General features: G+C 32.2%; 54 protein-coding genes and 1 other annotated feature. Of the genes, 16 read left to right on the top strand and 38 right to left on the bottom strand.

Annotated features, from left to right (window positions below; genetic code table 11):
- Positions 1-310: 310 nt before the first annotated feature.
- A complete protein-coding gene (locus F553_RS12560) occupies positions 311-742 on the top strand; it encodes an ion channel (RefSeq protein WP_167319310.1) in 432 nt (143 codons plus the stop codon).
- Positions 743-792: 50 nt separating this feature from the next.
- On the opposite strand, the gene F553_RS0101885 is transcribed toward F553_RS12560, so the two are convergent.
- The 12 genes from F553_RS0101885 to F553_RS0101830 form a co-directional block, all read right to left on the bottom strand.
- Complete coding sequence (locus F553_RS0101885) at positions 793-1,668, bottom strand: DMT family transporter (protein ID WP_018998765.1); 876 nt, start codon at positions 1,666-1,668, stop codon at positions 793-795.
- Between the two features lie 73 nt (positions 1,669-1,741).
- Positions 1,742-2,788 carry a glycosyl hydrolase family 18 protein gene (locus F553_RS0101880; RefSeq protein WP_018998764.1) on the bottom strand — a complete coding sequence of 349 codons (1,047 nt, stop codon included), beginning with the start codon at positions 2,786-2,788 and terminating at the stop codon, positions 1,742-1,744.
- A 29-nt stretch (positions 2,789-2,817) separates the two neighbouring features.
- Positions 2,818-3,687, bottom strand: a complete 870-nt coding sequence (gene sdaAA / locus F553_RS0101875; RefSeq protein ID WP_008539715.1) for an L-serine ammonia-lyase, iron-sulfur-dependent, subunit alpha — start codon at positions 3,685-3,687, stop codon at positions 2,818-2,820.
- 12 nt (positions 3,688-3,699) lie between these two features.
- A complete protein-coding gene (gene sdaAB / locus F553_RS0101870) occupies positions 3,700-4,362 on the bottom strand; it encodes an L-serine ammonia-lyase, iron-sulfur-dependent subunit beta (RefSeq protein ID WP_008539714.1) in 663 nt (220 codons plus the stop codon).
- Positions 4,363-4,380: 18 nt separating this feature from the next.
- Positions 4,381-4,875, bottom strand: coding sequence for a hypothetical protein (locus F553_RS0101865; RefSeq protein ID WP_018998763.1), 495 nt, complete (start codon positions 4,873-4,875; stop codon positions 4,381-4,383).
- A gap of 171 nt (positions 4,876-5,046) precedes the next feature.
- Positions 5,047-5,712 carry a PAQR family membrane homeostasis protein TrhA gene (trhA, locus tag F553_RS0101860; protein WP_018998762.1) on the bottom strand — a complete coding sequence of 222 codons (666 nt, stop codon included), beginning with the start codon at positions 5,710-5,712 and terminating at the stop codon, positions 5,047-5,049.
- Between the two features lie 245 nt (positions 5,713-5,957).
- A complete protein-coding gene (locus F553_RS0101855; RefSeq protein WP_018998761.1) occupies positions 5,958-6,983 on the bottom strand; it encodes a phosphatase domain-containing putative toxin in 1,026 nt (341 codons plus the stop codon).
- A 105-nt stretch (positions 6,984-7,088) separates the two neighbouring features.
- A complete protein-coding gene (gene phoU / locus F553_RS0101850; protein ID WP_018998760.1) occupies positions 7,089-7,736 on the bottom strand; it encodes a phosphate signaling complex protein PhoU in 648 nt (215 codons plus the stop codon).
- A 33-nt stretch (positions 7,737-7,769) separates the two neighbouring features.
- Positions 7,770-8,534 (bottom strand): phosphate ABC transporter ATP-binding protein PstB, encoded by a 765-nt coding sequence (gene pstB / locus F553_RS0101845; RefSeq protein ID WP_008539709.1) that lies wholly within the window; start codon positions 8,532-8,534, stop codon positions 7,770-7,772.
- A gap of 2 nt (positions 8,535-8,536) precedes the next feature.
- A complete protein-coding gene (gene pstA, locus F553_RS0101840; protein ID WP_018998759.1) occupies positions 8,537-9,412 on the bottom strand; it encodes a phosphate ABC transporter permease PstA in 876 nt (291 codons plus the stop codon).
- Complete coding sequence (gene pstC, locus F553_RS0101835; RefSeq protein ID WP_015561655.1) at positions 9,409-10,314, bottom strand: phosphate ABC transporter permease subunit PstC; 906 nt, start codon at positions 10,312-10,314, stop codon at positions 9,409-9,411. The genes pstA and pstC overlap by 4 nt, the downstream gene beginning before the upstream one ends.
- 83 nt (positions 10,315-10,397) lie before the next feature.
- Positions 10,398-11,282: a phosphate ABC transporter substrate-binding protein gene (locus F553_RS0101830; RefSeq protein WP_008539703.1), complete on the bottom strand. Its 885-nt coding sequence runs from the start codon at positions 11,280-11,282 to the stop codon at positions 10,398-10,400.
- 294 nt (positions 11,283-11,576) lie between these two features.
- On the opposite strand from F553_RS0101830, the gene F553_RS0101825 reads away from it, so the two are divergent.
- Positions 11,577-11,984 (top strand): hypothetical protein, encoded by a 408-nt coding sequence (locus tag F553_RS0101825; RefSeq protein ID WP_008539702.1) that lies wholly within the window; start codon positions 11,577-11,579, stop codon positions 11,982-11,984.
- A gap of 49 nt (positions 11,985-12,033) precedes the next feature.
- On the opposite strand, the gene F553_RS0101820 is transcribed toward F553_RS0101825, so the two are convergent.
- From F553_RS0101820 to F553_RS0101780, 9 genes are all read right to left on the bottom strand, one after another.
- Entirely contained in the window at positions 12,034-12,492 is a 459-nt protein-coding gene (locus tag F553_RS0101820) for a GNAT family N-acetyltransferase (RefSeq protein ID WP_018998758.1), read from the bottom strand.
- A gap of 13 nt (positions 12,493-12,505) precedes the next feature.
- Positions 12,506-14,227, bottom strand: coding sequence for a phosphoethanolamine transferase (locus tag F553_RS0101815; RefSeq protein ID WP_018998757.1), 1,722 nt, complete (start codon positions 14,225-14,227; stop codon positions 12,506-12,508).
- A 92-nt stretch (positions 14,228-14,319) separates the two neighbouring features.
- A complete protein-coding gene (gene hemL, locus F553_RS0101810) occupies positions 14,320-15,648 on the bottom strand; it encodes a glutamate-1-semialdehyde 2,1-aminomutase (protein ID WP_018998756.1) in 1,329 nt (442 codons plus the stop codon).
- Between the two features lie 126 nt (positions 15,649-15,774).
- A complete protein-coding gene (locus F553_RS0101805; protein WP_018998755.1) occupies positions 15,775-17,094 on the bottom strand; it encodes a type II secretion system protein GspD in 1,320 nt (439 codons plus the stop codon).
- Between the two features lie 37 nt (positions 17,095-17,131).
- The gene (locus tag F553_RS0101800; protein ID WP_018998754.1) at positions 17,132-17,764 is read right to left on the bottom strand and encodes a hypothetical protein; all 633 of its coding nucleotides are present in this window, start codon (positions 17,762-17,764) and stop codon (positions 17,132-17,134) included.
- Positions 17,765-17,840: 76 nt separating this feature from the next.
- Positions 17,841-19,295: a phosphoglucose isomerase-related protein gene (locus F553_RS0101795; RefSeq protein WP_008539696.1), complete on the bottom strand. Its 1,455-nt coding sequence runs from the start codon at positions 19,293-19,295 to the stop codon at positions 17,841-17,843.
- A gap of 159 nt (positions 19,296-19,454) precedes the next feature.
- Entirely contained in the window at positions 19,455-20,807 is a 1,353-nt protein-coding gene (locus F553_RS0101790) for a phosphohexomutase domain-containing protein (protein WP_018998753.1), read from the bottom strand.
- A gap of 131 nt (positions 20,808-20,938) precedes the next feature.
- On the bottom strand, positions 20,939-22,294 hold the full coding sequence (locus F553_RS0101785; protein WP_018998752.1) for an MATE family efflux transporter: 1,356 nt from the start codon (positions 22,292-22,294) through the stop codon (positions 20,939-20,941).
- A gap of 58 nt (positions 22,295-22,352) precedes the next feature.
- Positions 22,353-23,111, bottom strand: coding sequence for a YdcF family protein (locus F553_RS0101780; RefSeq protein WP_008539691.1), 759 nt, complete (start codon positions 23,109-23,111; stop codon positions 22,353-22,355).
- A gap of 93 nt (positions 23,112-23,204) precedes the next feature.
- Between F553_RS0101780 and F553_RS0101775 the strand changes: the two genes are divergently transcribed.
- A complete protein-coding gene (locus F553_RS0101775) occupies positions 23,205-23,555 on the top strand; it encodes a cupin domain-containing protein (protein ID WP_008539690.1) in 351 nt (116 codons plus the stop codon).
- 58 nt (positions 23,556-23,613) lie between these two features.
- Here F553_RS0101775 and F553_RS0101770 read toward each other — a convergent pair whose 3' ends face one another.
- Positions 23,614-24,939 (bottom strand): UDP-glucose dehydrogenase family protein, encoded by a 1,326-nt coding sequence (locus F553_RS0101770; protein WP_018998751.1) that lies wholly within the window; start codon positions 24,937-24,939, stop codon positions 23,614-23,616.
- A gap of 177 nt (positions 24,940-25,116) precedes the next feature.
- Here F553_RS0101770 and F553_RS0101765 point away from each other — a divergent pair, with 177 nt between their 5' ends.
- From F553_RS0101765 to F553_RS0101745, 5 genes are all read left to right on the top strand, one after another.
- Entirely contained in the window at positions 25,117-25,371 is a 255-nt protein-coding gene (locus tag F553_RS0101765) for a TIGR03905 family TSCPD domain-containing protein (protein ID WP_008539685.1), read from the top strand.
- Between the two features lie 22 nt (positions 25,372-25,393).
- Complete coding sequence (locus F553_RS0101760; RefSeq protein WP_018998750.1) at positions 25,394-26,164, top strand: histidinol-phosphatase HisJ family protein; 771 nt, start codon at positions 25,394-25,396, stop codon at positions 26,162-26,164.
- Positions 26,165-26,190: 26 nt separating this feature from the next.
- Positions 26,191-27,387, top strand: a complete 1,197-nt coding sequence (locus F553_RS0101755; protein WP_018998749.1) for a hypothetical protein — start codon at positions 26,191-26,193, stop codon at positions 27,385-27,387.
- A 54-nt stretch (positions 27,388-27,441) separates the two neighbouring features.
- On the top strand, positions 27,442-28,407 hold the full coding sequence (locus F553_RS0101750) for an AEC family transporter (RefSeq protein ID WP_008539680.1): 966 nt from the start codon (positions 27,442-27,444) through the stop codon (positions 28,405-28,407).
- A 143-nt stretch (positions 28,408-28,550) separates the two neighbouring features.
- Positions 28,551-29,975, top strand: coding sequence for an aspartate ammonia-lyase (locus F553_RS0101745; RefSeq protein ID WP_018998748.1), 1,425 nt, complete (start codon positions 28,551-28,553; stop codon positions 29,973-29,975).
- Positions 29,976-30,018: 43 nt separating this feature from the next.
- On the opposite strand, the gene F553_RS0101740 is transcribed toward F553_RS0101745, so the two are convergent.
- Positions 30,019-30,654 (bottom strand): HAD family hydrolase, encoded by a 636-nt coding sequence (locus tag F553_RS0101740; protein WP_018998747.1) that lies wholly within the window; start codon positions 30,652-30,654, stop codon positions 30,019-30,021.
- 215 nt (positions 30,655-30,869) lie between these two features.
- Positions 30,870-31,107: a binding site (T-box leader), on the top strand.
- 79 nt (positions 31,108-31,186) lie between these two features.
- Between F553_RS0101740 and aroF the strand changes: the two genes are divergently transcribed.
- From aroF to F553_RS0101725, 3 genes are read left to right on the top strand one after another with little or no spacing between them, the layout of a single operon-like run.
- Positions 31,187-32,200: a 3-deoxy-7-phosphoheptulonate synthase gene (gene aroF / locus F553_RS0101735; RefSeq protein WP_008539677.1), complete on the top strand. Its 1,014-nt coding sequence runs from the start codon at positions 31,187-31,189 to the stop codon at positions 32,198-32,200.
- The gene (locus F553_RS0101730; protein ID WP_008539676.1) at positions 32,197-33,102 is read left to right on the top strand and encodes a prephenate dehydrogenase; all 906 of its coding nucleotides are present in this window, start codon (positions 32,197-32,199) and stop codon (positions 33,100-33,102) included. The genes aroF and F553_RS0101730 overlap by 4 nt, the downstream gene beginning before the upstream one ends.
- 7 nt (positions 33,103-33,109) lie before the next feature.
- Positions 33,110-34,006, top strand: coding sequence for a DMT family transporter (locus F553_RS0101725; RefSeq protein WP_018998746.1), 897 nt, complete (start codon positions 33,110-33,112; stop codon positions 34,004-34,006).
- A gap of 63 nt (positions 34,007-34,069) precedes the next feature.
- On the opposite strand, the gene lacZ is transcribed toward F553_RS0101725, so the two are convergent.
- The gene (gene lacZ, locus F553_RS0101720) at positions 34,070-37,132 is read right to left on the bottom strand and encodes a beta-galactosidase, LacZ type (protein ID WP_018998745.1); all 3,063 of its coding nucleotides are present in this window, start codon (positions 37,130-37,132) and stop codon (positions 34,070-34,072) included.
- A 282-nt stretch (positions 37,133-37,414) separates the two neighbouring features.
- Between lacZ and F553_RS0101715 the strand changes: the two genes are divergently transcribed.
- Positions 37,415-38,221 carry an AraC family transcriptional regulator gene (locus F553_RS0101715; protein ID WP_018998744.1) on the top strand — a complete coding sequence of 269 codons (807 nt, stop codon included), beginning with the start codon at positions 37,415-37,417 and terminating at the stop codon, positions 38,219-38,221.
- Between the two features lie 52 nt (positions 38,222-38,273).
- On the opposite strand, the gene secF is transcribed toward F553_RS0101715, so the two are convergent.
- The 14 genes from secF to F553_RS0101645 form a co-directional block, all read right to left on the bottom strand.
- Positions 38,274-39,194, bottom strand: coding sequence for a protein translocase subunit SecF (gene secF, locus F553_RS0101710; protein ID WP_018998743.1), 921 nt, complete (start codon positions 39,192-39,194; stop codon positions 38,274-38,276).
- Positions 39,194-40,435, bottom strand: a complete 1,242-nt coding sequence (gene secD / locus F553_RS0101705) for a protein translocase subunit SecD (RefSeq protein WP_008539663.1) — start codon at positions 40,433-40,435, stop codon at positions 39,194-39,196. Before secD ends, secF begins: the two co-directional genes overlap by 1 nt.
- A gap of 26 nt (positions 40,436-40,461) precedes the next feature.
- Positions 40,462-41,049 carry a 5-formyltetrahydrofolate cyclo-ligase gene (locus F553_RS0101700; RefSeq protein WP_018998742.1) on the bottom strand — a complete coding sequence of 196 codons (588 nt, stop codon included), beginning with the start codon at positions 41,047-41,049 and terminating at the stop codon, positions 40,462-40,464.
- Positions 41,027-41,341, bottom strand: coding sequence for a preprotein translocase subunit YajC (yajC, locus tag F553_RS0101695; protein WP_008539659.1), 315 nt, complete (start codon positions 41,339-41,341; stop codon positions 41,027-41,029). The genes F553_RS0101700 and yajC overlap by 23 nt, the downstream gene beginning before the upstream one ends.
- A 99-nt stretch (positions 41,342-41,440) precedes the next feature.
- On the bottom strand, positions 41,441-42,571 hold the full coding sequence (tgt, locus tag F553_RS0101690; protein WP_008539658.1) for a tRNA guanosine(34) transglycosylase Tgt: 1,131 nt from the start codon (positions 42,569-42,571) through the stop codon (positions 41,441-41,443).
- Positions 42,572-42,659: 88 nt separating this feature from the next.
- Entirely contained in the window at positions 42,660-43,685 is a 1,026-nt protein-coding gene (queA, locus tag F553_RS0101685) for a tRNA preQ1(34) S-adenosylmethionine ribosyltransferase-isomerase QueA (protein WP_018998741.1), read from the bottom strand.
- Between the two features lie 21 nt (positions 43,686-43,706).
- On the bottom strand, positions 43,707-44,903 hold the full coding sequence (locus F553_RS0101680) for a SpoIID/LytB domain-containing protein (protein ID WP_018998740.1): 1,197 nt from the start codon (positions 44,901-44,903) through the stop codon (positions 43,707-43,709).
- A 2-nt stretch (positions 44,904-44,905) separates the two neighbouring features.
- Positions 44,906-45,736, bottom strand: a complete 831-nt coding sequence (lgt, locus tag F553_RS0101675; RefSeq protein ID WP_018998739.1) for a prolipoprotein diacylglyceryl transferase — start codon at positions 45,734-45,736, stop codon at positions 44,906-44,908.
- 17 nt (positions 45,737-45,753) lie between these two features.
- Positions 45,754-46,206 (bottom strand): ribosomal protein S18-alanine N-acetyltransferase, encoded by a 453-nt coding sequence (gene rimI / locus F553_RS0101670; RefSeq protein ID WP_008539654.1) that lies wholly within the window; start codon positions 46,204-46,206, stop codon positions 45,754-45,756.
- Between the two features lie 9 nt (positions 46,207-46,215).
- Positions 46,216-46,929 (bottom strand): tRNA (adenosine(37)-N6)-threonylcarbamoyltransferase complex dimerization subunit type 1 TsaB, encoded by a 714-nt coding sequence (gene tsaB / locus F553_RS0101665; protein WP_018998738.1) that lies wholly within the window; start codon positions 46,927-46,929, stop codon positions 46,216-46,218.
- A complete protein-coding gene (tsaE, locus tag F553_RS0101660) occupies positions 46,910-47,389 on the bottom strand; it encodes a tRNA (adenosine(37)-N6)-threonylcarbamoyltransferase complex ATPase subunit type 1 TsaE (protein WP_018998737.1) in 480 nt (159 codons plus the stop codon). The genes tsaB and tsaE overlap by 20 nt, the downstream gene beginning before the upstream one ends.
- Before the next feature lie 30 nt (positions 47,390-47,419).
- The gene (locus tag F553_RS0101655; protein ID WP_018998736.1) at positions 47,420-47,983 is read right to left on the bottom strand and encodes an HAD family hydrolase; all 564 of its coding nucleotides are present in this window, start codon (positions 47,981-47,983) and stop codon (positions 47,420-47,422) included.
- Positions 47,984-48,175: 192 nt separating this feature from the next.
- Positions 48,176-49,132, bottom strand: coding sequence for an L-lactate dehydrogenase (locus F553_RS0101650; RefSeq protein ID WP_018998735.1), 957 nt, complete (start codon positions 49,130-49,132; stop codon positions 48,176-48,178).
- Between the two features lie 106 nt (positions 49,133-49,238).
- Positions 49,239-49,697 (bottom strand): MarR family winged helix-turn-helix transcriptional regulator, encoded by a 459-nt coding sequence (locus F553_RS0101645; RefSeq protein WP_018998734.1) that lies wholly within the window; start codon positions 49,695-49,697, stop codon positions 49,239-49,241.
- A 245-nt stretch (positions 49,698-49,942) separates the two neighbouring features.
- Here F553_RS0101645 and F553_RS0101640 point away from each other — a divergent pair, with 245 nt between their 5' ends.
- The 4 genes from F553_RS0101640 (at position 49,943) to htpG (ending at position 57,169) form a co-directional block, all read left to right on the top strand.
- Complete coding sequence (locus F553_RS0101640) at positions 49,943-51,139, top strand: efflux RND transporter periplasmic adaptor subunit (RefSeq protein WP_018998733.1); 1,197 nt, start codon at positions 49,943-49,945, stop codon at positions 51,137-51,139.
- Between the two features lie 16 nt (positions 51,140-51,155).
- Positions 51,156-54,317 carry an efflux RND transporter permease subunit gene (locus F553_RS0101635; protein ID WP_018998732.1) on the top strand — a complete coding sequence of 1,054 codons (3,162 nt, stop codon included), beginning with the start codon at positions 51,156-51,158 and terminating at the stop codon, positions 54,315-54,317.
- 143 nt (positions 54,318-54,460) lie between these two features.
- The gene (locus tag F553_RS0101630) at positions 54,461-55,057 is read left to right on the top strand and encodes a hypothetical protein (RefSeq protein ID WP_018998731.1); all 597 of its coding nucleotides are present in this window, start codon (positions 54,461-54,463) and stop codon (positions 55,055-55,057) included.
- Between the two features lie 156 nt (positions 55,058-55,213).
- On the top strand, positions 55,214-57,169 hold the full coding sequence (htpG, locus tag F553_RS0101625) for a molecular chaperone HtpG (RefSeq protein WP_018998730.1): 1,956 nt from the start codon (positions 55,214-55,216) through the stop codon (positions 57,167-57,169).
- Positions 57,170-57,671: the final 502 nt, after the last annotated feature.

The following is a 57,671-nucleotide window of genomic DNA, read 5'->3' as shown; positions in this document are numbered from 1 at the left end:
AGCTAAACAACCTCTTAAATTTTTATATACGACAATTTGCAAAAGCTCTATCTTATTTCGTTTATTATCGCTCATTTTAATATGTGGTCTTTGTCTATGTCTATTTTTCTATCTCACTAAAAATTTTTCTCTTATTTTCTCTACAATATTAGTAATACCTCTATCTTTGTTTATTATTTACATCTTTTATTATTTGATTTCTTTACTTTCTATTATATTGATAAAAATCATCAATGTTGGTTCTTTTAGTCTAAATTTCATTTTTGCCTTAATCTACATAAATCTATGTTTAATCTATTTTGCTTATCCCTTGAGTTCTAATCTTTTAATTCACAATATTGCTTTTTACTTATCTTTTATCAATCTAATTCTCTGCTACTTACTTTTAGCTAATACATTAAAATTTATTTTGCAAAATATCTTAGCTTATACAAATATCTTCAATCATAGCAATTTATGGAAAGTAGCCCTACTTATTATTTTTTATTTTCTCAGTACCTTAACATTATTTTGCTATATTGGCAGTATTTATTATGTTGATGCCTACTCTATAAATAATCCAAATATCTTTGATTTATTTTATTATGTAGTCATTGCTTTTGGCACAATAGGTTATGGTGATATTTATCCTACTTGCTATTATACTAAAGCAATCGCTATTCTTATTGTATTTACAAGTATAAGCTGTATAAGTATTATGCTCAGTAGTTTTCTTTCTGTTTCTCATGAAAAAAATAAATAAACCTACAAAAAAAGAAGTTATACCTAAACATAGATATAACTTCTTTTTTATTATTCATTTCTAACTGTAACTAAAAATACACCTATAAAAATCAATATACTTCCTATCCAGAAATTCAAAGTGATTTGTTCATCTAAAATTAACCAGCCTAAAAAAGTCCCTACTATAGGTTGAAAAAAGAAAAATAATCCACTAGCACCTGCTTCCATCAATAAAAGACCTTTATTCCAAAGCAAAAATGCTCCTGCTGTAGATACTGCCCCTAAATATACTACCGAGCCAATCGCTACAGGATTTAAGATTTCATCCCATGGCAATAAATCTAATGTCGGTATATTAAGTGGTGCTAAACATACAATTCCTGTTATTACAGCATAAAAATTTATTAATAATGGCGGATATTTACTAGGTATCAATTTTAACATTACAGACATCAATGCCCATGTCAATGCTGCTATGGTAGAAAAAAGTACACCTAATTGTTTATCAAAATCCATATTATCAACGCCAGCAATCATGATTACACCGACAGTGGCTAAAATAACGGATAATATTTTACGCAAAGTGATTTTTTCTTTTAAAAGCCATACAGCAAAAATCAACATAAATGCTGGTGTCGCTGAAGTAACAACTGAACCCATCTGTGCTGAAGAATACATTGTTCCATATTCTTGAGTAACAATAGAAATAGTATGTCCTATTATCCCTATACTGATTAATAATAATATATCTTTTTTATCTATTTTTAAATTAATGCCTTCATAGATTACAACCATTGATAATACCACAAAGGCTACTAAATAACGAAACCATACTAACGGTATTGGCGGTATTATATCCACTACTAATTTTACAGCTACAAACATACCGCCCCAAATACTAGCTGCTATGGTTAAAAAAATTCCGCCTAATACTCTATTTGGCATTTTTAACTCCCTCTACTTCTATTTTTCTATGTAGCTATTTGCTTATGAAATTCATCATAAACAAATAGTTTTTTTATTTTTGTAAACGCTTGTTTATCATTGGCCAAATATCTTTAGTCTCAAAACCTTTTCTCCATGAGGCTACTCCTGCAAGTTTATATTTTTTAACTAAATCTACTTTTAAGCGCAAAGAATTTACATCTTCTTTCCATACACGATATATTTTTCCATCTTCATGATAAGCAAAATATATCTGACCTTCATTTTTTAGCCAAATAGGATATTTGTCTTTTTCTTTCATTAATTTATTGGCATCTTCCATATTTAAGGTTTTAGCCGATACATTACCTTCATAATCTTCTTCCCATAAGCGCATATACAAAGGAATTCCTAAGATGATTTTTTCTGAAGGGACTTGCTCTGTTAAATCTTTTACTCCATTTTCCACCCAATTTAATGATGCTACTGACCCTGCTGTTTTAGATAATCTACCATGTTCATCATATGCCATCAAAACAAGATAATCTACATATTCACCCAATGCTTTTCTATCATAACATTTAGACCAATTTTCCATATCTGAAGCCACCGTTATATCCATAGAGATTATAACTTCATCTTGATGTAGTGCCTCAGTTACTTCTTTCATAAATTCAGTCAATTTATCTCTATCTTCATCATAGATATTTTCTAAATCAAAATTATAGCCTTCAATATTATAACGATGTGCATAAAATATTAATTGACGAATGATATAATCCTTTGCCTTTTTATCATTTAACCATTTATGTGTCATTTCGGCATTAAAATCATTATGAATTAATGGCCATATTTTATAACCTTTTTCTCTTGCATTTTTTAAATAATTTATATCTATCTTATTTTGAATATGCCCTTGTTCACTATCAATTACAAACCATGATGGTGATATGACATTTACTCCTGATATCTTATCAATTTTTGATAAATCATTTTCTTCATCAATAACTGGTTGCCATACTAAATTTATTTTTTCTGATGTTTCTTTAGATAAATTATCATTTTGACCTGCTAAACATATTGATATCATCATCATATATATTCCCAAAGTCATATAGATAATTTTTTTACATAAATGCAACTGCTCTTCCCTTCTCCTTATATCAATCATTATTTGCTATAAATTTTTTCCTTTAAAGCTATACCTGTAGGTGTAGTAGCTAAACCGCCAGTAGCTGTTTCACGTATACTTTTTGGCATAGATTTACCAATGCGATACATAGCATCAATTACTTCATCTACTGGTATCACTGATTTTATACCAGCAAGAGACATATCTGCTGCTAAAATCGCTACTGTCGTTGCAAATCCATTGCGTTTTACACAAGGAACTTCCACAAGCCCTGCCACAGGGTCGCAAGCTAAACCTAATAAATTTTTAATCGCTAAGGCTACTGCATTGCCAATCTGTTCTGGAGAGCCACCTGCAAGATGAACTAACGCTCCCGCTGCCATGCCAGCTGCTGAACCGCATTCAGCCTGACAACCACCTTGAGCACCTGCAATCATGGCATTATTTTCAATCACCATGCCAATACCTGTCGCTGTAAATAATGCATTACAAATCTGCTCATCATCATAATTATAATGATTTTGAGCAGCAATCAAAGCCCCTGGAACAATACCACAAGAACCAGCTGTTGGGCAAGCAGCTATTTTCCCCATAGCAGCATTTGTTTCTGCTACAGCTACTGCATAAGAAGCTGCTTCTTTGACAAAATCTCCAGCAAAACTATCTTTAAATGTGAATAATTTTTGAGCATCTCCGCCCACCATGCCACTGACAGATTTTTGCGTATTATTTATACTTTTTTCTGCTGACTCTTTCATTACTTGCCAAATAGTTTGCATATTTTCTTTAATATAAATCACAGATTTAAAACTATGTGTTGCTTCATATTCTACAACGATATCATCAATAGTTCGCTCTTGTGCATTTGCTATATCTATCAAATCTTGTATGCAAGAAAAATTTATCACAAAATCACCTCATTAAATAGCATCAATTCGCAATACTTTTTTTACCCCAATTACTCTACTGCAAGCTTTTACTGCCTCATCAGAAATTGTATCATCAACTTCAATGTTCATCAAAGCTTCTGCTCCTCTTTCGCTTCGAGAAACTTTCATATAGGCAATATTTATATTATAGCGTGCTAAAGCTGCAGTAACACCATTTACTACACCTGGCATATCTTGATGTACGATAATTATTGATGGATATTTCCCACTTAATTGTACTTCATAATTATTAACAGCAGAAATAATTATATTGCCTCCGCCAATGGACGCACCTGTAACTTCTATTTTTCTATCTGTTACACCTATCAATTCTATAATAGCTGTATTAGGATGTGCATCTTCTAAATCTACTTTAGAGAAATTAAATTCAATATTTTTCTCTTTGGCTATTTCTAAAGAATTACGTATTCTTTCATCATCTGGTTTAAAACCCATTATACCTGCAATCAAAGCTCTATCTGTACCATGACCTTTATATGTTTGCGCAAATGAACCATATAATTTTATATTTATAATTTTTACTTCTTCACCTAAGATAGCTCTAGCCATCAATCCCAATCTCACAGCACCTGCTGTATGTGAACTTGATGGCCCTATCATTATTGGTCCGATAATATCAAATGCACTTCGCATTATTTCTCCTCCTTAATATTAAAATTTAAATTTTTTATCTTCATCTCCCAATGGTTTATCTTTATCAGGATTATTTTTTAAACTAGGTATGATATTTTTTACATCTTCTTTTGCCTTATTAAAAATATCTTTATATTTATCAGCATATTCGCTAATATCCGGCATATCATCTTTTATCCATGCATTGGCAGCCTTACCTACAGCATAAGTTACAGCCATACCGATTGGAATTTGTAATGGTGGAAATGGTATCAAAGTCGCTAAACTTTGACCTACAAATGTACCACCTAAAGCTCCTACAAAAGCACAGCTAGCCGTTTCGTCGAATTTTTTATCATATACATTTGCTATACGTTTTATCAGATAGATTTCATTAGCAGCTAGAGCAATTTGACCAAGTATAGGTGCTACGACAATTACGCCAGCTCTAGCAGCAGCCCAGCGACATAAAGATTCTACTTCTTGCTCTATTTCCTCTTCCGATTTTATTACCTTCATCAAATCTTCATTCATCAAAAACACTCTCCTTTTATAAAATTTATATCCTAGACTATATATTTTCTCTTTATATAATTAGCTCTTTTTCTCGTCAATCCTCTTATTTCTAATTAAAACAGAAAATAAGAAAAAGCTCAACTATCTATCATTATTTTAGATAATTGAGCCTTTATTTTATCAAAATAATTAACCTATACTAAGTGGCAATACATAACAATAAATTGTAATAAAATGAGCTGCACTGCCTAAAATCACAAAAACATGCCAAATAACATGATTATATGGTATCTTGCGGATTAAATAAAAAATCGCACCAATACTATATAAAACACCACCAGCTACAAGCCACCAAATAGCTTCTACAGACAAAGTATCAAGTAGCGGATTTACGATGGTAACAGCAAGCCAACCCATGACTAAATAACAAATAGTACCAATGACACGGAAACGATTATAAAAGAAAATTTGAAATACTATTCCCGCTAAAGCCAATCCCCAAACTACGCCAAATACAGCCCAGCCCAAAGTACCATATAGAGCTATCAAAGCAAATGGCGTATAATTGCCTGCAATTAGTAAATATATTGCTGAATGGTCTATACATTTAAACACAGATTGCACTTTTTGACTGCAAAAACTAAAACTATGATACAGTGTCGAAGCTAAATATAATAATATCATGGAAACACCATATACTATGATACTTGTTAAATGCAAAATTCCTTTATCATAGCCATAATACAACATTACAACCAAACCAATAACAGCTAGTAGCGTTCCCACTCCATGGGTAATCGCATTTAAAATTTCTTCTATTTTTTTTGTGGACTTATATACATATTCTGTACTCATTTTATCGCCTTCTTTCCTACAAGCTTTAAATCTTTTTAACATCAACATTATATCACAATAAAAAATTATTAATAGATAGTATTTACATATTAATTTAATAGGTTTTAATTCTAAAATATAAAATACTACACTTATCAACGCTCATGATGTTTTTCTTATTTTAAAGCATATTATAGGAATTTATTATCTATTTTTATCAATTAAAAGTTTTTATAAATATATATCCAAATTAAATATTAACCTATTTATAAACTATGATTTTTAAGCCAATCTGACCATAAAACTTGGAAATTATTCTGATGATTTTCCTGCACATATTGATAGAAAACTTCTATCATTTTTGCTTTTTGATTATAATAAGGCGCCTTCCAATTACTGCTAGCGGAAATATCTTCTGTATATGCCACATAATTTCCACCTAATAATAATTGACGATATAATATATCTTTTAATGGCACCTGTGGATTTTTCATCATATCATACATTGCTAAAAATGTTGTTGTTCTTCCTTTACCAGCCTCACAATGAAAATGTAGCCATGCATCTTTAGGCAAAGATTTATACAGTTTGATAAATTCATCTATATTTTCAGGACTTGGCCAAACGTGGTCAGTTGCTGTTATTCTCACATAATGTAAATTATTTTTCTTCACTAGATTTTTTTCTGTTGTTACTGTTTTTATCAAAGAAGTATCTACTTCATCAGCATTTTTATCGTCATCTAAAGTAGCTCTTTTTGTGTTTTTATTTAGATTAGCTTTCAATAAATTCATTTCCTGATGAATAATTTCTTTTCTTGATTTCCCTATATTTGCCCAATCTCGTTTACCATACCAGCTAACAGCATCATTATTAAAAAATCCATGATTTTCCTGTCTTAAATCCACTATATAAATATCTTTAGCACCATTTTCCTGCAAAGCTTTAGTTAAAGCAGAAAATTGATTTACAGAAAATTGCGCACTACCTGAAGCTTGTAATTCATCTAAACCTTCTCTTGTAGGCACATAATTAACATCAATTCCATATTTATCACTTGCCTTTTTGAACTTATCCTTTGCTGTGCGAAAATTTCTAGGCAAATTTTCATCATCTTTAGCATCTATGCGCCAAAGATAACCTTTATACTCTGCTGTATCTTTTATATCTTCCAGATCAATTGCTAAATTAGATTTTATTTCCATAGCTTGTGCATTTGCCAAAGAAGGTACTGTCATAAATTGCATAATACAAATTGAACTCAATAATAAACTTAAATATTTCAGTTTCATTTTTATCACCTCATATTTAAGTTTAATCATATATATTTTAAAAAACAATAAAAAACTCATAATAAATAGTTTTTATATGAAAATATTTATTATGAGTTTTACTTTTTATTTTAATTCATTTTTAACAATATAGATAATCCATTCAGCTACATTTGTAGAATGGTCAGCTATACGTTCTACATATTTACCAATCATCAAATAATTGAGATATGCCTCTACATTTTGTGGATTTTCTTTAATCAATCCAGCTATATCTTCACGAAATCTTTTAAAGTAATTATCTACTACATTATCTGTTTCAATAATTTTTTTAGCTAAATCAACATCAGAATCTCTGAAACATTTTACGCTATCAAAAACCATTTCACGCATAACATTTACCATATCACCAAAATAATCTGGCAATGTTACAGTTTCTTCTTTTGCTAAGCTCATAGTGTATTTAGAGATATCTGCACAATGGTCAGCCATACGTTCAATATCACCAATCATTTTCATGATGGAAGCAATTTCACGCCAGTCTGTAGCAACAGGTGCTTGAGTCAATACTAAACGCAAACATTTTTCATTGATATCATGTTCAGCTTTATTAAACCATACATCATTTTTTATGATTTTTTTTGCTAAAATCTCATTTTTTTCTACTAAATTGTTTATAACTTCATCTAAAGTTTCTTGAAGTTGTGCTCCTACTAATTCTACATCTCTAATTAAACAATCTAATTCATTTATATATTTTATTCTATTAGCCATTTTTATCTCCTTTAAATAAACGCACTATACAAATCAACCAAATCTACCAGTAATATATTCTTCTGTTTTTGGATTTTTAGGATTTGCAAATAACTCTGTAGTTTCTCCGTATTCGATTAACTCACCTAATAAGAAGAATGCTGTTTTATCGGATATACGGCTTGCTTGTTGCATATTATGTGTAACGATTACAATTGTATAATCCTTTTTCAATTCAAGTGCTAAGTCTTCAATTTTCATTGTGGAAATCGGATCAAGAGCAGAAGTAGGTTCGTCCATCAAGATAACATCTGGCTGAACTGCTAAAGTTCTTGCAATACATAAACGCTGTTGTTGACCACCAGATAAACCAAGTGCAGATTTATTTAAGCGGTCTTTTAATTCGTCCCAAATAGCAGCTTGACGAAGACTTCTTTCTACGATTTCATCTAATTGGCTTTTTTTGCGAATGCCATGAATTCTTGGTCCATAAGCTACATTATCATAAATGCTTTTTGGAAATGGATTTGGCTGTTGGAATACCATACCTACACGATGACGAAGTGTAATAGAATCCATTTCTTTATAGATATCTACACCATCTAAATGAATTCTGCCTGTTACTTTTACACCATCTTCTAAATCATTCATACGATTTAAAGTTTTTAAGAATGTAGATTTACCACAACCAGATGGCCCAATAAGAGCAGTAATTTCATTTTTCTTGATTTCCATATCAATGCCTTTTAAGGCTTTAAAATTACCATAGAATAATTCTAAATTATCAACATTAAATTTTATATCAGCGTTATTAGCCACGTTTATTTTCCTCCATTTTTCTTATCAAGATAACTACTTAAAAAACGAGCACCTATACTAAATGAAAATACCATTATCATCAAAATTGCTGAGGATAAATTTGCAATATCTGCAGCATTAGGAGCTAAAGCTTCTGTTCTTGATGCCCAGATATTAAGCGCTAAAGTTTCCCCTGGTCTAAATGGATTGAGCGGACATGTTGGGGAAAAAATATTCCAATTTGACCAAACGATATCTGTACTCATACCTGCAGTATATAAAAGTGCAGCAGCTTCACCAAAGCCACGACCAGCAGCTAAGATTACACCTGTCATAATGCGAGGCATACAAGCAGGAAGCATTACATAACGGATAGTCTGCCAAAGTGTAGCACCCATACCCATACTACCTTTTTTATATCCAGGAGGTAATGAGCGGAAAGCATCTTCTGTTACTGTTGTAATCAAAGGTAAACTCAAAATAGATACAGCTAAAGCACCTGCAAATAAATTCCATTGAGAACCTGTCATTACAATAAATACTAAATAACCAAATAAACCTACAACGATAGATGGCAATGAGGATAATGTTTCAATACAAATTCTTAAAAATTTTGTAGTCTTTCCTGGTTTTGCATATTCAGCCATATAAATACCAGCTGCAATCCCAAGAGGAACACTTACAAGCAAAGATAAAAATACTAAATAAATAGTGTTAAAAAATAGATTACCTATACCATTTCTAGTAAAGGAAAACATATTCGGAGTAAAATTTGCAAAACCTTTAATAATTACATATAAAGTAAAAGCCAACAATAATAATAAGAAAAAACCAGCGACAACATAAAAGAAGCCAGTCATCAATTTATCCATAAATTTGGCTCTTTGAATTACAGTCATGCCTTATGGCCTCCTTTAGCTGAAATATAATGAATAATGAAGATAAATACTAAGGAAATGATGAATAACAATAAAGCCATAGACCATAAAGCTATATTGTATTCACTGCCTTCCATCGCCCCACCCATATCGGAAGCAATAGCTGCTGTTAAGTTTGTAGTTGGGGATAAAAGACTTTCTGGAAAAGCTTTCATCTTACCGATAACCATTGCTACTGCCAAAGCTTCACCGAATGCACGAGCAAGACCTAAAACAATAGCAGTCATCAAACCGGATTTAGATGCTGGTATTACAACTTGACTGATTGTCTGCCAACGAGTAGCACCCAAACCATAAGATGCTTGACGGAAAGATTTTGGAATACTTCTAATCGCATCAGCAGATAAGCTAGTAATTGTTGGATAAATCATTACTGCTAAAACAATACCTGCTGCTAGTACAGAAAAACCAAATTTTAAATCAAATAAATCTTTGATAAATGGAACTAAAATTGTAAGACCAATCCAACCATATACAACAGAAGGAATACCTACAAAAATTTCTACAGCTGGTTGAAGAATTTTTCTACCAATCCCTGGAGAAATTTCTGTCATAAAAATCGCACTTGCAATACTAAATGGTGTTGAAATCAAAAGTGCTAAAGCACAAGTGATAATTGAACCAAAAATGAATATTGCTGCACCGACTTTACCGCCACCTTGAGCATTATCGGCTGGTGCCCATTGTGAAGAAAATAAAAATTCACCCACGCTATGACCATATGTAGTGAATGTACCTACACCTTTGTAGCATAAAAATGCCCCAATGGCTAAGGTTATAATTATCATTAATAAACCGCAAGCTGTGATAATCCCTCGCCAAATATTATTTTGACGATATACAGCTGTATGTGATGATTCCATTTTGACACTCCTTTGATAAAAATTAGCATTTATTTTGGCAAAAAAAATGGGCGAAAATTCATTCGCCCAATTTTCTATTCTAATTATCTCTGAACTTGCATTTTGCTAGTTACACCGTAACCTTGAGCTTCCATGGATTTACCATATTCATCAGACATAATGAAATCTAAATATGCTTTTACAGTAGCATTAGGTTCGCCTTTAGTATACATATGTTCATAACCCCATACAGGATAAGTACCATTGTATGTGTTTTCTAAAGTAGGAGCTACACCATCAACAGAAACAGTTGCAACATCTTGATTGTTTACAAGATAAGATAATGCTACATAACCAATTGCACCTTTGTTATCTTTAATGCTCTGAAGTAAAGTACCAGAGTCATCTGTTTCTAAGGATTTATTAGAAGCTTCTTCAGCTCCACCTAAAGCAAATTCTTTAAATAATGCACGAGTACCAGATGTAGAAGGACGAGTGATTAATACGATTTCTTCATCAGGACCGCCAACTTCTTTCCAGTTTGTGATTTTAGCAGTGAAAATATCTGTTAATTGTTGTTTTGTTAAAGATTTTACAGTTGCTGCAATATCTTTATTTACTACTGGAGCCATTGTTACAACGCAAACTTTATGGTCAACTAAACCATCAGCTACAGCTTTATCAAGTTTTGTATCAGCAGCTACATCAGAGTTACCGATATCTACAGAACCATCAGCAACTTGTTTAAGACCTGTACCAGATCCGCCACCATTTAATGTGATAGAAACTTCTGGATGTAATTCTTTAAATTTATCAGCAGCGTCTTTAGCTAAAGGTAATAACGCAGAAGAACCTGATCCTGTAATACTACCAGAAAGACTGCTAGAAGATGCAGCTTTATCATTAGAAGCAGTATCACTACCACAACCTAAAATACTAAGAGACATCATTGCGACAACGCCAAGAGATGCTAATTTTTTCCAATTCATAATACCTTAATCCTCCTAAAAATACCTTGCAATTAATTTGTTGTACTTAGTATACTCACTCAATGTAAAGTTACAATGACTTTTCTGTAAAATTTAAAATAAATATGACAGAATTAATTTATAATTCTCTTACAATGTGAAGAAAATGTAAAATTTTTTACAAATAGATTTTAAATTTAACAAAGATAAATAAAATATTTTCCAGTTTTTGACAAATCCTTGACAATTGACTTTTTGACTAATATACTTAAAATATGAATGTATTTTAGTTTTAACAATATAAGGAGAAAAATTATGCGTTGCACAAAATGTAATCACGAATTAGATGAACATGGTATCTGTCCAAATTGCTATCATATCCACGATGTGCAAACTATGAGTAATCGAGAAATCAATAATTTTGATGGTATTACAATCGAAGACGAAAATAATTATCGCAAAGAAACAACTCAAGAAAATCAGCAACAATATCAACAATCTTATAATAATAGATATTATCGTTCACCACGTTCTAGTGGCATAAAAGTCCGTTATATTAATCTTGGAGGAAAATCCTCTTCTAGCTGGCTCACTCGAGGTTTAATGGCTATCGGCGGTATTGCTATCATTGGCTTTTTCTTTTTTGTCGCACTACCTGCACTTTTAACCTTACTTGGCGTCGGAGTCGTAGCTTGGCTTATCTTTCATTTCTTTAAACGTTAAAAAAACGCTTATATTACTACAAATAATTAGTAATATAAGCGTTTTATTTTTATAAAAATTTCTCCATTATATAGTTTTTAAATAAAATATTTTGTTTTTTTACATATTGCTCTTTATTTACAATATAACCTCTATCTAGAAAAAATTTTTTAGCAGTTATAGATACATGACTATACAAAGATATTTGACCTTGTTTTTTAGCATGATTTTCTATTTTATCCATTAATCTAGTTGCTATTTTTTGTCGCTGATAATCTTTTGCTACATATAATCTATCTACATAATTTTCATCTAAATCGACAAAGCCCACTATCTTTTCTTTATCTATAGCCACCAATGTATAATGGCTTAATAGACTCAAATGCCAACTTTTTTCATCAATATTTTCAGGTGCCCATATTTTTAACTGCTCTTGTGTATAATCTTTACTGTTTACACTATGCACAGTTTCTTTAAATAAAAAAATAATACTTTTTAAATCATTCTTTTGATAAATTCTTATATACATAATCGCCTCGAAATCATTGCCAATTATCATAATCTTTATCTAAGAAAATTCGCTTTCGCTCTTGATTATAATATGGATTTATAATACTTCGCGTTTCCTGAAATTCTGGTGTTTTTATCCCTGTAATATCTAAAATAGTATGAATTAAATCATCTGTCATATATTTTTTATCTACAGAAGCTCTAATCTGCGCATCTACTAGAGGATATTTTTGCTTAAATTTCTCTGTAGTATAAATAACAAATGGTATTTCTAGCATAGATTTAGTAGGATTATCATCACTATGACCATTGAAATTTTTCAAATCATAGACTTCTTCACCATGGTCTGGCATATAGATAACTATAGCATCTTTATCCTTAAAAGCTTCCATAACTTGAGTTACAATCGTATCATTATATAAAATAGCATTATCATACTGTGCTCTTTTCGTTTTTGCTTCCTGCGTTTTTATTATTCCCTTTGTTTCATCTACATCAGAAAACTTAGCAAAATCTGGTGTATATCTATTTTCATATTCGCCGTGACAACCCATTAAATGCAACACATAAAAATTCTTATCACTATCATTATTCATAGCTTCATATAATAAAGGCAATAACTCACCATCAGCACGATAAGATTTCTCATATGATTGTCTAATTCCTGTAAATTTCTTATAATCACAACGATTAGCATAAGCCAGTGCCACATTTGCCCATTGACCTGAAGTCTCTTGATTAGAAAGCCAATACGTTTTATAACCTGCTTTTTTCATGATATCGAATAAATTATTACATTCATACCATTTATTCGTAGCTTCATAATTATGAAAAGTAAATACTTCGCGAAGTGAACCAATAGTATAAGCATGTGAACTGATTACATCTTTAAAAACATAAAGTTCATTATTTTGAGCCATCTTATCCATCTTTGGAGTAGTTTCTAATGGATAGCCATATAAACTCATATGACCTTTTGACGTTGATTCACCTAAAATAAATACAATATTTGGTATATCTCTTCCTTTGTCTAGTATCTGCACATTATTTTGCATATTTGTATAAATTTCACGAAAAGCTATCGCATCTTCCACAGCTTGCTCTACAGGTGCCATAAGCCTTGTAAAAGTCAAACATTCTGTGAGATTTTTCCCAGGTATGATTGCATAAAATAAACTATATAAACAAAAATAAGGTAAAAACAATATAACTAATTTATTATTTAATTTTACTTTTTTACTTATATAATTTAATACATATATACATAAAGCTAAAGCAATTATAAAAATCAAATAACTCCAAGAAAAATACATAGTAATAAATTCTATCGTTTCATGAAGATTTGTACCAATGATTACACTTATTATCCCTGCTGTAGTAAAAGTATAATATTTACCAATTATAAATAATTCCATCAAAGATAAAATCATGCTTATACTTAAAATAAAATACTTCAAGCATTTTTTCAATTTACCATGTAGAAAATTTATAATTAATCCCATGAAAATAACCACGCTAAAAGGCTTAAATAAACCACCTATGGCATTTTCATATTGATTATATAAACAAAACAAATATAAATATGGCATAAAATTGAATATCATCATTAAACTAATAAAGAAAAACTCTTGTTCTATGACTTTAAATATTTTTTGCCAACATAAATCTATTATTTTTGCAGGGTTTAATATTATATTTTTTAAACCATTATATATTTTTTTCAAATTTAATTTAAATTTATCTATTAAAATCAATTATAACGTCCTCTTATAAAAATCAAAAAATCCTTAGTATACTGTTTTATTATACTAAGGATTTTAGATTTTGCTATATATTTTTTAGTTTTTTATTGTTTATTATTAAGAAATTCTGCTACTTTTTTCATTGCAACTTCTGCAGCATCAATAGTTTTTACAATATCATCATCACTATGAGCGCCAGACATGAACAATGTTTCAAATTGAGATGGAGCAAGATATATTCCCTGTTCAAGCATAGACATGAACCATACGCCAAAAGCTTCTTGATCAGAGCTTTCAGATGTAGCATAGTCATATACATCATTTTCATTGAAGAATACACCAAACATTGAACCTGCTTGATGAAGTTGTACTTTTACACCTGCATCTTTAGCTGCTTTGGCAAAACCTTGTAATACATGTTTTGTTTTAATAGATAATTCACGTGTATAATCAGCTTTACCCCATGCTGGGTCAGCAGAAATTATATCAAGTGTAGCAATACCAGCAGTCATAGCAAGTGGATTTCCACTCAATGTACCAGCCTGATAAACTGGACCTTTTGGTGATACACAATCCATGATTTCACGTTTACCACCATAAGCTGCTACAGGAAGACCGCCACCTATAATTTTACCTAAGCAAGTCAAATCAGGTCTAATTCCATAAGCTGCTTGAGCACCATTTAACGCTACTCTAAAGCCACACATTACTTCATCAAAGATGAGTACAGTACCATGTTTTTCTGTTTCTTTGCGAAGTGTAGATAAGAAGCCTTGTTTTGGAAGTACAAGACCCATATTACCTGCAACTGGTTCAACGATTACAGCTGCAATTTCATCGCCTTGTTCATTCATCAAATTAACAAAAGCTTCGATATCATTATATGGAACTGTAATTGTATCTTTAGCTGTCCCTTTTGTTACCCCTGGGCTATCTGGTTGACCAAAAGTAGCTGCACCAGAACCAGCTTTTACAAGTAAGCTATCAGCATGACCATGATAACAGCCGATGAATTTTACAATTTTATCACGACCAGTATAACCACGAGCTACACGAAGAGCGCTCATTGTAGCTTCTGTACCTGAATTTACCATACGAATTTTTTCAATAGAAGGCATTAATTCTATTACTTTTTTAGCAAGTTGTGTTTCTAATAATGTAGGTGCACCGTAACTTGTACCACGAGTTGTTGCTTCTTGAATTGCTTTCACTACATTTAGATGAGCATGGCCCACTATCATTGGACCCCAAGAGCCTACATAATCAATATATTCATTACCATCAATATCATAAATTTTACTGCCACTAGCCTTAGCTATAAAAGGTGGATCACATTTTACTCTAGCAAAAGAGCGTACAGGACTATTTACCCCACCTGGCATAACTTCTTTAGCCTGCGCAAAAGCTTGAGAAGATTTTTCTAAATTAAGCATATATTCATCTCCAATACTTATAAAAATTTTATCAAATATAAGCTATTACTAAGCAAATATTATATCATAAAAGCTATAAACTCGCTTTACTTTCTTATCTATCCTCTATTCATAAAAAATTTTCATTCAATCATCTACCTCATGTGCTGTCAAAAAAATCATAACTTCTGTATCACTTTTACTCTTTTGTATATGTTTAAATAAATTGCCTAATATTGGAATATCTCCTAAAAAAGGAATTTTACTCATTTGTTTTGCTTCATCACTGCCAATCAAACCACCAATTACCATAGTTTGACCATCTTTTAGGCGAACTATTGTATCTGCTGAACGCTTTTGGAAACGATATGCTTTCATATCTTCTACATACATTGGTGAACTTACTTCTGTATGTACTTTTACTGTGATTATGCCATCTTCATTTACTCTTGGTGTACATTTTAAAATAATACCAGCTTCACGATATTTTATCGAAGTTGTAGTCGTTGAGTTTGTCGTTGATACAGTAGGCACAGGAACTTCACTGCCTATATTAATCACAGCTTCTTTTCCCTGTATAGTAGTGATGTTTGGACGCGCTAAAATATTAGCTTTACCATCACTTATCAAAGCATCAATCTTAGCAGCATAATAAAATTCATAAGGATAGCCGTCTACACCTTTGCCAAATCGAATTACCCCAGGAATATTTTCATCATCATTCCATTTACGTGTTACTTCATCTACAGGTAAATAATCTGTTATTTCTTCTTTTGTACCATCTTCATTTATTACTGTATGCTTTACTGTATCATAAGTTATTTCATGCTCTGGTGATTGGGGAAGTTTTGACCATTCCCAGCTCACACCTAAATCTTTAGCAGCATCTTTTTGAATAGCCGTTACTTTTGCTTCTAATGAAACTTGTTTTTGTGGTTTATCTTGTTCTTGTAAAAAATTTTTTATCTGTTCATATTGTTTCAAGGTTCCATAAAAACTTATTGTATTTTCGCTTTCATCAATCATCACTTTATTATTTATGGCTGTTTTTTTATCTTTATCATCTATTTTATCAGGTAAATTACCTGTTAACATCAAATTTATAGTTTGTGCTATTTTATCTAATTCTAAATAATTTATCTGCACTGTATATAAATTTATATCTTTATCTCCCTTGCTTATATAAATGACATTATCTTTAAATTGATACGTATAATTATTATTTTCCGCGATAATCTTTATCATATCTTGAGCATTTATATTACTCAATTTTACAGATACATTTCCTTGTACTTCATCACTTATTACTATATTTAAATTATTTGCTAAAGCTATACTTGTGAGTAAATTTCTAATATCTACATCTACTGCTTCTAATTCATTAGCACTTACAGATACTATATTGCTACAAATTATCCCTAAAATTACAGTCAATAGTATCAAGTATTTTTTAATTAAATTTTTCATCATTAACTCCTAAGCTATTACATTAAACTCTTTAGCTTTAAGTTAAAGGGCATTTTACTTCTTTTCCTGTGCTTTCTTGCAAAATTAAATTATTTTGTCCAATCGCTAAAATTTTTATATCATTTACCATATCACCTTGTCGCACTCTATATATTTTGTCATTTATACTAAATAAAGCTACTTTCTCTTGATTAAAATCCAAAATAGCTTTTAATTTATATATATTTTGCTCATTATTTATTGGTTTGTTCATCTTTTCTTCATTTTTATTTATCGTCGATGTTTGCTGTTGCTGTGTTTTTATTTCTATATTTTCATTATTTGTATTTACTTTATCTTTTTGTTTTTCTTCAATTGTCATTATTTTACTATCTGATTTTTCTTCATGTTCAAATGAAAAAGGATTTTTTATTGTCGATATATCTTTATCCATGTTATAAATCATCTTACTATTTTTATTTTTTTCCTCATCTTCGCCATTTACTGAAATAATCGTATTTTTATTTTCTACTTTTTCACTTACAGCTATTTTTGTTTTTTCTCCACCACTAAAACAATAAATAATAGCTACTATCATTACTAATATACATATTATTATCTGTTGCCATTTCTTTGGTAAATTATTCAATTTTTGAAGTTTTTCTCGTATAAATTCTTTATATTTCACCATAATAAACCTCTTTAAAAATGACAAAAAGAGGATACAAATGTATCCTCTTTCTAAAATTAACTGCAAAAATTAAAAATTATTGTTTAGCTTTTAATTCTTGAAGTTTAGGTCCCATTATGCGTTTGTAAGCTTCTACACCTGGTTGGTCAAATGCGTCAACATTTGCAAATTCACCTTCGTAAGCAACGGACATAGCAAGCATGTATAAGAGTTCACCTAAATGATAAGCATTCATTTCAGGTAAGCTGAATAATGCATTGAAACGTTTGTTAGAAGCAAGAGCATCAGCATTGGACTGACGAGCAACTTCTAAAGCGTCACCCATTGTTACGCCAGAGATATCAGCAAGTTTTTTAACTTCTGGGAATACGTTAGGAATTACTAAATCATTTTCCCATTTTTCTACACGAATGAACTGAACAACTTTATCAAGCATACCTTCTTGATGTTGTTGAGTCTGAGAGTGCATATCACGTGTACCAAGAGCAACAACTGGAGTACGACCATAGCATACTTCATTGCCTTCTTTGTCGAATTGTTTTCCTAAAGATTCAGCTAATAACTGAATGTACCACATGGATAAGGATTCAAGATAATCGCCATATGGCATCATAACTTCAATATGACGACCATATTTTTCAGAAGCGATATATTTTAAAGCAGCATTTAACATTGCTGGGTTTTCCCAAACATTGTCAGATTTACAAGCTTCGTCCATATCTCTTGCACCGCGTAAGAATTCATCAATATCAAAGCCAATGCAAGCAGCTGTTGTAAGACCTACATCTGTAAATACAGTGAAACGTCCGCCTACTCCATCTGGTACAGAGAATTGTGGCCAGTTATGGTCAATAGCCATCTGTTTTAATAATGTTGGTTTTTCAAGATTAGGGTCAGTTACTGCTACAACTTCTACTTCAATCTGTGGATTTTTCTTCAATGCATCATAAACTACCATGAAGTTAGACATAGTGTCGAGTGTTCCACCAGATTTAGAAATTACGATGAGCATTACTTTATAGTTGCGTTTGTAATGAGTTTTTGTAATTTCTGCACAATCTTCAAGATTATCAATTAAATCTTTTGTACGACGTGGGTCAATATTGTTACCGCTGAAATAGAATTTTGGATAACCATTTCTTTCTTCAGTGGATTTGCTATTCCAGAATTCACCACATTGAATATCGAATAACACTTTGTTACCAAGATAAGAACCACCGATACCTAAAGAAACAACTGCATCTACACGATTTCTTACAGATTCACGTAAATCTTGAAGACGTTTCATAGATTCAGGAGAATTCAAAGGTCCTTCTTGAATATATGGGCACTGGCTGAATAATACTTTTTCAGGTTCACCATCTTTAGATAAATGACCTTTGATTACGCCAGTTTCACGCATTACATTCATTGCTTTATGAGCTTCTTTTAATTTTTCACCAAAAGCTTCGATATCAGCTTTAGTTACTTTACCTTCGCCAAATAAATTATCATAGTCAAAAGTAAAGCCAGATTTCAATTTGATACTCATGTTTTTATTTCCCCCTTAACTAAAACATATAGCCTATCATAAAATAGAACTATCCAAAATATCAAAAAAATATATTTGAATAGTCCTATTATATCATATTTAGTTTTTATTGACGATTAATTATGCACTTATAAATATCAAATATACTTTATATATTTATTAGCCACGAATAACAGCTAAAACTTCTGCTGTTTTTTCTTCAAGAAGTTTTTTATCGCCACGAGTTTCTACATTAAGACGAACAACTGGTTCAGTGTTGGAAATACGAACATTGAATCTCCATTCAGGATAATCTACACTGAAACCGTCCATTTTGCAAACTTCGCCAGTAGAACCATATTTTTCTTCAATTGCAGCCATAACAGCTTTTGCATCTGCTACTGTGCTATTGATTTCACCGCTGATTGGATAACGTTCCATGCGTTCTTTGAGCATTTCAGACATTTTACCTTCAGCCTGGCATAATAATTCAGCAACTAAAAGCCATGTAATCATACCGCTATCGCAGAAGGAGAAATCTTTGAAGTAGTTATGTGCAGACATTTCGCCGCCATAAACAGCATCTTCTTTACGCATGCAATCTTTAATAAATGCATGACCGCTCTTACACATAACAGGTACACCGCCAGCTTCTTCAACAAGTTCAATTGTGTTCCAAGTGAGGCGTGGGTCATAGATGATTTTAGCACCAGGATTTTTATTTAAAAATGCTTTTGCTAAGAAACCAACGATATAGTAACCTTCAATCATGTCGCCATTTTCATCGAAAATAAAGCAACGGTCAAAGTCACCATCAAAAGCAACACCTAAATCTGCTTTTTCTTCACGAACAACTTTTGCAGTAGCTTCGCGGTTTTCCATTAATAATGGATTTGGTACGCCATTAGGGAATGTACCATCTGGATTGTTATTTACTTTTATAAAGTTGAATGGTAAGCGTTTTTCGAGTTCATCAATAGCTGGGCCAGCTGCACCATTACCAGAGTTTACAACAATTTTTAATGGTTTTAAAGCACTCATATCTACATAAGTTAATAAATGGTCGATATAATCTTTCATAATATCAACTTCAATAACTTTTGCAGGTACTTCTGCTGGTGTACCAAGTTCACCATCCATAACTTTAGCTTCAATATCTTTAAGACCAGTATCGCCACTGATAGGACGAGCTTCTTTACGAACTAATTTTAAACCATTATATTCTTTTGGATTATGACTAGCAGTAATCATGATACCGCCATCTAAACCAAGATGAGCTGTTGCAAAATAAATCATTTCAGTACCACACTGACCGATATCTACAACTTCACAACCCATTTCAGTAAGACCGAGTTCTAAAGCTTTTTGAATATCTGGACCAGAAAGTCTGATGTCATGACCTACTGCAACTCTTTTAGCATTAAATAATGTTGGAAATACACGACCAATTCTATAAGCTAATTCTTCATTAACTTCTTCTGGGAATTTTCCACGAATATCATATGCTTTGAATGCTGATGATTTTAATTCCATATTTTTCACCTCAATAAATTTATAAATCTATAAATATAATATTATTATTTATCAAAATTGGCAATCTCTTTTTATTTTCTTTTCAGTTTATATAAATATAAAAGAATATAGAAAACTTTTTCTTATGCAAATCAAACTGATAATTTGTGCTCATAATACTTTTTCAACAAAGATTTTCTTGTAATATAAAAAGTTATCATAAGTGGCACACATGAACCAATCCATGCCATAGGATTTGCCCAACATGCACCGATATAACCAAATGCATCAACTAAAAATAGACCAGCTGCTGCTCTCATCACCAATTCCATGATACCTGCAAAAGTAGGAATAATGCTTTGTCCCAAACCTTGCAATGTATAACGATAAATAAATAATAAAGATAAAATTAAATAGCATGAACCATTTACAATCAAATAAACATGACCATATTCCACTACTTGTTCTTGCCCATCACCCACAAATAATCTAATCAAAATTGGACCTAAACAAATATTCATCATTCCTGCTAAAATACTAAAACCACCTGACATTAAAATACATTTATTAACGCCAGTCTTTATTCTATCCATGCGACCTGCACCATAATTTTGAGCTGTATAAGCTGCCATTGCCATACCAAAGGACATAAGTGGCATAACAGCTATCATATCTATTTTTTGAGCTGCTGCATATGCTGCTACAGCGACTTCACCTAAATTATTCAAAGGAACTTGCAAGATAATAGCACCGATAGCGATGATAGAAGCCTGAAATCCCATAGGAAGTGCTACTTTCAAATGTTGTATAGCTATCTGTTTAGAAATCTTTAAATCTTTTAATTCAAAATGTAATAGAGGTATTTTCTTTTTAATATAATATACACAACAACCGCCATTGATTAATTGTGCTAATACAGTGGCAAAACCTGCACCTTGAATACCCCAGTTAAATACACCGATAAAAACTACTTCTAAAATGATGTTTAATACACAACCTAAAATTAAAAAATAAAGTGGTGTCTTACTATCTCCTAAAGCGCGAATTAAATTAGAAGACATATTAAACATCATTGTAGCTACAATTCCTAAAAAAATTACAGTTAAAAAAGTACATGCCATATCCAATACTTCTGGTGGTGTCTGTAAAAAAATAAGTGCAGGGCGAACCATTATCACGCCAAAAATAGTTACAATAACAGTTGTAATAGCACTCAAAACTACACAAGCTGCTGCACTTTTTTTCATTCCTTCTTCATCTTTTGCCCCAAAGCGCTGTCCTGTGCAAATAGATAATCCAGCTGTAAAACCTATTACAAATCCAATCATAAAGAACATCAAACAGCCACTACAACCTACAGCTGCTAATGCACTTACACCGAGTAAACGACCTACAATTAAAGTATCACTTAATAAATATAATTGTTGAAATACATTACCTACAATAAGTGGCAAAGTAAACATCAAAATTAATTTGGCAGGGCTACCTGTAGTTAAATCTTTTACCATAATATCACCGTCCTTATGTATCAATCCATTTGAAAAATTTCAAATGGATTATAGCTATCTATTCTATATATTTAGTTACAAAAGTTCGTAAATTTTCTTGCAGATAAATTGCTGTAAATTCTAAAGCCTGCGATGATGGTGCTAAGCGATTATAGTGAAAAACTTTTTCTTTATTCACCATATAATCGCAAGGATATGGTATTACATCTACACCTAATTTATTAAAATTAACAACTGCTCTTTCCATATGAAAAGCTGATGTTACAAGTAAAGGCTGTTTATACTTTCTTGATTTTAAAATATTAGTACTATACTCTGCATTTTGTGTTGTATTTAAGCTACGATTTTCTAATAAAATCATATCTTCAGATACACCGAGTTCTTTCAAAATGCGTCTGGCAATATCTGCTTCTCTACCACTATCTTCATAAATTTGTCCACCAGATACAATAATTGGTATACCTAATTTCTTCTGTAAGCGAACAGCTGTAAGTAATCGATTTGCTGGTATACTGCATAAAGTCCCTGTTCCAGTAACATCTGGTGTATCGCCTGTAGCTCCACCACCTAAAACAATAATTACATCTGCATTAGGTAAATGTTTTGGTGGGTCATAAGCATCTTCTAATCTACCAATTAACATACTTGCTACATAAGAAGTTGATGCTAAATAAAAAATAAATGTAACAAATGTAATAGCTATTGCTAGTCTTGTTTGTTTTCTTTTTTTACAACAATAAGCTATAAATAAAAATAAAACAAAAAATATACCTGGCGGTAATACCCAACTAGCACCAAATTTTAAAAACTCAATCATAAAATTCCTTTCTTTTCTAATAAATTGTCACAATTTTTTTTAATCTATGATAAAATATTAATAAATAATATTTTATTTTTGGAGGGTTTTACTATGATTTTCACAGAACATGAAATTGTCCGCAAAGAAAAAGCAAATGGTGGTAAAGGTCATATCATTATTGAACATTTACTCACTAAAAACGAATTAAAAGAACAATGCGGTATGTTCGCTCATGTTACTTTAGAGCCAAATTGTTCTTTAGGCTATCATGAACATCACGGTAATGGCGAAGCTTATTATATCACTAAAGGCAGTGGTCTTTACAGTGATAACGGAAATATTATTGAAGTTAAAGCTGGTGATGTTGTCTTCTGTCCAGATGGAGAAGGTCATGGCATCGAAAACACATCTTCTTCTGAAAATCTAGAATTCACAGCTCTTATTATCAATACAGTTAAATAAAAATATTGTAGCTACTAAATTAATCAATTTAGTAGCTACTTTTATTTTAACATAATATTTATTTTCGTACACCAATTTGATAATAATTTAAGCCATGACTTTTTACTGTTTTTGCTTTATAAATATTTCGTCCATCAAAAATATCATTGCCCTTCATTCTTGTAGCAATTTCCATGAAATCTGGACTTTGGAATTCTTTCCATTCAGTAACAATCACTAAAGCATCCACATCATTTAGAGCATCATATTTATTATTTATATAATCTACTTCTACATCTTTAAGATAAAAAGATTTTGCCATATTCATAGCTTGAGGGTCATATGCTTGTACTTTTGCTCCACGTTGTTTCAATTCTTCAATCAATCTAATTGATGGAGCTTCTCTCATATCATCTGTTCCAGGTTTAAAAGCTAATCCCCAGATTGCAATTTTTTTATCACTTAAATCTTCACCTAAAACTTCTGTGATACTATGCACTAATACCATCTTTTGACGAGAATTTACATTTTCTACAGATGATAATAATTCTGGTTCATAATCATGTTCTTTACTTGTTTTAATCAAAGCTTTTACATCTTTAGGGAAACAACTTCCACCATAACCACAACCTGGATTTAAGAAACTATACCCAATGCGAGAATCACTTGCGATGCCTCGTCTTACTTTATTGATATCAGCTCCTACGCGTTCACTGATATTAGCGATTTCATTGATAAAAGAAATCTTAGTAGCAAGCATAGCATTTGCAGCGTATTTTGTGAGTTCTGCACTTTTGATATCCATAGTTACGAAAAATTCACTAGAACGAATAAATGGTTCATATAATTCTTGCATAACTTCTATTGATTTTGCATTTTCAGAGCCAATAACCACTCTATCTGGGTGCATAAAATCTTGGCAAGCATTACCTTCTTTTAAAAATTCAGGATTAGATATAACATCAAATTTTAAATCACTACCGCGTTTATCTAATTCTTCTTGAATTACAGCTTTTACTTTATCTCCAGTCCCCACTGGTACTGTTGATTTATCCACGATATACATATCATGAATCATATATTGACCGATTTCACGTGCTGCATTCATCACATATTGTAAATCAGCACTGCCATCTTCGCCCATAGGTGTTCCCACTGCAATAAAACAAATATCACTTTCTTTTAAAGCTTCTTTTATATCAGTTGTGAATTTCAAATTGCCTCGCTGTTGAGCTGATTTTACCATTTGTTCTAGACCTGGCTCATATATAGGAATTATTCCCTTTTTCAAATTTTCAATTTTTTGCTCTGCCACATCAACGCAAATAACATTATTTCCTGTAGCGGCAAAACAAGTTCCTGTAACAAGTCCTACATAACCTGTTCCTATCATTGCAACTTTCATTAATATTTACACCTCTATATATAAAATCGCTCACAAATTTATTTATACTTAGTATATTTTGCCTTATTTATATCTAAATATCAAGAAATTATTTACAAATAACGAATTGTCATTTTATAATAATACAAATAATAATAAACAATATATATACTATAAAATAAAGGATTGTGATTTTCTATGAAAAAATTTTCTTATACAACTTCTGGTACTTGTTCAAAACTTATAAATTTCAGCCTTGATGAAAACAATATCATTCATGATGTAGAGTTCATCGGTGGTTGTAACGGAAATCTTCAAGGTATCAGCAAGTTAATCGAAGGTCAATCTGCTCAAAATGTCATTGATAAATGTCAAGGTATACATTGTGGTATGCGTCCTACTTCTTGCCCTGATCAATTATCTAGAGCTTTAAGTGAAGCTATTCAAAAATAATAAATTATAAAGGGTGATTTTTATGCTTTTTGATACTCATCTGCATACAAAATTTTCTGCTGACTCTAAAATGTCTATCGAAGATGCCATCTTAAGTGCTAAACAACAAAATATAGGCTTAGTACTCACAGAACATTTAGATTATGATTTTCCTGGTGATGATATCTATGAGTTTAACCCCCAACAATATTTTCAAGAATATTCTAGCTACCAATCAAAAACACTTTATTTAGGTGTAGAAGTTGGTATGCAAGAACATACTCTCATTCAAAGTAAAAAATTTGTCGAAAGTGCTCCTTTTGACCAAGTTATTTGCTCATTGCATTTATTAGATGGTAAAGATTTATTTTATGAATCCTGTTATACTGAAGATAAGCATACTGTATATCTAAACTATTTAAACACAATGATAAAATTAATCAAACAACATGATTTCGCTAATATACTAGGTCATGTAGATTATATTTGTCGTTATGCTTCATATGCCAAAAAAGATATTTGCTATGAAGAATTCCATGACACTATTGATACTCTTTGGCAGACAATCATTGACAAAGGTATTGTGCCTGAACTAAATACTAGACGTTTTGATAACTCTAATAATATATCTATTTTATTAAAATTATATGAACGCTATGCTATGCTTGGTGGTAAATATGTAAGTATAGGCTCTGATGCACATAAACCAGAAAATATAGGTTTTGCCTTTAAAGAAGCTTATGCATTACTTGATAGATTAAATTTACAACCAGTATATTTTGTCAATCGTCAAATGCAACTCAGTAAAATTTAAAATAAACATTAGAAAGAAGGGTTTGTATGTCCTTAAAAAAAGCTATTTCTACAGGATTATGTATTTCTTTACTATTTACATCTGGAACTCCTGCTCTAGCTGGCAGTTTAAATAGTACAAATACAGCTCAGCCTCCATCTTATAATTATAATGTCTTAGACTCTACTAATCTCCAATCAAAATTATTATTAGTTGAGCAATCTGTATATGGACAAGAGCAAACAGGTGCCCTATTAGATAGAATTAGTCGCCTAGAAACAGATTTTTATGGTAAAACATCTAGTTCTAAAACAGCGCTTAGCGACCGTATAAATACATTATATTCCACTATGTTTGATAATAGCGTTCGTCCTTCTGCTATCACACAAATGAATGGTATTGAATGGTTTTTAAGTCGCCATGTTTCCATAAAATCTATTACTGATAGATTAACTACATTAGAAACTCAAATCTATGGTAAACCAATAACTGGTACATTACAAAAACGTATGAATGATTTGGCTATGCTTGCTTATGGCAATTCAGATACTAAAACACCACTTGTAGCCACTACTATTCCTGTAGATACATTAGTTAAAATAAAATTAGTTACACCACTCAATACAGAAACTTCTAAAGTTGGTGATAAAGTAAAATTCCAAGCAGCTGAAGATGTTATTTATAATGGTCAATTAATCATTGCAGCAGGTGCTCCTGGTGAAGGTGTTGTCACTAAAGTAAAAAGCGCTAGAAACTTCGGTCGCAATGGTGAAATTGATGTAGACTTCCAACAAATTCAAGCATTTGATGGAACATATATTCAAACAACTTTAGGTGATAAAGCAAAAAAAGAAATTGAAAACTTAGCTATGGCTGCTGGTGCAAGTATAGCAGGTATTGCTCTTTTAGGACCAATAGGTATTGTCGGCGGAATTTTCGTCAATGGTAAAGATATCGACTTACCTACAGGTACAGAATCCTATATTCAAACTAAAACAGCAACTAATATCTATGCTATTCAAACAAATTTAGATGATAATTTCAAAGTAAATACACCGCCAATTACTGAAGAAGAATCCAACTCTAGCTCAACAGATACTTCATCTAATTCAGATGTTAATACTTCTACATCTACAACTACAGAAAACAATTATTCTTCCAGTAGTACAGATTATAATACAAATACTTCATCTTCAAATAATGATATTTCTGCAGAAAACAATATTTATGATTATGAATATTAATTTTTTATAGAGACCAGATAATATCTGGTCTCTTTTTCTAAGGAGGATTTTATTTTGGACGAGGCTCAACTTCGCTTTCTATTTGTATTTACAGATTTAATTGCTCCACTTGTTGCCGGTTATTTATGTTATCGCTATCAAGTAATCACACAAGATTTTTGTAATAAACTTATAAAAATCAATATTCGTTTAGTCGTTTCCATCTTATCTTTTTTAAGCTTTTGGACTTTAAAAATAAGCACAGATTTATTATGGCTTCCTTTATTTGGTTTTTTAGCCTGCATTATTCCTGGATTGATTGCCAAATATACATTTGCTTCTAGTTATAAAAATCTAAATGACCGCGGTGCTTATATGATGGCATCTATGCTATCTAATATTGGTACTTTATCTGGTCTATGTGCTTTTATAGTTTATGGTATTCAAGGCTTTGCCTATCTTCAAATTGTAGCCATGTTCCAAACTTTATTTACATTAAGCGTATGCTTTCCTTTAGCCAATTATTATCATTCAAAAGCTAGCCGTAGACATCATCAAAAAAATCAAATCAGCATTCGCAAATTATTATTCAATCTCAATCAATTACCAGTTTTAGCAATGATTATCGGTTTTTGTTTAGCTTTAAAAAATATCCCTACACCACAAATTGGTTATGATATTTTTAATTATTTAGTACATATAGGTGCTTGGGCAGGTCTATTTCCTGTTGGTTATATCACTAGATTTGATAAAGCCAAATATTTTTTACGCAAAACAAGCGATATCATTGTAGTAAAATTCGTTGTACTTCCTTTAATCGCTTATTTTGTTGTAATCTATCTTTTCAACGACCCTATTTTAATTGGCAGTATGATTATCGCTTTTTCTGCTCCAACTGCAATCAATGCTGTACTTGCTTGTAGCATATATAAATTAAATGTAAACATCGCTATTTCTTCATTTCTCTCCACGACAATCATCTTCTTACTCATAATATTTCCTCTATATTTCTTTGTAATTAAAGATTTAATCATACCTTAATCAATAATAAAAAAGTAAATAAGTAGTTTATAACTACTTATTAAAAATAATTTTAAGAAAATTTATTTTTGTCTTTACATGTACATTGTATACATGATACAATGTACATGTAAAGAAGATAAATTTTCGCGGAGGCGATTTAAATGCGTATAGAACATGATTTTTTAGGTGAACTTGAAGTTCCTGATAATGCTTATTATGGTGTACAAAGTCTTAGAGGTTCTCATAATTTTAACATCACTGGACAAAAACTAGATTCCGATTTTATCATCGCACTTGCTATGGTAAAAAAAGCTGCTGCTATGGCAAATTTAAAAACAGCTCGTCTTGACAGTAAAATTGCAAAAGCTTTAATAGCAGCTGCTGATGAAATTATTGATGGAAAATTACATGATAATTTCATTGTTGACCCTATTCAAGGTGGTGCTGGTACTTCCATCAATATGAATATGAATGAAGTACTTTGTAATCGTGCCTTAGAAATTATTGGAGAGAAAAAAGGACGTTATGATATTATTTCTCCAAATAATCATGCTAATATGGCTCAATCTACAAATGATGCATTTCCTACAGCTATAAAATTATGTATTATTTTAAAATCTCGTAAATTAAAAATTGCTTTAAAACGTTTATCTTGGGAATTAGAACGTAAAGCTCAAGAATTTAAAGATATTCTCAAAATGGGTAGAACACATCTCCAAGATGCTGTGCCTATTACTTTAGGGCAGGAAATGTCTGCTTATGCTTCTGGTGTAAATCGCGGTTTACGTCGTATTGAACATGCTTTAATCAATTTACACTATATCAACATGGGCGGAACAGCTATCGGCACTGGATTAAATGCTGAACCTAACTACATTCCTGAAGTTGCTAAAATTTTATCTGTATTAGCTGAAGAAGATTTCCATGTAGCTGAAAATTTAATTGATGCTACTAATAATACAGATGGATTTGCTGATATGTCTTCTGCTTTAAAAAATACAGCACTTATGCTCATAAAAATAGCAAATGATTTCCGTTTAATGGCTTCTGGCCCTCGTTGCGGTTTAAATGAATTAAAATTACCAGCTCGTCAACCAGGTTCTTCCATCATGCCAGGAAAAGTAAATCCTGTTATCGCTGAAGTTTTAAATCAGACTTGCTACCAAATCATCGGCAATGATACTGCTATCTGCCTTGCTGTTGAAAATGGTCAATTTGAATTAAATGTTATGGAACCTGTAATTGCATTTAACATCTTTAATTCCTTAAAATATATGACAAATGCTGTTAATACTTTTGTTGATAATCTCTTAATCGATTTAGAAGCTAATAAAGAACAATGCTACACTTGGCTCAATCATAGTGTTGGTACAATCACAGCATTACTTCCTCATATTGGCTATGAAAATGCTTCTATGATCGCTAAAGAAGCTTATCAAACTAATAAACCTGTACGTGAAATCATCTTAAGTAAAAATCTATTAACTGAAGAAGAATTAGATATTATCTTATCTCCAAGTGAAATGACTCGTCCTGGTATCGCTGGTGATAAATTATTAAAAGAAAATCTTCAAAAAAGAGCTTAGTATAAAAATTACCCCTAGTAATAAAATTTACTAGGGGTTTATTTTATTTTGTATTTATTTTTGCCATTAATAATGGTAATTCTTTAATATCATTGATTGTATAAGCCGGATTTTCCACTTTACCAAAACCATAACTTGCAAAAATCATAGGAATGTTTGCCATTTCGCAAGCTTCAAAATCGCCTTGTGTATCTCCTACATAAATAGCTTCATCTATATTATTTTTTTTCATCAATAATTTAATAGTTTCGCCCTTATGCAATCCTGTATCACCATAACATAAATGGTCTTTTACTTTATCTGTAATATTTGCATATCTTAAAGTTGTTTCGATATAACCTACCTGACAATTGCTTACGACATATAAATTATAATCTTTCGCTAATTCATTTAAAGTATCAATAACACCATCATAAAAAACACCTGAATGTTTTTCTAAATAAGCATCTTCATAATCATAACAAGCTTGACAAACTTCAGCACGTTTTTCATCATCTAAAGTAGGCAACATAAGTCTACCAATTTCATCCATGGTTTTACCGAATAATTTTTTTAATTTATCGCCATCTAAATTTGCTTTAATTCCTGCTTTTTCCCAAATAGCTTCATTCCAACTTTCAGCTACTACATCAGTAGAATCCCACAAAGTACCATCAATATCAAAAATAATATTTTTCATAGAAATCTCCTTATTATAAAAGTATTTATTTCCATTTTAAGAAAAATCTTAAAATTAATCAACAATAATTTATCTAAAAAAGAAGACTTTTATTTTAATTATAAACACGAATAGATAATAAAAAGTATACTATTTACAACTATACAATTATAAAATCATCTTTATAAAAATAGTATTGACAAAAAAAGATTTTATGTTTATAGTATTAGACAAAGACAAATGCAATGAACAGGAAAAGTATATTTGTGAAGTTTTCAGAGAGTTATGGTTTGGTGCGACATAATAATATAGCAAATAGAAATACACCTGTGAGCTACTGGCTGAACATTTATTTAGTAGGCTTAGTCGGAATGCCACCGTTATCATAGGCTAGGGTATGTTAGTACCTGAATAAAGTGGCTTGCTAATAGCAAGAAGGGTGGTACCACGGGTTAATTACAGCTCGTCCCTATTTTAGGGACGAGCTTTTTTGCATTTATTTTTAAATAATAAAACTACTCAATTACTTAGCAATTTAGGAGGAATATATATTATGATTATCGTTATGAAACCAGAGGCTACAACTGCTGAATTAGAGGCTGTAAAAAATAAAATTACTGATGCAGGTTTAAATTTTCACCTTTCTCAAGGTTCTTCTCGTACTATCGTAGGTGTTATTGGTGATAAGAAAAAAATTGCTACACTACAAATGAATAGTTTTGGTGGTGTAGAAAAAACTGTTTCCATCACTGAAAAATATAAATTAGTAAGCCGTGATTTTAAAAAAGAGGATAGCATTATTGATGTAAATGGTGTTAAAATTGGTGGTGGTCATCTCGCTATCATGTCTGGCCCTTGTGCTGTTGAAAGCAAAGAACAATTGCTTGAAGCTGCTAAAGCTGTAAAAGCTTGTGGCGCACAATTTTTACGCGGTGGTGCATTTAAACCTCGTACTTCTCCATATGATTTCCAAGGATTAGCTGAAGAAGGTTTAAAAATGCTTCGTGAAGTAGCTGATGAAGTAGGTCTTAATGTTGTAACTGAAATCGTAAATATCAACGATTTAGATATGATTTGCAAATACGCTGATATGCTTCAAATCGGTGCTCGCAATATGCAAAACTTCCAATTATTAAAAGAAGTAGGTCATACAAATAAACCTGTACTTTTAAAACGCGGTCTTAGTGCTACAATTAGTGAATGGTTAAATGCTGCAGAATACATCGCTAGCGGTGGTAATTACAATATCGTACTTTGCGAACGTGGTATTAGAACATATGAAACATTCACTCGTAATACTTTAGATTTAAGTGCTGTAGCTGCTGTTAAAGAATTATCTCATTTGCCTATCATCGTAGACCCAAGTCATGGTACTGGTCGTTGGCAAATGGTTCGCCCTATGGCTCGTGCTGCTATCGCTGCTGGTGCTGATGGCTTAATGATTGAAGTACATCCACATCCTGAAGTAGCTCTAAGCGATGGCGACCAATCACTTAAACCAGATAATTTTGCAGTTGTTATGCAGGAAGTTCGTCAGATTGCACAAATGATGGGGAAAACATTATGAATACAGAAAAAACACCAAAATTACATTTAGCCATTTTAGGTGTAGGTCTTATCGGTGGTGCTTTCGGTATGGCATTAAAAGATAAATTACAAGATGATATCTTCATCACTGGTAATACTCGCACTGAAAAATCTTTACATGAAGCAAAAGCTTTAAAGGCAATTGATGAAGGTTTTTTAGACCCAATAGAATGTGTACAAGGTGCTGATATTATTTACCTCAGCACTCCTGTACTACAAATTGTACCTTTAGTAAAAAAAATATTACCACATTTAAAACCAGGTGCAATTTTAACAGATGCAGGCAGTACAAAATCCTTCATTGCCAAACAAATCATGGATTTACTTCCTGAAAATATTTATTATGTAGCTGGTCATCCTATGACAGGACGTGAAAAAAGCGGTGTAACAGCTGCTCATAAAGATTTATTTAATAATAAATGTTATGTAATCGTCAAAGATACAGGTGCTCCAGCCAAAGTAGTTGAAAAAATCGTCAATCTAATAAAATTAACTAATGCTAATATTACAACTCTAACTTTAGAAGAACATGACAGATGTGCTTCTATCATCAGTCATATTCCTCATATTACAGCAGCTGCACTAGTTAATCTTTTAGATAAAAACCCTAACGATTTAGAATCTTGCATCACTCTTGCTGGTGGTGGATTTAAAGATACTACGCGCATTGCTTCCTCTAATGCTGATATGTGGGCAGATATATGTATCTCTAACAGTGAGCCTATTATCGAACATCTATCACAACTTCAATCACTACTAAGCGGAGTAATCACTTCTATTGCCAAAAAAGACCGCCAAGCCATTCATGATTATTTTGTTGAATCAAAAACAAGACGCGATATGATACTAGAAGAAACAAAGGACAAATATGATTTAATTTAGGTGAAAAATGCAACACAAAGCTTATAGTTTTCTAATTATCGCTTGTCTTCTATGGGGATTTCAACCTGTTACTATAAAAATAGTAACGCAAGAAATGAATATCTTAACGATAATTCCTCTTAGATTTCTTATTGTCAGTATAATCTTATTCATTATCATGAAAATAACAAATGAAAAAAATTTTTTACCACCAAAAAAATGTCTATTAACTTTATGTTTAATGGGCTTTTTTGGTATTACAGTAAGTAATGGTATTCAATTCACAGGACTGCAATATTCCTCTGTTGGTAATATGACATTAATCAGTACTACAGCTCCTGTCATCACTGTTATTTTAGCTAGAATTTTTCTTAATGAACGCTTAAATTTAATTCAAATAATAGGTATAATAATTTCTTTTTTTGGTACCTTATACCTATTGAGTGGAGGTACGCTTTCCACATTTACCCAAATGAATTTTAACAAAGGAGATATTTATTTCTTCATCGGTGAAGTAGCTTGGGTCATATATATTTTACTTAGTATTCCTATACTCAAAAAAATATCAGTATTATCAGCCACTGCTTGGTCTGGATTGTTCGGCTCTATTTTAACAGCACTATTTGCCCACTATAGTGTAGGCTTACAAATAGTGCCATTATCCACTCTTGGTATTTATTCATTCTTATTTATCATTTTAGGTGGCGGTATAACTGCTATGATTTGCTGGAATTTAGGCACTAAAAAAGTAGGAGCTAGTAATTCTGCTATATTTTTGAATTTATTACCTGTAGTAGGTATTATTTCTGCATATTTTACCTTGAATGAACCGATTACTCTGCAAAAAATTTTAAGTGGTATCTTTATTATTTTAGGCGTATATATAACGACTCATAGCCACAAATTTATCAAGAAATCTAACTAAAAGAAAAAGACGATATCAAGATGATTTTTCATCAAGATATCGTCTTTTTTTATTTAGATTTTATTAAATACCTTTAAATTCAAAGGAGAAGTGTTTATCTTCATTTTTTGTAATATATTCATCAAGAGTAGGTGCACCCCAAGAATCATCACCGCCAACACCGTACATACCAGCAGAAGCTCTGAGAACTGTATGATGTGGTCTAGCTAAATCATAATGATGTCTAGCATTTTCAAGTTCATGTGGATTATATGGAAGAGCGGAAGCTTCAAATGGAGTTGCAGAGGAAATTCTAACACCTCTACCACGTCTATCTGTTACTTCAAACCAACGAACATCACAGTGGTTTCCACATTCTTGTGGTACTAAATATGGCTGGATTTCATCTTGTGTTGTAGTAGTGAAGATGCCTAATTTGCCACCTTCTTTACGGTCGATATAATTATCACATGGACCTAAACCATAGTATTTGATTTGGTCATAATCAACTGGAAGTGTAAAGAGCATACCAAAATCAGGAATAGCAGGAAGACCTTCTACTTTTTTGTAATCCATATCAACTTTAACAACGCCATCACCTGTAACAGTATAAGTTACTACTACATGAGCTACTGGTCTTGTTGCGAGTTCATAAGTATATTTTACAGTTGCAGATTCAGTACCATTTTCAGATACTTGCATATCTACACATTTAGTGTACATACTTGCTAATTTCCATTGAGCTGTATCAAATGGCATACCGCAACCATTATCATTGTCGATAGGTGCTCTCCAGAAATTCATTTTAGGGAATTCTTCAATGAGTTCTACACCATTATATTTATAAGAAGTAAGCATTTTTCTATCAGCAGAGAACATAACGCTGAAGCCTTCGCCTTTTACGCCAATATTGAAATCGGATTTAACGACTTTAATTGGAGCTACTGCTTTTTTATCTGCTTTGCCTTCTTTTGTGAATACATATTGACCGAAAGCTACTTCATGACCACAATTTGCCCAAATAGTTGCTTGTTTTAATACTAAAGAAGCTGTAACTACATATTCACCTGCGCCAAATGTAGGTAATGTATAAGCCACTTCACCTGTTTGACCTGCATTGATATCAGCAGTTAATTTTTTCTGCCAAACATTTTTACCATTTTTAGCTAAAACAATAATTAAATCATAATCACTTGTATTTGTGAATAAAGATTTATTGATGATTTTTACACTAGTTTCACTTGGAACGAGTGTGAAGTTTTGATAATTGAATTTAACTTCTTGTAATTTAGAAGTTGGTGCATGGTCTGCAAATACGATACCATTACCAGAGAAGTTATAATCACATGGTCTATCGCCAAAATCGCCACCATAATTCATTACATCATTGCCATATAAATCTCTGGTCCAGATAGCTTGGTCTGCAAAGTCCCAAATAAATCCGCCTTGATATAATGGTTCTTCATCAGTTAAATCAGTGTATTTATGCATACCACCATTACTGTTACCCATAGAATGAGTATATTCACAGCAAATAAATGGTTTTTCTCTATATTTAGATAAGAATTCTTTTATCTGTGCTACTTTTGTATACATCTGGCTTTCCATGTCGCTTGTGCCATCATAACGACGTTCATCAGGCATAGCCACCAATACCATTTTTCCGCTTGCTTCATTAACGCGGTCCCAGCAAATGCTTTCATAGTGAACTAAACGAGATGGGTCAGCTTTACGGAAGTATTCAGACATATCATAGATATTTTTACCACCATAAGATTCATTACCACAAGACCAAATAATGATACTAGCATGGTTTTTATCACGTTCAAGCATGGATTTTGCTCTATCCAATACAGCTTCATGCCAATGTGGATGATCATTTGGTACAGTGTTTTTATCACAGCGTACACTTCCGCGAATTTGCCAAGAACCATGTGTTTCCATATTTGTTTCATCAATTACATAGAAACCATAGATATCGCAAAGTTCATATAATTTACTGTTATTTGGATAGTGAGATGTTCTGATAGCATTGATATTATTTAATTTCATAATATCTAAATCATGAGCGATTTTACTTTCAGGAATAGCACGACCATAGTAACAATCGAATTCATGGCGGTTAACACCTTTAAATACAATGCGTTTACCATTGATTTTCATGATATTGCCGTCCATTTTAAATTCTCTAAAACCAATGTTTTGTGGAATGATTTCTACTACATTATCATTTTCATCTTTTACAGTGAAAGTAGCTTTATAAAGATTTGGATATTCTGCACTCCAAAGTTTTACGTTTTCAACATCTGCTGTAAATACGCTTGTAGCACCTGTAATTTCTTGAACTGTATCAATTACTACATTTTCTTCATTATCTACTAATTTAACTGCTAATTTTTTAGCATTTTCATTATTCCATTTGAAATCAATAGATAATTTACCATCTTTATAATCATTGCAAGGAGTTGCATGAATGAATAAATCATCAACATGAACTTGTGGTTTTGTATAAAGATATACATCGCGATAAATACCGCTAAAGCGCCAGAAATCTTGGTCTTCAAGCCAGCTAGCAGAGCTGAAACGATAAACCTGTACTGCTAATTTATTTTCGCCTTTAACGAGATAAGGTGTTAAATCAAATTCTGATGGTGTACAGCTATCTTCGCTATAACCTACAAATTTGCCATTGAGCCATAAAGCCATTGCACTATCTACGCCCTGGAAAGATACAAATACTTCATTCCAGCCTTGTGGCACTGTAAAATATTTTACATAAGATGCGATTGGATTATTTTCTGTAGGAATTTCGCCTTCGTTTAATTCTTCATGACCGTCCCAAGGATAAGCTACATTTGTATATTGAGGTTTGCCGTAACCTTCCATTTGAATATGTGCTGGAACACGAATTGTATCCCAAATTTTGCAGTTATAATCTGCTTTTTCAAAACCTTCAATACGAGATGCTAAATTTTTTGCATAAGAGAAATACCATAATCCATTTAAAGATTGACGCATGGACATTTCTTCATTGAGCATTTCTTCTTCATTAGCATAATAATGATGATCGCTATGTGCAGGTAGACGATTATCTGCAAAATATGTTGAGTCTGCCAATTTACTTATGTCGAAAATTTTTTGTTCCATAAAATATCCTCCTAAAAATTCTTATTACTTTGTTATTTCTATATAAGTATTAAAAAACCTTGCATCTAATTTAAATAAATTATTATATTATCTCAATAATTCAAAATACTTTTACTAAATGCTCAGTATGTAAACGTTTGCTTTAAAATATATAAAATATTTCAGAATTATAAAAAATATAATAAATTTCGAATTAGAACTTATTTATATTATATACAAATAGACAGAAAAATATGTAATATGTTAAACTAAATAATATAACATTTTGAAACAGGTGATTTTATGCCTCTAAAAATCAGAAAAACAATTTTACGTGAACCATTTATTTTTGATACTATAGGAAATCATTGGGAACAACCACCTGTCTATCGTCCAAAAGGATATCCATTATATCATTATTTACAGACAGAAACAGGCTGTGGTGTAGTAGATATCCAACAAAAACAATATACATTAAATGAAGGCGAAGGTATTTTAATCGCACCTTTTACACCACATTCATACAGCGGTAAAACTAAACAATGGATAACATCTTTTATAACTTTCACAGGAATTATTGAAAGCACTATTCCGCAAATATTAGGAAATCACAAAGCTATTTTCATCAATAAAGAACAAGGCATTGCTATCGGAAAATTAATCTGTGATATGACAGATAGATATGAAAATCCTTCTATTGAAGCAAACTCATTTTCCATCGACTGCTATAAATTACTGATGCATTTTATGGATAATGTCAATTTCAACAATTTACTAAATGAGCCTTTATATCAAAAATATGTATTACCTGTAATTAAAGAAATCGAAACTTCCTATGCTAGTGAAATCACAGTACAAAAATTAAGCCAACAAGTGTATGTTACACCACAATATTTATCGCGCTTATTCTCTAAATTCTTAGGTTGCTCTGTCTATAAATATCTGACAAATTATCGCATCAATAAAGCAAAAGAATTATTACTAACTCATCAACGCATGGAAATTCAACAGATTTCTCAATTAGTAGGTTTTTTAGATACTAGCCATTTTATTGCTATGTTTAAAAAATTTACAGGAATAACACCTCTTGATTTTCGCAAACTCAATTAAAAAAGCTAAGATTAATGGTTTTTATCATCATTAATCTTAGCTTTTATTTTTATTATTTACCTGTATCTGCCATGCGTTTTGCCAAACGTTTTTTATCAGAATATCTTCTAAATGTAACCCAAAGTGGGCTGGCAATGAATATAGATGTATATGCACCGCAGAAGAAACCTATCAATAAAGCAAAGGCAAAATCTTTTGTTGTATCTCCGCCAAAGAAATAAAGCGCAAATGTAGCGAATAATACTGTAGATACTGTATAAATAGAACGAGTCATAGTCTGATAAATACTTGTATTTACAAGTTCTACAATATCGCCATTTTTTCTAAAATGCAATTTTAAATTTTCGCGGATACGGTCAAAAATAACGATAGTATCATTTATAGAGTAACCGATAATTGTAAGTAATGCTGCTACAAATGAAGAATCTATTTGACGCTGAGTAAGTGCAAAAGCACCAAGTACAATAATTACATTGTGTACTAAGCCTAATACTGCTGAAATACCGAATTTAAATTCAAAACGATAAGATACATAAGCAATGATCAATAACCATGAAATAATTGTAGCATATATAGCATTCATGATAAGTTCAGTACCCATTGTAGCACCGACTTTTTCTTCACGAAGCACTTGATATGCACCTAGTTTATCAGTTAAACCAGCCATTACTTCTTTACGTTCTTGTTCTTCTAAATCTACAGTTCTTATCATTACATTTTCAGATTCTGTAGATGAACTAGATTCTCCAGAAAGCTGAATTGTACTATTGCTCAAATTATATTCATTTAAAACAGCACGTACATCATTTATATTTACAGCCTTTTCAAAGCGTAAATCCATGATAGTACCACCAGTAAAGTCAATACCCATATTAAAGCCACGAGTTACCATGAAAAACAAGCTGGCAATAATCAATAATGAAGATATTGCATACCATATCTTGCGTTTACCAATAATATCAAATCTAGCCATTATTTCATGTCACCGTCCTTTACTTTATGACCTAAAGATACACCATAAATACGTGGGTCAGTGAATAATCTAGCTGCAATCAAATGTTTAAGCATAAACTGTGTTAATGTAATAGCTGTAAACATACTGATGACAACACCAAGACCTAAGGTAATGGCAAAACCACGAATTGGACCTGTACCAAAGAAGAATAATACTGCTGCTGCAATAATTGTAGTTAAGTTTGAGTCAAAAATTGTAGTAAAGGCACGTTTAAAACCTGAATCCATCGCCATGCGAAGTGTCTTGCCAGCTTTTACTTCTTCTTTGAAATGTTCAAAGATAAGTACGTTGGCATCAACCGCCATACCGATAGACAAGATAATACCCGCCACCCCTGGAAGCGTGAGCGTAGCATCTAATAATTTAAGCACGAATAATAAAATTATTACATAAGCCATCAAGCTTAAATTTGCAATCAAACCAGAAACACGATAGAAAAGTAACATAAATACAAAAATCGCACCTACACCAACAGTGAATGCAAATACGCTTTTATCTTTACTATCTTGACCAAGTGTTGGGCCTACTGTACGAGTTTCTATAATATCAACTTTTACAGGAAGTGCACCAGAACGTAAAAGCACTGCTAAATTATGTGCTTCTTCAAGATTTCTAGAACCTGTGATTACTGCTTTACCGCCAGTAATTGGTTCATTAACACGTGGAGCTGTTAAAACTTCACCATCAAGTAAAATAGCAATTGTTCTGCCTACATTCGCAGAAGTTAAATCAGCAAATTTTTGAGCACCTTCATCTGTGAATTCAATAGCTACTTCATTTTGATTATTTTGTGTAGTTTGTTCTCTAGCATCTTTTAAATCTGTACCGCTTAAAACAGTATTGCCTTCTTCATCTTTGAATTCAAGCATAGCTGTTTTACCAAGTACAGCAATAGCTTTATCTGGGTCTTTAACACCAGGAAGCTCAATGATAATACGGCGTTCGCCTTCACGCTGAATGATTGGCTCTGTCAAACCAAGTTCATTTACACGTTTTTCCATAATTTTTACTACACGGTTCATAGCATCATCATTAACTTGTGCTTGCTCTGTATCTACACCTTCTAAAACGACATGAGTACCACCTTGAAGGTCTAAACCTTGTCTTATTGAGCCAGCTAGTGGTGCTATAAATGCAGCAAAAACACCAACGATAACAATAATTACCGCTAATAATTTCAATAAAGGATTTTGTTTCAAAATATCTTCCCCCAATATCCTTATAATTATCTGTATTTTATAGTAGTATTTTCTGTCAAAATCATATCTACTTTGATATCGTAATCGTCTTTGATTACTTCATCAACTAATTGACAATCATATACTGCTGCTATTTTTTTAGCGTTGATAGCTTTTACTAAATATCTATCATAATAGCCACCACCCATACCGAGTCGATAACCTTTTTTATCTAGTCCTACAGCAGGCACTAAAATAAAATCTATATCTTGTGGCTTTACAATTTTTAGATTTTCTTCTTTTACTGTCAAAATATTATATGCACCTACAACTAATTCATCTAAAGATTTTATTAAAGTCGCTTGCATTATTTTCATATTTTTATCAGTAATATAAGGCAGGCAAATTTGTTTGCCTGCCTTGAGAGCATTTGTTATTAATTCTTTTGTCTGAAATTCATCAGGCATTGAAGCATATAAAAAACATATCTGAGAATTTTTATATTCCTCAAGTTCTACAATTTTCTTTGTAATTACTGCTGAATACTCATTTTTCTGGATTAATGTTAACGCTCTTCTTTTTGCTAAAAGTTCTTTACGTTGAACCTTTTTATTATTTGTTAGCTGGGTTAGCATTTGTTTTTTCCTGAGTTAAATCTCTAGCTACAGCAGCACTGCTGATTTTAATTTCTACATTATCAGCAATTCTAATTCTAATGAAATCAGATTTTTCTAAATCAATATAAGTAATTTCCCCATGGATACCACCTATAGTTAAAATACGATGACCTACTTTTAAATTATCCATCATTGTATTGCGTTGTTTTTGTTGTTTTTTCTGTGGACGATAAAGTAAGAAATAGAAAATTATTACCATTAATACTATTGGTCCATAGGAATAAAGACTTGCCATCATTGAATCACTCATAAAAAAATTCTCCTCATCATAAAAAATTATATTAATTTATTTTATATTAGCTATAGTATAGCATAATACCTCTATTTATTTACAAATATTCCTCAAAATTTACACAGATTTTGCATTGAATGAGAAATTAGCTGTAAATTTGCGATAAAATTCTGGGAACCTATCTTCCATGATAGATTGACGCATCTGTCTCATAAAGTCAATTAAGAAATGAAGATTATGGATTGTTAATAAACGTAAACCAAAGATTTCATTTACACGAACTAAATGACGAATATAAGCTCTAGAATAATTTCTGCAAGTATAGCAATTGCAATGTTCATCAATTGGGTGGAAATCATGCTCATACTGTGCATTTTTTATTACTAAACGACCATTCCATGTCATAGCTGTTCCATTTCTAGCTACACGAGTAGGGTATACACAGTCAAACATATCTATACCTCTCATTACGCCTTCAACTAAACAATCCGGTGTACCTACACCCATCAAATAACGTGCTTTATTCTGTGGTAAATGTTCTAAAGTGATATCGAGCATTTCATACATCAATTCTTTTGGTTCACCAACACTTAAACCACCAACAGCATATCCAGGGAAATCCATATCTACTAAACGATTAGCACATTCGATACGTAAATCTTTATACATACCACCTTGTACGATACCGAATAAACCTTGATTTGGATTTGTCATCGTATCTTTACAACGCTGTGCCCAACGAAGTGTAAGCTCCATAGACTCACGAGTATATTTGAAATCAGCAGGATATGGCACACATTCATCAAATGCCATGATTATATCTGCACCTAAATCCATTTGTGATTGTGTAGCAATCTCTGGAGATAAGAACTTTTTAGAACCATCGATATGAGAACGGAAAGTTACCCCTTCTTCAGATATCTTGCGTAAATCACCTAAGCTAAATACCTGAAATCCGCCACTATCTGTCAAAATAGCTCTATCCCAATTCATAAATTTATGCAAACCGCCAGCTTCTTTCACAAGCTTAGAGCCAGGACGCAAAAATAAATGATAATTGTTACTTAAAATAATTCCAGCACCCATTTCTTTTAATTCTTCCGGTGCTAAAGTCTTAACACTAGCCTGAGTACCAACAGGCATAAAAATAGGTGTATCAAAACTACCATGTGGTGTGTGAATACGACCAGCACGTGCTCCAGTATGTGGACACTGCTTTATAAGTTCATAAGTAATTGCAGGTTTCATTATGCCTCCAAGATAAATATATTTATTCGTTTTTCTTTTAAATAAAAGAAAATGAACCAAAAAGAAAATTTTCCTAAAAATAACTATCTTATTCTATAAACATAGCGTCGCCAAAGCTAAAGAAACGGTATTTTTCTTTTACTGCTTCTTCATAGGCGGAAAGTACATATTCTCTGCCAGCAAAAGCGCTGATTAACATGATTAAAGTTGATTTTGGTAAATGGAAATTAGTGATAATAGAATCTACTATTTTAAATTTATAGCCAGGATAAATAAAAATACCTGTTTCTTCTGCTATTGGAGAGATAGAGCCATCTTCTTTAGCAGCTGATTCTAAAGTGCGGATAGATGTTGTACCTACAGCGATTACTCTACCACCATTAGCTTTAGTTTGATTGATAATATCTGCTGCTTCTTTTTCAATATGGTAGAATTCTTTATGCATTACATGGTCTTCAATATTATCTACATTTACAGGGCGGAAAGTGCCAAGACCTACATGAAGTGTTACAAAAGCTAAATTTACACCCATTTCTTTTATTTCCGCTAATAATTCTTTTGTAAAATGAAGACCTGCTGTTGGTGCTGCTGCTGAGCCTTCTTCTCTTGCATATACAGTTTGATAGCGATTTTTATCTTCTAATTTTTCATGAATATATGGTGGAAGTGGTGTTTCACCCAATCTATCCAAGATTTCTTCAAAGATACCATCAAATTTAAATTCTACAATACGACCGCCAAAATCTGTATGACCTACAACTTCACAAGCAAGCTCATCACTAAATTCAATGATATTACCTAATTGAGCTTTTTTACCTGGTTTTACTAAAACTTCCCATTGATTAGTATTTGTTAAACGCTTTAATAAAAATACCTCAACTTTACCACCTGTTTTTGCTCTATGACCAATAAGACGAGCAGGCATTACCTTTGTATCATTAAATACTAAAGTATCACCTTTGCGTAAATACTGTTTAATATCATAAAAATGTTTATGTTCAATAGTTTTTTCTTTGCGATTTAACACCATCAAGCGTGAATGGTCACGTTTAGCACATGGTGTTTGAGCTATTAATTCTTCTGGAAGATTATAGTCAAACTCATTTAATAGCATTAAATATTATCCCCTTTATTTTTATTTATACATATCTTTTATATTTACATCACTATAATAATGATATAAAATTTGCTGATATTTTTTACCTTTATCCGCTAAAGATTTTGCCCCCCATTGAGACATTCCCAAGCGATGACCAAAACCACTGCCTTTAAAAATCAATTTTTTATCATCTTTATCAATTTTTAAAGTATCGCCTTTAGCTTTTTTATTACCTTCTAATTCTATAGTAAAATTGCTACTTTTTAAACCCAATAAACTGCGAAGCTGTGTCTTTGTCAATTCCACAGATTTTTTATTACTGCCTATAAATTTTACAACTTGCGGTTTACTTGCTTTATTTGGATTTTTTTTCAATCCACTAAAATCTATTTCTTTTATTGTACCAATATCACTATATGAATTTTTTATAGATTTACTTAAATTATCTACTGTTACAGATACTGCCCAACTTTGATATGGAGATTGCTCCTCTTTATCTTCTACTGCTCTCAAATAAGGCACATTGACATTCCATACATTGATACTGTCATCAGTTTGACCACCTGAAGCTGCATGAAATACTGAACATATAGGTTGATTTAAATAAACAATGACTTCTCCTTTTGTAGCATCTATAGCTTTATTCGTAGTAGCAGCTTCTGAATCCATACCACCATAAACTTGGCAATCTGTTGTTACGCAGACGTCAAAACCTTCTTTTGTATGTTTTCGATCAAGCTTATCGTATAAAGCAAAAGTTCTAGCAGCTACAGCTTGAGCTTTCAAAGCTTCTATATTCCAACTAGCAGGCATTTCTTCTGGTACGACACCATATAAATATTCATCAATCAATAAACGATTTATCACTGTAAGCCCTGCTTTATGCGGTTGAATAATCAAATTTCCTCTATATCGTTTGCCATTGACAATTACAGGGGCATTATTTTTGACTGCTACCACTAAAGTAGTAGTTTCCTTGCCTTTTTTATTGACATAAACAGTTCTATCTTTTTGACGAATATTTACTTCATTCATCTTTTTAAATTTATAATTTACTTTATTGTCAACATCTTTGACCACAAAATCATCATTTGCTGTGATTACAACTTCTTGTACTCCTTGTAATAATCCCACTCTTACATATGGAGCTGATGACTGTGCTGATACTACTTGTATATTACTTACAAATGCACAACAGCATAATAAACAAATAAGATATAGATATTTTTTCATATTTAATATCCTCTTTTATTTTTTATTCTATTTTTATTTATTTTAGATTTGACTGTTTTCTTCTGTCCAGAATATGTTATCTGACAATAAATAAAGAAAATCAACGCTAAAATAAATGCTACTAAACTAGTTGTCTGTGCAGATGTAAAGCTTAAAAATACAGGAGTAGCATAATCGCCACGCAAAAATTCCAAGCCAAAGCGAGCTAAACTATATAACATTATATATAAAGAAAAAGCTTGACCTTTGGCATGAGGAAAAGCTCTAAAAATCAATAGTAGAGCAAAAATCACAAAATCAATTTGACCTTCCCATACTTCAGCAGGCCATAATGGTTGAGCACCATACGTATGGTAAGCAAGCGTTGTTTCTGGATAAATAATACCAAAATTGCCATCAGTTGGCGCACCAAAAGCATCGCCATTCAATAAATTGGCACAACGACCAATGGCTTGCCCTAAAATAATTGCTGGGGCTACGATATCAGCTAGTGCTAAGATGTCTATTTTATGACGTCTAGCATAAATAATTCCTGCTCCCACGCCAAAAACAATACCACCTTGAATAGCCATACCACCTTGCCATACATAAAAAATTTCACTTAAATGATGACTATAATACGCCCAATCAAAGAAAAATACATCCCACAATCTAGCGCCCACAATACCAGCGATACCACTATAAATACCGATATCTACAATATGATTGTGCCATCTGCCATCTTGTTTTGCTAAGAAATAAGCCACACCTGTTGCCAAAATAATACTCAAAGATAAAATCAGACCATATGCTCTTATCGGAAAATCACCAACAAAAAATAAATATTGGTGCATACTATCACCTCAGTATATTATTTTATATTGGTCAAATCTGTTATCCACATGATTTCAGCATCTTCACCATCTTCATAATACCCACGACGGCGACCTACAGATTTAAAACCTAATGATTCATACAAATGTATTGCTCCTTTATTACTTGGTCGAACTTCTAAAGTCATAGCATTTGCCTTTCTTTCTTGAGAAATCTTGATGATTTCCTTCATCATCAATCGACCTATACCTTTGTTTTGATATTCAGGAGTTATAGCTACATTTGTTATTTGAGCTTCATCAAATAATATCCAAACACCTACATAGCCAATGACTCTTTCGCCATCTAAAGCCAACAAATAATAAGCTTTATCATTAGAAGCTTCCTGCCAAAAAGATTGTCTTGACCATGGCATATCAAAACAAGATTTTTCTACAACTTCCACAGCACTTGCATCTTCTGGAGTCATTTTACGAAAATTTATTTGCATATTTTCACCTTATAAATCTGTTAATTTTTCGCCATGGCGTTTTTCCCATAAAACTTCAGCTTCTGAACGGCGAATATATACAGGTTCTAAATCCATGATATTATCATAATCTTCATTTTCAAATCTAACTTTTGCTGCCATAGCCACATTACTTGCTCTAGGCATACAAAGATGTGGTAAACCTAAAGAAACATTTTCATATTGAGCGATTATATCTGCTTTCTTTTGAGCGATATCTCCCACAAATACTACTGGTTTGTCTAGTGTAGAACAATATTTTACCACTTCTTCAAAATCCATCACGCAAGTTTGTTTTTTCTCATCAAAGCCCTTGCCATTCCATTCATACAAAGCAAAATAAGCATTGCTTTTTTGTGCATCTAATACACTTGCCACATATACACTTGGCACTGGATAATGATAAGCCATAGCCTCTAATGAAGATACAGCTACTACAGGAATGGATAAAGCATATGATAACATTTTAGCAGTAGCAAGACCTATGCGTAGCCCTGTAAAAGAGCCAGGTCCTATGCTTATAGCTACACCTGTTAAATCAGACTTATCCATATGTGCAATTTTTAAAACATCTTGCACATGCCCTAATAAAACTTCTGATTGGGGTAATTTTAATTGCATGATAATCTCTGCAACTAATTTATCTTTTTGCACAATAGCAGCACCTGAAACTATTGTTGAAGTATCAATCGCTAATATTGCCACAGTGCTTCAACTCCTCATAAATATTTTTATATTTTTGACCTTCAATATTGATAGTAATTATACGCTTTTGTTCACTATCGCCACGCTCGATTTTTAAATGCAAATAATCTTCTGGCATATAGGCAAAAAATCTATCTGGCCACTCAATCAATACTACTTCATCTTCAACATCAGTATACTCATAAAAACCAATTTCCTCTAAATCTTCTGGTTGCTCTAAACGATATAAATCAAAATGATATATACGCTTTTTACCTTCATATACATTCATTAAATTAAAAGTAGGACTTGTAACGATTTCTTTTACTTTTAATGCCTTACATAAACTTTGTGTAAATAAAGTTTTACCTGCACCTAAATCACCTTCAAGACAAATTATCAAATTATCTTGAATTAAATTTGCTATCTTTTCACCTAAAAGACTTGTTTGTTCAGGTGAATTTGTAGTTATTGTAAACATATTTCACCTCAAAAATTCATTTTAATCATATTATTTAAAATCATCAACTATGCAAATACTAGCACCTGTTTTTCTTGCAGCTGCCAAGCCTACGTCAGAGTCCTCAAAAATAATGGTATTTTCTGGCTTAACCTTAAAATATTCCATTGCTTTTAAAAATCCTTCTGGATCTGGCTTGCCATTTTTCACATCATCAATAGTAAAAATAACATCAAATAATTCTAATCTGCCAAAATAACGCAAAATATCTTTAGAATTACTTGAACCACTTGTTACTACAGCTGTATGATATTCATTTTTCATAGCTTTAATAATATTAAACAAATGAGTATTTTCTGTAGCATATTTTAGATTTTCTTCATAATATAATTTCTTAGCATCATGAATTTCTTCAAAACGATTTTCAGGAACACCCATTATCGGTAAAAATCCACGATAAGTAGGGCCCCAACATTTTTCAACATATATATCGTAATCAAAAACCACAGGTAATCCAGCTCTTTCAATAGCTTCACGATATGCCATATAATTCACTCTGCGCGTATCAAATAAAGTACCATCTAAATCACAAATAACTAATTTACTTTTTTCCATTAAAAATCCCCTTAGGTTATTTAAAATCTATCATTATTTTTTACAATATCTATGTTATTCTATCACATCTAAAGATACTTGTCTTTTATATCTATGGTTTTTCTTGCAAACAACTTTATTTTCTTACCAAAATAATAAAGCTACTTTCGATTTTATCTCTAAATCAAAAGTAGCTTTATTTTATATTCATACTTAGTCAATTAATTTATTTGCTCTAAGTACAGTTTTTATACTTTCTGCACTAAAATGAAGAGCTTTTAATTCATCTTCTGGTAAATCTATAGCTAATCGTTTTTCTACACCATTTGCACCAATGATACTTGGCAAGCTAAGTGCTACATCTGTTAAGCCATATTCGCCTTCAAGCGGAGTAGAAACTGGTGTTACACAACGTTCATTAAACATAACAGCACGAGCTAATCTACAAGCACCCATTGCTATACCAGTATTTGTCCAACCTTTAGACAATAATACATCATATGCTGTATTTACTACTTCTTGAGCTATAGCTTTTTTATCAAAATCACTGTTATGATCATAATATTTATCTAAATCAGCTAAACGCACACCGCCAATGCTGATTGTAGACCATGCAGGAAAAGCAGAATTACCATGTTCACCAAGCATAAAGCCCTGAACATCTTTAGCATCAACATTATAATGGTTTGCTATGATGCGTTTTAAGCGAAGTGTTTCTAAAGTAGTCCCTGTACCGAATAATTTTCCTTTTTCATAACCGAATTTAGTAGCTGCCAAATATGTAGTTACATCAAGCGGATTAGTAATCATGATAAAAGGTGTATTTTTTGTATATTTTGTAACCTCTGTCATGATTTCGCCAATAACTTTTACATTTCGTTCTGCAAGTATTAATCTGTCTAATTTTTCCCCAGGTAAGATACTAGGGCCACCAGAACAAATAATTATATCAGCATCTTTACACTGACTAAAATCGCCTGAATAAACTTTCATACCTGGTACATACGTACAAGGTGTCGCATGAGTTGCGTCTAAAGCTTCGCCATGAGCTACTTTTTCATTAATATCTATACATACGATTTCAGCAGCTAAATTCATTGCCATTGCTTGTGTTAATACAGCTGAACCTACATGACCAAGACCTATAATTGCCAATTTACTCATTTTCATTCTAATTACCCCCATATCACAAAACCATTAATCTCATTTTATTAAATAAATGGTTCGATTTTTTATGATATAGCAAATAATCATTATTGTCAACATGTAAACCAGTTTATCCTTTTTGCTTTTCGAATATTTTCGCCATCATTTTCTTTACAAGTCTTACACTTTGATCAAATTTTTCCGTATCACTATCTGATAAATCAGTCGTGCTTTCCATAAAAATAAGTCTTTGCGATTTTTGATGTTCCTTTAAAAAATTTCTACCTTTTTCACTCAAAGAAATTTGACTATATCTTCTATCCTTACTTAAACAAGTCTTTTTAATAAATTCTTTTTTCACTAATTTATCAATGATAGGACTCATTTGTTGTTTTGATATAGATAAATGTTTTGCTAGCTCTGTTACAGTAGCAAATGTATCCTCTTTTTCAAAAAGATAATACATCACTGCAAAGTGATTGAGTGGTAATGGCAAAGCTGCAGTTCGCCATAATTTGTGATTATAAGTCATCATAATATCAAACAAATCAAAATAAATATCTGATATCTTTCTGCTATTCTTCTCCAAAAATTTCTCTCCCTTTGTCAAAATTTAATAATAAAAAATTTTATTTTTTCAAAGATTAAAACCAGATTAAAAACTGTCTTCAAGAGTGCAAAATTCTTGACTTTTCAATAGATATACTATACTATAGAACACGATAATAGTAAATACTTGTGTACTATCAGCTATTTATAAAAAATCTAAAAAGCTGATTATAAAGCTGTGCTAAAGCACAGCTTTTGAAATTTATCAAAGGAGGTTTAATAATTTTGGCCACACAATCAAAGAAAAAAGCTGTTATCCTAGTTGTAGCCATAGTAGTTATAGCACTTATTGGATATCTTGCATATTCTAAGTTAACAGCTACATCACAGGGCAACAAAACAGCAGGTGGTCCTGCAACTGTAAAAGCAATGCAGGTAATCAAACGTGATACACCACTTAATTATGAATATGCTGGTAATATCAAATCAACAGACGAAGTAAAAATCACTTCTCGTGTTTCAGGCACAATTGTTGAAAAATATATTACAGGTGGCGAATTCGTACAAGCAGGTCAACCACTTTACAAAATTGACAGTCGTCAATATGAAAGTACATTGCTCTCAGCTCAAGCAACATTAGCTCAATCTCAAGCTAATTATCAAAACGCTTTAGCTACATTACAAAATGCTCAAGTAGATAATAACCGTTACCAAACATTATTATCTCAAAACGCAATTTCCGATCAACAAGCTGCAACTCAACAATCTCAAGTAGAAGCTTTAACTGCATCATTGCAAGCTCAGCAAGCAATCATTGATTCCAATGCTGCTCTTGTAAAAAAAGCTCAAGAAGATTTAGATGATACAGTTGTTTATGCCCCAACTTCTGGTAAACTCGATATCAATGATATTGATGTAGGTGCTTATGCTACTGCTGGAAGTACAGTTCTTGTAACAATGGGCTCTGTAGACCAGGTATATGCTCAATTTAATGTAAGTGAAAATGAATATTTAAATCTTGCATCTTTCTTTAATAGTGATACTAATAATGTAACTATCACTTTAAGTGATGGTACAGAATATCCTGTTTCTGGTCACCTTGTGCAAGTAGACCGTTCTTTAACTACAAATACTGGTACACTTGCAATCAATGCTTTATTTGATAATCCAGATGGTCTTTTACTTCCTGGTATGTTCGCTCGTGTAAAAATTTCTGGACAAGTAATTCCAAATGCTACTTTAATTCCACAACGTGCAGTACAACAAGTTCTTGAAAAAACTTTCGTAACTGTAGTAGGTCCAGACAATAAATCTGTAAGTAAAGCTGTTACTTTAGGTGATAAAGTTGGTAGTTATTGGATTGTTAAAGATGGTTTAGATGCTAATGACGTTGTTGTTGTTGAAGGTCTTACTAAATTACAAGAAGGCGTTCCTCTTAACGTCACTATGGTAACTCCTGAAGAATTAGGTTTAACTTTTTAATCAGGGGGTGCTATAATTGTCAAGATTCTTTATAAATCGTCCGATATTTGCTATTGTTATATCTTTAATCATTGTAATCTTAGGTACAATTTCTGCTTTTAACTTACCAATAGCACAATATCCACAGATTTCTCCACCTACAATTACTGTAAGCACAACTTATACAGGTGCCAATGCTGATACCGTAAATGAAACTGTCGCTCAAGTAGTTGAACAGCAAGTAAACGGTGTTGAAGGCATGGACTATATGAGTTCTACTGCTTCAAATGATGGTAGATATAGCTTACAAGTAGTCTTCAAATTAGGTACTGATGGTGATATGGACTCAGTAAAAGTACAAAACAATGCTTCTACTGCTGAACCAAGCTTACCAACTGATGTTCAAACATATGGTCTTACTACTCGTAAAGCCTCTAGTGATATGGCAATGGTATTGACTTTAACATCACCTAACGGTACTTATGATAGTGTTTTCTTAAAAAACTATGCTGATATTTATCTCGTAGATAAAATCAAACGTGTTCCAGGTGTTGGGGACTTAAACGTATTCGGTGCTGACTATGCAATGCGTCTTTGGATCAATCCTGATAAATTAGCTGAACTCGGTCTTACTGTAGCTGATGTTGTCAGTGCAGTAAAAGAACAAAATATTCAGGCTCCTGCTGGTACAATCGGTCAGATGCCTGCACCAAAAGACCAAGAATTCCAATATACAGGTAAAGTTCAAGGTCGTTTAATAACACCTGAAGAATTTGGAAACATCATTATTCGTTCTGATAATAATAGTGGTTCCTTCGTTCGTGTAAAAGATGTTGCTAGAGTAGAAACTGGCGCTCGTACAAATAATATTTCTGCTAAACATAATAATCAAAATTCTGTAGGTTTCGGTGTTCAGCTTACAAGTGATGCTAACGCAATGGAAACTGTAAGCCAAGTAAAAGAAATCCTCGAAGAAGCTAAAGCAGACTTCCCTCCTGATTTAGAATATGAAGCAGTTGTAGATAATACAACATATATCAGCGAATCTATTCAGGAAGTTGTTAAAACATTTGTTGAAGCCCTCTTACTCGTTATGCTCATTGTATATATCTTCTTACAGAGCTGGCGTGCAACTTTAATTCCAATGCTCGCTGTACCAGTTTCCCTTATCGGTACTTTTGCAGCCTTCATTGTATTAGATTTTACTATTAATACACTTACCTTATTCGGTATGGTTCTTGCCATCGGGCTTGTTGTCGATGATGCTATCGTTGTTATCGAAAACGTTGAGCGTCATATGGCAGAAGATGGTCTTGACCCTAAAGAAGCAACAGGTCGTGCTATGGACGAGGTACAAGGTCCAGTTGTCGCTATTGCCTTCACACTTGCCTCTGTATTCGTACCAGTAGCAGGTTTAGGCGGTATGACAGGGGTTTTATATCGTCAGTTCGCTTTGACTATTGCTATTTCTATGGCATTATCTGCCTTTGTGGCTTTAACACTTACACCTGCACTTTGTGCTACTTTGTTAAAACCACATACTCCTAATGAAAATAAAGACTCTACTATAGGTAGTTTCTTTATTAGATTTAACCAATTCATGAATTGGATGACTAGAGGATATGTAAAATGTATTGCTTTCCTCATTGGTAAAGCTAAACTTTGCGTAGTATTCCTTGTAATCATCACAGCTCTTATGGCTGGTTTATTTAGAATATTACCAACTACATTCATTCCTCCAGAAGACCAAGGTTTCTATCTTGGTTCTGTAACATTACCAGAAGGTACTTCCTTAAATCGTACAGAAGAAATAATGGATGCCTTATCTCAAGAACTCAGACAAAATCCAGGTGTTGACCAGGTTATGGGTATTTCTGGTTATGATATTTTATCTGGTGGTGCAAAATCCAGTGCAGCTACTTTCTTCGTTGGTTTAAAACCATGGAGTGAAAGAACTACTCCAGAAACAAGTATCGATGCTGAAGTTGGTATGGCATTTAAACAAGGTATGAATTACCCAGAAGCTTCTATCATCGCCATGAACCCACCATCTCTTCCAGGTCTTGGTATGGTCAGCGGTTTCAATCTTCAATTGCAAGATATGAGCGGTCATACTAATGAAGAATTAGATACTATCACTAAAAAAATCGTTGCTGCCGCTAATCAGCGTCCAGAACTTCAAGGTGTATATACTACTTACAGTATAAAATCACCAATATATGAATTTGAAGTAGACCGTGAAAAAGTTAAAAACTTAGGTTTAAATATTTCTGATGTATTCACTGCTCTCCAAGTAAACTTTGGTGGTACTGAAATCAACGATTTCAACCAATTTGGTCGTACTTATAAAGTAGTAATGCAAGCAGACAGCAATTTCCGTAATGAAGCTGATACAACACGTTTCATCTTTATTCGCGGATCTAATGGTCAAATGGTTCCATTAAATACTATAATTAAACCAAAATTAAATTCAGGTCCTGCTATCATCTCTCGTTTCAATGCTAGCAGAAGTGTTACAATTCAAGGTAGTCCAAAAGATGGATATAGCTCTGGTCAAGCCATGGCTGCTATCGAAGAAGTTGTAAAAGAAGTGGCACCTACTGGATTTAATATTGACTGGTCTGGTCAAAGCCGTGAAGAACGTGCTGCAACAAGCTCTACAACTCAAGTTATGGCTCTTGCTCTTGTATTCGTATTCTTATGCCTTGCTGCTTTATACGAAAGCTGGAGCGTACCATATGCTGTATTGTTGACTGTTCCAACTGGTATCTTTGGTGCTTTATTATCTGCATATGTCTTAAATATGCAAATCAGTATCTATATGCAAATCGGTATCATCGTTATCATCGGTTTGGCAGCTAAGAACGCTATTCTTATCGTAGAATTCGCTAAAGTTCGTGTTGATACTGGTATGAAACCATTAAAGGCTGCTCTAGAAGCGGCAAAACTTCGTCTTCGTCCAATCATAATGACATCTCTTGCATTCATCATCGGCTGTTTACCACTTGCTGTAGCAACTGGTGCTGGTGCTGCTGCTCGTAATAACATGGGTATTGCCGTTGTTGGTGGTATGATTTTTGCCACTATCTTAGGTGTATTCTTAATCCCTGTTATGTATCTTGTTGTTATGAAAATAACTTCTTGGCTCACTGGAGATAAGAAAGTTAAACCAAAATCCGAAGTCGATAAATTTATGTAATTTTTTTGACCAATATTATCTTTTGATATAAAATAAAAATCGCTTTTTATGCTTATCTATGATATAATTGGCTAAATAAATACTATGAATAAGATGCTATAAATTTATAGCATCTTATTCTATAAATTTAAGGAGATATACTTATGATGTTAAAAAGAATGTTTCTGACTTTTATGAGTATTTTTACACTACTAGCTGTAGCAGCTATGCCAGGCACAAGTTTTGCAGCAGACGGATATTTATATACTAGTGAACGCTTCGGTTACAGTATAAAATGTCCTGAAAAACCTCTCGCTGTAATTAATTTGAGCATTCTTTCCCCTCAAGAACAAGGAGATGTTCTCATATTTGAAACAGATGGTCATAACCCTACAAAATACTGGGTTGTTTCCCCAAATGCTTTCAGTAATGATACTTTTCCTGACCTTGATAATTTAACTGATGAAGCTAGACAAGATTTATTTACTCGATTAGCTATTGAACGTGGATATGAAGCGATTTCTCTTGTTCCAATTCAAGGACATAATGCTATTTATGCTGTTACTGCAAAAACTATCCAAATCGATACAGATAAAGATGGTCAAGTAGATAAAACAATTGAACAAGAAGGACAAAATATCGAAACATATTTTAAAGGTGCAAAATCCAATTACTGTATCGTTTTATCATCAAAATCAGCATTAACTGAAGATGATATTAATAATTACCAATATGGTTTATTATCCTTCAATGATAAATAATCTTAAAAATAGAGAAAAAGCCAGTATAACTGGCTTTTTCTTTTATTCTCTATTGACATTTTGACCTATAATTATATAATAATAATTAACGGTTAGCACTCTTTGTATTAGAGTGCTAATAATTCATTTTTAATCTAAATTTAGGAGTGACAAATCTTGGCTAAAGAAACACATCAATTTCAAGCTGAAACTAAAAAATTACTCGATTTAATGATACATTCTATTTATACAAACCGTGAAATATTCCTTCGCGAATTAATTTCCAACGCTTCTGATGCAATCGATAAATTACATTTTGAATCACTTACAAATCGTGATTTACTCGAAGGCAATAGCGATTATGAAATCTTCTTAATTCCTGATGAAGCTAGCCATACATTGACTATTTCTGATAATGGTCTTGGTATGAATAGAGAAGAACTCATTGAAAACTTAGGTACTATCGCAAAATCTGGTACAAAAGCATTCTTGGAAAAACTTCAACAAGCTAAAGAAGGCGACAATGACACTCAAAAAGATTTAATCGGTCAATTCGGTGTAGGTTTTTACTCCGCTTTCATGGTAGCTGAAAAAATCACTGTAGTTTCCAGAAAAGCCGGCGAAGCTCAAGCTTATAAATGGGAATCCACAGCTGATGGTTCTTACACTATCGAAGAATGCACTAAAGATAGCCGTGGTACTAATATCACTATCACACTTTTACCTGAATTCTATGGTGATAAAGCTGAAGAAAACTTCACTGACACATATAAATTACAATCTCTTGTAAAAAAATATTCCGATTATGTTCGTTACCCAATCAAAATGAACTTTGTCATTGAAGAACAGCCAAAAGATGCTGATGGTAAACCAATCGAAGGTGCTGGTACTATCAAGAAAAATGAAGTTCGCATCTTAAACTCCATGCAACCACTTTGGGCTAAAAATAAATCTGAAATCAAAGAAGAAGAATACACTGAATTCTATCAAAATCTTTTCCATGATTGGGAAAAACCAATGGAAGTAATGCACAATAAAATCGAAGGTAATATCGAATACACTTCCCTTTTATTCTTCCCTGCACATGCTCCTTACAATCTTTATCATAGCGATTATGAACCAGGCTTACAGCTTTATTCTCGCCATGTATTCATCATGGATAAATGCAAAGACCTCTTACCTGAATATCTCCGCTTTGTTAAAGGTTTAGTTGACTCTCCTGATTTCTCCTTAAATATCTCTCGTGAACTTTTACAACAGAGCCGTGAATTAAAATTAATCGGTAAAAACTTAGAAAAAACTATCTTAAAACAATTAGCAAATACACTCAAAAAAGACCGCAGTAAATATGAACAATTCTGGAAAGAATACGGTAAATCCTTAAAAATCGGTATCTATGGCAGTGTATATAATGGTGGCAGTGATGTAGTAAATAAATTAAAAGATTTACTCTTATTCACCACTTCCAAAGAAGATAAACTCATCACTTTAAAAGAATATGTAGAAAATATGCCTGAAAGCCAGAAAAAAATCTACTATGCTACAGGTAAAGACCGTGTAAGTATCGATAGCTTACCACAGATGGAAATTCTACGCGATAAAGGTATTAATGTATTATACTTCCTTGATAACGTTGACGAGTTCGCTATTGAAGTTATGCGTGAATATGAAGGTAAACCATTCCATTCCATCAGCCGTGGCGATTTAGACCTTGATGATGTTGAATCTCAAGAAGTGAAAAAAGAAACTGAAACAATCGCAAAATCCAATGAAGATTTAATCAAAGATATCAAAGAAACTCTTGGCGATAAAGTTGCTGAAGTAAAAATCAGTAGCCGTTTAAAATCCTCTGCTGTTTGCTTAGTAGCAGACGAACAAGGTCCAAGCTTCGCTATGGAACAAGCTTTTGCTGATGCAAATAATCCAATGTTCAAAGCTAGACGTATTTTAGAAATCAATCCAAAACATGATTTATTTGCTCGTTTACAAAAAGTACATGAACAAGGCAAAGAAAGTACTGCCTTCAAAGATTATTGCTCACTTTTATATGCTCAAGCACTTCTCATCGAAGGTATGATGCCAGAAGACCCAGCTGCAATTGCTAATAAAATCGCTGAATTGATGGCTAAATAATTATATTTATATAAAAAAATCCTACAGAATTTATCTGTAGGATTTTTATTTATGATTTTATTTCATTACTTTTTAATCTACAATATTATAAATAGTGTATTTAACAAGTTTTAAAATTCGGCAAGCTTCACCATCAACTAATTTATATTGAATTTCACAAATGCCACCAGTCGGATTAGCATTTGTATCATCTTCTAAATAAAGTGGAAATGTTCTTTTGACATACTCCCCATGCCTAAAGGCAGGGGATTCTTGGATACAAACGATACTTGCCTACTAAAATAGCAGGTCTTACTATATCTCTCCAAAGAAGGTTGATGCCCCAACCTTCCATATCTAAAAAAATTTATTAATAAAATATATTCTCTCTATCTTATTCTAGATAAATAAAAAAAATCCTATTTACCTAAAATATATCTTTCAATACCATAAGCTACACCATCTTCAAATACTGATGGAACTACAATTTTAGCACTATTTCTAGCTTTTACACTGCCATTTG

The sequence above is a fragment of the Megamonas rupellensis DSM 19944 genome (assembly GCF_000378365.1).
GTDB lineage: Bacteria > Bacillota > Negativicutes > Selenomonadales > Selenomonadaceae > Megamonas > Megamonas funiformis.
This window is presented reverse-complemented; position numbering and strand designations above follow the sequence as displayed.

What these genes read in the sequence shown, in the direction of transcription:
- aroF (WP_008539677.1), top strand. Translation starts at nt 31,187, where the DNA reads ATGATTATCGTTATGAAACCAGAGGCTACAACTGCTGAATTAGAGGCT.
- tgt (WP_008539658.1), bottom strand. Translation starts at nt 42,571, where the DNA reads ATGAAACCTGCAATTACTTATGAACTTATAAAGCAGTGTCCACATACT.
- pstA (WP_018998759.1), bottom strand. Translation starts at nt 9,412, where the DNA reads ATGACTGTAATTCAAAGAGCCAAATTTATGGATAAATTGATGACTGGC.
- sdaAB (WP_008539714.1), bottom strand. Translation starts at nt 4,362, where the DNA reads ATGCGAAGTGCATTTGATATTATCGGACCAATAATGATAGGGCCATCA.
- F553_RS0101775 (WP_008539690.1), top strand. Translation starts at nt 23,205, where the DNA reads ATGATTTTCACAGAACATGAAATTGTCCGCAAAGAAAAAGCAAATGGT.
- F553_RS0101715 (WP_018998744.1), top strand. Translation starts at nt 37,415, where the DNA reads ATGCCTCTAAAAATCAGAAAAACAATTTTACGTGAACCATTTATTTTT.
- F553_RS0101630 (WP_018998731.1), top strand. Translation starts at nt 54,461, where the DNA reads ATGATGTTAAAAAGAATGTTTCTGACTTTTATGAGTATTTTTACACTA.
- lgt (WP_018998739.1), bottom strand. Translation starts at nt 45,736, where the DNA reads ATGCACCAATATTTATTTTTTGTTGGTGATTTTCCGATAAGAGCATAT.
- F553_RS0101730 (WP_008539676.1), top strand. Translation starts at nt 32,197, where the DNA reads ATGAATACAGAAAAAACACCAAAATTACATTTAGCCATTTTAGGTGTA.
- F553_RS0101680 (WP_018998740.1), bottom strand. Translation starts at nt 44,903, where the DNA reads ATGAAAAAATATCTATATCTTATTTGTTTATTATGCTGTTGTGCATTT.
- F553_RS0101855 (WP_018998761.1), bottom strand. Translation starts at nt 6,983, where the DNA reads ATGAAACTGAAATATTTAAGTTTATTATTGAGTTCAATTTGTATTATG.
- hemL (WP_018998756.1), bottom strand. Translation starts at nt 15,648, where the DNA reads ATGCTTAATTTAGAAAAATCTTCTCAAGCTTTTGCGCAGGCTAAAGAA.
- F553_RS0101800 (WP_018998754.1), bottom strand. Translation starts at nt 17,764, where the DNA reads ATGGTGAAATATAAAGAATTTATACGAGAAAAACTTCAAAAATTGAAT.
- F553_RS0101650 (WP_018998735.1), bottom strand. Translation starts at nt 49,132, where the DNA reads ATGAAAATGAGTAAATTGGCAATTATAGGTCTTGGTCATGTAGGTTCA.
- F553_RS0101885 (WP_018998765.1), bottom strand. Translation starts at nt 1,668, where the DNA reads ATGCCAAATAGAGTATTAGGCGGAATTTTTTTAACCATAGCAGCTAGT.
- F553_RS0101820 (WP_018998758.1), bottom strand. Translation starts at nt 12,492, where the DNA reads ATGTATATAAGAATTTATCAAAAGAATGATTTAAAAAGTATTATTTTT.
- F553_RS0101770 (WP_018998751.1), bottom strand. Translation starts at nt 24,939, where the DNA reads ATGAAAGTTGCAATGATAGGAACAGGTTATGTAGGACTTGTTACAGGA.
- yajC (WP_008539659.1), bottom strand. Translation starts at nt 41,341, where the DNA reads ATGAGTGATTCAATGATGGCAAGTCTTTATTCCTATGGACCAATAGTA.
- F553_RS0101795 (WP_008539696.1), bottom strand. Translation starts at nt 19,295, where the DNA reads ATGAGTATCAAATTGAAATCTGGCTTTACTTTTGACTATGATAATTTA.
- tsaE (WP_018998737.1), bottom strand. Translation starts at nt 47,389, where the DNA reads ATGTTTACAATAACTACAAATTCACCTGAACAAACAAGTCTTTTAGGT.
- F553_RS0101790 (WP_018998753.1), bottom strand. Translation starts at nt 20,807, where the DNA reads ATGGAATTAAAATCATCAGCATTCAAAGCATATGATATTCGTGGAAAA.
- phoU (WP_018998760.1), bottom strand. Translation starts at nt 7,736, where the DNA reads ATGGCTAATAGAATAAAATATATAAATGAATTAGATTGTTTAATTAGA.
- F553_RS0101760 (WP_018998750.1), top strand. Translation starts at nt 25,394, where the DNA reads ATGCTTTTTGATACTCATCTGCATACAAAATTTTCTGCTGACTCTAAA.
- secF (WP_018998743.1), bottom strand. Translation starts at nt 39,194, where the DNA reads ATGGCTAGATTTGATATTATTGGTAAACGCAAGATATGGTATGCAATA.
- rimI (WP_008539654.1), bottom strand. Translation starts at nt 46,206, where the DNA reads ATGCAAATAAATTTTCGTAAAATGACTCCAGAAGATGCAAGTGCTGTG.
- F553_RS0101780 (WP_008539691.1), bottom strand. Translation starts at nt 23,111, where the DNA reads ATGATTGAGTTTTTAAAATTTGGTGCTAGTTGGGTATTACCGCCAGGT.
- F553_RS0101825 (WP_008539702.1), top strand. Translation starts at nt 11,577, where the DNA reads ATGCGTTGCACAAAATGTAATCACGAATTAGATGAACATGGTATCTGT.
- F553_RS0101740 (WP_018998747.1), bottom strand. Translation starts at nt 30,654, where the DNA reads ATGAAAAATATTATTTTTGATATTGATGGTACTTTGTGGGATTCTACT.
- F553_RS0101805 (WP_018998755.1), bottom strand. Translation starts at nt 17,094, where the DNA reads ATGAAAAATTTAATTAAAAAATACTTGATACTATTGACTGTAATTTTA.
- trhA (WP_018998762.1), bottom strand. Translation starts at nt 5,712, where the DNA reads ATGAGTACAGAATATGTATATAAGTCCACAAAAAAAATAGAAGAAATT.
- F553_RS0101700 (WP_018998742.1), bottom strand. Translation starts at nt 41,049, where the DNA reads ATGCTAACCCAGCTAACAAATAATAAAAAGGTTCAACGTAAAGAACTT.
- F553_RS0101865 (WP_018998763.1), bottom strand. Translation starts at nt 4,875, where the DNA reads ATGAATGAAGATTTGATGAAGGTAATAAAATCGGAAGAGGAAATAGAG.
- F553_RS0101655 (WP_018998736.1), bottom strand. Translation starts at nt 47,983, where the DNA reads ATGGAAAAAAGTAAATTAGTTATTTGTGATTTAGATGGTACTTTATTT.
- F553_RS0101765 (WP_008539685.1), top strand. Translation starts at nt 25,117, where the DNA reads ATGAAAAAATTTTCTTATACAACTTCTGGTACTTGTTCAAAACTTATA.
- queA (WP_018998741.1), bottom strand. Translation starts at nt 43,685, where the DNA reads ATGCTATTAAATGAGTTTGACTATAATCTTCCAGAAGAATTAATAGCT.
- F553_RS0101755 (WP_018998749.1), top strand. Translation starts at nt 26,191, where the DNA reads ATGTCCTTAAAAAAAGCTATTTCTACAGGATTATGTATTTCTTTACTA.
- F553_RS0101785 (WP_018998752.1), bottom strand. Translation starts at nt 22,294, where the DNA reads ATGGTAAAAGATTTAACTACAGGTAGCCCTGCCAAATTAATTTTGATG.
- lacZ (WP_018998745.1), bottom strand. Translation starts at nt 37,132, where the DNA reads ATGGAACAAAAAATTTTCGACATAAGTAAATTGGCAGACTCAACATAT.
- pstC (WP_015561655.1), bottom strand. Translation starts at nt 10,314, where the DNA reads ATGGAATCATCACATACAGCTGTATATCGTCAAAATAATATTTGGCGA.
- F553_RS0101725 (WP_018998746.1), top strand. Translation starts at nt 33,110, where the DNA reads ATGCAACACAAAGCTTATAGTTTTCTAATTATCGCTTGTCTTCTATGG.
- F553_RS0101745 (WP_018998748.1), top strand. Translation starts at nt 28,551, where the DNA reads ATGCGTATAGAACATGATTTTTTAGGTGAACTTGAAGTTCCTGATAAT.
- F553_RS0101830 (WP_008539703.1), bottom strand. Translation starts at nt 11,282, where the DNA reads ATGAATTGGAAAAAATTAGCATCTCTTGGCGTTGTCGCAATGATGTCT.